The 56,739-nt window shown below is 67.0% G+C and carries 51 protein-coding genes, 1 tRNA gene and 1 pseudogene (1 of these 53 only partly in view); 28 read left to right on the top strand and 25 right to left on the bottom strand.

The annotated features are described in order from the left end of the window. Both FHS55_RS22745 and FHS55_RS22740 read left to right on the top strand, forming a co-directional pair. Window positions 1–878 carry the 3' portion of a TrmH family RNA methyltransferase gene (locus FHS55_RS22745; RefSeq protein ID WP_183192153.1) on the top strand. 22 nt of this gene lie to the left of the window's left edge, so 878 of the gene's 900 nt are visible here — the last part of the coding sequence; its start codon lies off the left edge, out of view; the stop codon is at window positions 876–878. 354 nt (window positions 879–1,232) lie between these two features. After that, window positions 1,233–2,906 (top strand): MFS transporter, encoded by a 1,674-nt coding sequence (locus FHS55_RS22740; protein WP_183192152.1) that lies wholly within the window; start codon window positions 1,233–1,235, stop codon window positions 2,904–2,906. A 160-nt stretch (window positions 2,907–3,066) separates the two neighbouring features. On the opposite strand, the gene FHS55_RS22735 is transcribed toward FHS55_RS22740, so the two are convergent. The 3 genes from FHS55_RS22735 to FHS55_RS22725 form a co-directional block, all read right to left on the bottom strand. After that, window positions 3,067–3,408 (bottom strand): RidA family protein, encoded by a 342-nt coding sequence (locus tag FHS55_RS22735; RefSeq protein WP_183192151.1) that lies wholly within the window; start codon window positions 3,406–3,408, stop codon window positions 3,067–3,069. A gap of 104 nt (window positions 3,409–3,512) precedes the next feature. Then, window positions 3,513–4,139 carry an OmpA family protein gene (locus FHS55_RS22730; RefSeq protein ID WP_183192150.1) on the bottom strand — a complete coding sequence of 209 codons (627 nt, stop codon included), beginning with the start codon at window positions 4,137–4,139 and terminating at the stop codon, window positions 3,513–3,515. 34 nt (window positions 4,140–4,173) lie between these two features. Next, window positions 4,174–4,596, bottom strand: a complete 423-nt coding sequence (locus FHS55_RS22725; protein WP_183192149.1) for a hypothetical protein — start codon at window positions 4,594–4,596, stop codon at window positions 4,174–4,176. Between the two features lie 424 nt (window positions 4,597–5,020). On the opposite strand from FHS55_RS22725, the gene FHS55_RS22720 reads away from it, so the two are divergent. Then, window positions 5,021–5,095: transfer RNA gene (locus FHS55_RS22720), tRNA-Thr, on the top strand. Window positions 5,096–5,612: 517 nt separating this feature from the next. Next, window positions 5,613–6,611, top strand: coding sequence for a hypothetical protein (locus tag FHS55_RS22715; RefSeq protein ID WP_183192148.1), 999 nt, complete (start codon window positions 5,613–5,615; stop codon window positions 6,609–6,611). 152 nt (window positions 6,612–6,763) lie between these two features. Here FHS55_RS22715 and FHS55_RS22710 read toward each other — a convergent pair whose 3' ends face one another. Then, window positions 6,764–7,459, bottom strand: a complete 696-nt coding sequence (locus FHS55_RS22710; protein ID WP_183192147.1) for a sulfite oxidase-like oxidoreductase — start codon at window positions 7,457–7,459, stop codon at window positions 6,764–6,766. 186 nt (window positions 7,460–7,645) lie between these two features. Beyond that, complete coding sequence (locus tag FHS55_RS22705) at window positions 7,646–8,380, bottom strand: TerC family protein (RefSeq protein ID WP_183192146.1); 735 nt, start codon at window positions 8,378–8,380, stop codon at window positions 7,646–7,648. 346 nt (window positions 8,381–8,726) lie between these two features. On the opposite strand from FHS55_RS22705, the gene FHS55_RS22700 reads away from it, so the two are divergent. The 7 genes from FHS55_RS22700 (at window position 8,727) to FHS55_RS22670 (ending at window position 15,925) form a co-directional block, all read left to right on the top strand. Next, window positions 8,727–9,737: a transglycosylase SLT domain-containing protein gene (locus tag FHS55_RS22700; RefSeq protein ID WP_210287136.1), complete on the top strand. Its 1,011-nt coding sequence runs from the start codon at window positions 8,727–8,729 to the stop codon at window positions 9,735–9,737. Window positions 9,738–9,874: 137 nt separating this feature from the next. Next, window positions 9,875–11,002: an extracellular solute-binding protein gene (locus tag FHS55_RS22695; RefSeq protein ID WP_246340405.1), complete on the top strand. Its 1,128-nt coding sequence runs from the start codon at window positions 9,875–9,877 to the stop codon at window positions 11,000–11,002. Window positions 11,003–11,164: 162 nt separating this feature from the next. Then, window positions 11,165–12,241 (top strand): ABC transporter ATP-binding protein, encoded by a 1,077-nt coding sequence (locus FHS55_RS22690; RefSeq protein ID WP_183192144.1) that lies wholly within the window; start codon window positions 11,165–11,167, stop codon window positions 12,239–12,241. Next, window positions 12,234–13,271 (top strand): ABC transporter permease, encoded by a 1,038-nt coding sequence (locus FHS55_RS22685; protein WP_183192143.1) that lies wholly within the window; start codon window positions 12,234–12,236, stop codon window positions 13,269–13,271. The genes FHS55_RS22690 and FHS55_RS22685 overlap by 8 nt, the downstream gene beginning before the upstream one ends. Then, on the top strand, window positions 13,268–14,068 hold the full coding sequence (locus FHS55_RS22680; protein ID WP_183192142.1) for an ABC transporter permease: 801 nt from the start codon (window positions 13,268–13,270) through the stop codon (window positions 14,066–14,068). Before FHS55_RS22685 ends, FHS55_RS22680 begins: the two co-directional genes overlap by 4 nt. Window positions 14,069–14,234: 166 nt before the next feature. Beyond that, window positions 14,235–14,825: an outer membrane beta-barrel protein gene (locus FHS55_RS22675; RefSeq protein ID WP_183192141.1), complete on the top strand. Its 591-nt coding sequence runs from the start codon at window positions 14,235–14,237 to the stop codon at window positions 14,823–14,825. 107 nt (window positions 14,826–14,932) lie between these two features. Then, window positions 14,933–15,925, top strand: a complete 993-nt coding sequence (locus tag FHS55_RS22670) for an MBL fold metallo-hydrolase (protein ID WP_183192140.1) — start codon at window positions 14,933–14,935, stop codon at window positions 15,923–15,925. A 28-nt stretch (window positions 15,926–15,953) separates the two neighbouring features. Here FHS55_RS22670 and FHS55_RS22665 read toward each other — a convergent pair whose 3' ends face one another. Both FHS55_RS22665 and FHS55_RS22660 read right to left on the bottom strand, forming a co-directional pair. Further along, window positions 15,954–16,370: a DUF1398 domain-containing protein gene (locus FHS55_RS22665; protein WP_183192139.1), complete on the bottom strand. Its 417-nt coding sequence runs from the start codon at window positions 16,368–16,370 to the stop codon at window positions 15,954–15,956. A gap of 50 nt (window positions 16,371–16,420) precedes the next feature. Continuing rightward, the gene (locus FHS55_RS22660; RefSeq protein WP_183192138.1) at window positions 16,421–16,876 is read right to left on the bottom strand and encodes a MarR family winged helix-turn-helix transcriptional regulator; all 456 of its coding nucleotides are present in this window, start codon (window positions 16,874–16,876) and stop codon (window positions 16,421–16,423) included. Between the two features lie 198 nt (window positions 16,877–17,074). Between FHS55_RS22660 and FHS55_RS22655 the strand changes: the two genes are divergently transcribed. After that, entirely contained in the window at window positions 17,075–17,323 is a 249-nt protein-coding gene (locus FHS55_RS22655) for a DUF3297 family protein (RefSeq protein ID WP_183192137.1), read from the top strand. On the opposite strand, the gene cutA is transcribed toward FHS55_RS22655, so the two are convergent. Continuing rightward, window positions 17,324–17,692 carry a divalent-cation tolerance protein CutA gene (gene cutA, locus FHS55_RS22650; RefSeq protein ID WP_246340404.1) on the bottom strand — a complete coding sequence of 123 codons (369 nt, stop codon included), beginning with the start codon at window positions 17,690–17,692 and terminating at the stop codon, window positions 17,324–17,326. Here cutA and FHS55_RS22645 point away from each other — a divergent pair. Further along, entirely contained in the window at window positions 17,691–18,509 is an 819-nt protein-coding gene (locus FHS55_RS22645; protein ID WP_183192136.1) for an NAD kinase, read from the top strand. The genes cutA and FHS55_RS22645 overlap by 2 nt on opposite strands. 37 nt (window positions 18,510–18,546) lie before the next feature. Here the strand turns inward: FHS55_RS22645 and FHS55_RS22640 are convergent, their stop codons facing one another. Then, window positions 18,547–19,692 (bottom strand): DUF2336 domain-containing protein, encoded by a 1,146-nt coding sequence (locus FHS55_RS22640; protein WP_183192135.1) that lies wholly within the window; start codon window positions 19,690–19,692, stop codon window positions 18,547–18,549. A gap of 126 nt (window positions 19,693–19,818) precedes the next feature. Beyond that, window positions 19,819–20,946, bottom strand: a complete 1,128-nt coding sequence (locus tag FHS55_RS22635; RefSeq protein ID WP_246340403.1) for a hypothetical protein — start codon at window positions 20,944–20,946, stop codon at window positions 19,819–19,821. A 181-nt stretch (window positions 20,947–21,127) separates the two neighbouring features. On the opposite strand from FHS55_RS22635, the gene FHS55_RS22630 reads away from it, so the two are divergent. From FHS55_RS22630 to FHS55_RS22600, 7 genes are all read left to right on the top strand, one after another. After that, window positions 21,128–21,691 carry a nitroreductase family protein gene (locus FHS55_RS22630; protein ID WP_183192156.1) on the top strand — a complete coding sequence of 188 codons (564 nt, stop codon included), beginning with the start codon at window positions 21,128–21,130 and terminating at the stop codon, window positions 21,689–21,691. Between the two features lie 3 nt (window positions 21,692–21,694). Then, a complete protein-coding gene (locus tag FHS55_RS22625) occupies window positions 21,695–22,294 on the top strand; it encodes a flavin reductase family protein (RefSeq protein ID WP_183192134.1) in 600 nt (199 codons plus the stop codon). Window positions 22,295–22,448: 154 nt separating this feature from the next. Further along, the gene (locus tag FHS55_RS22620) at window positions 22,449–23,162 is read left to right on the top strand and encodes a L,D-transpeptidase (RefSeq protein ID WP_183192133.1); all 714 of its coding nucleotides are present in this window, start codon (window positions 22,449–22,451) and stop codon (window positions 23,160–23,162) included. Between the two features lie 84 nt (window positions 23,163–23,246). Then, a complete protein-coding gene (parA, locus tag FHS55_RS22615; protein ID WP_183192132.1) occupies window positions 23,247–23,888 on the top strand; it encodes a ParA family partition ATPase in 642 nt (213 codons plus the stop codon). A 392-nt stretch (window positions 23,889–24,280) separates the two neighbouring features. Continuing rightward, window positions 24,281–24,580 carry a hypothetical protein gene (locus FHS55_RS22610; protein ID WP_183192131.1) on the top strand — a complete coding sequence of 100 codons (300 nt, stop codon included), beginning with the start codon at window positions 24,281–24,283 and terminating at the stop codon, window positions 24,578–24,580. 297 nt (window positions 24,581–24,877) lie between these two features. Then, window positions 24,878–26,881 carry an autotransporter assembly complex protein TamA gene (locus tag FHS55_RS22605; protein WP_246340402.1) on the top strand — a complete coding sequence of 668 codons (2,004 nt, stop codon included), beginning with the start codon at window positions 24,878–24,880 and terminating at the stop codon, window positions 26,879–26,881. Between the two features lie 8 nt (window positions 26,882–26,889). After that, window positions 26,890–31,143 (top strand): translocation/assembly module TamB domain-containing protein, encoded by a 4,254-nt coding sequence (locus FHS55_RS22600; RefSeq protein ID WP_246340401.1) that lies wholly within the window; start codon window positions 26,890–26,892, stop codon window positions 31,141–31,143. Between the two features lie 106 nt (window positions 31,144–31,249). Here the strand turns inward: FHS55_RS22600 and FHS55_RS22595 are convergent, their stop codons facing one another. After that, window positions 31,250–32,071: an SDR family NAD(P)-dependent oxidoreductase gene (locus FHS55_RS22595; protein ID WP_183192129.1), complete on the bottom strand. Its 822-nt coding sequence runs from the start codon at window positions 32,069–32,071 to the stop codon at window positions 31,250–31,252. A 167-nt stretch (window positions 32,072–32,238) separates the two neighbouring features. Between FHS55_RS22595 and FHS55_RS22590 the strand changes: the two genes are divergently transcribed. From FHS55_RS22590 to sseA, 4 genes are all read left to right on the top strand, one after another. Next, window positions 32,239–33,699, top strand: a complete 1,461-nt coding sequence (locus FHS55_RS22590; protein ID WP_183192128.1) for a cryptochrome/photolyase family protein — start codon at window positions 32,239–32,241, stop codon at window positions 33,697–33,699. Window positions 33,700–33,777: 78 nt separating this feature from the next. Next, the gene (locus tag FHS55_RS22585) at window positions 33,778–34,809 is read left to right on the top strand and encodes a cysteine synthase A (RefSeq protein WP_183192127.1); all 1,032 of its coding nucleotides are present in this window, start codon (window positions 33,778–33,780) and stop codon (window positions 34,807–34,809) included. Then, the gene (locus FHS55_RS22580) at window positions 34,810–35,526 is read left to right on the top strand and encodes an alanyl-tRNA editing protein (RefSeq protein WP_183192126.1); all 717 of its coding nucleotides are present in this window, start codon (window positions 34,810–34,812) and stop codon (window positions 35,524–35,526) included. A gap of 27 nt (window positions 35,527–35,553) precedes the next feature. Beyond that, window positions 35,554–36,399: a 3-mercaptopyruvate sulfurtransferase gene (gene sseA, locus FHS55_RS22575; RefSeq protein ID WP_183192125.1), complete on the top strand. Its 846-nt coding sequence runs from the start codon at window positions 35,554–35,556 to the stop codon at window positions 36,397–36,399. A 158-nt stretch (window positions 36,400–36,557) separates the two neighbouring features. On the opposite strand, the pseudogene FHS55_RS22570 reads toward sseA, so the two are convergent. The 13 genes and pseudogenes from FHS55_RS22570 to FHS55_RS22510 all read right to left on the bottom strand — a co-directional run. Beyond that, a pseudogene (locus FHS55_RS22570) lies at window positions 36,558–36,959 on the bottom strand (hypothetical protein); the annotation flags it as partial. Window positions 36,960–36,976: 17 nt separating this feature from the next. After that, window positions 36,977–38,644, bottom strand: coding sequence for a cyclic peptide export ABC transporter (locus FHS55_RS22565; RefSeq protein WP_183192123.1), 1,668 nt, complete (start codon window positions 38,642–38,644; stop codon window positions 36,977–36,979). Continuing rightward, window positions 38,641–40,638 carry a Fe(3+)-hydroxamate ABC transporter permease FhuB gene (gene fhuB / locus FHS55_RS22560; protein ID WP_183192122.1) on the bottom strand — a complete coding sequence of 666 codons (1,998 nt, stop codon included), beginning with the start codon at window positions 40,636–40,638 and terminating at the stop codon, window positions 38,641–38,643. The genes FHS55_RS22565 and fhuB overlap by 4 nt, the downstream gene beginning before the upstream one ends. After that, a complete protein-coding gene (locus tag FHS55_RS22555) occupies window positions 40,631–41,536 on the bottom strand; it encodes an ABC transporter substrate-binding protein (protein WP_183192121.1) in 906 nt (301 codons plus the stop codon). The genes fhuB and FHS55_RS22555 overlap by 8 nt, the downstream gene beginning before the upstream one ends. Before the next feature lies 1 nt (window position 41,537). Then, a complete protein-coding gene (locus tag FHS55_RS22550; RefSeq protein ID WP_183192120.1) occupies window positions 41,538–43,976 on the bottom strand; it encodes a TonB-dependent receptor in 2,439 nt (812 codons plus the stop codon). A gap of 139 nt (window positions 43,977–44,115) precedes the next feature. After that, entirely contained in the window at window positions 44,116–45,063 is a 948-nt protein-coding gene (locus tag FHS55_RS22545) for a FecR family protein (protein WP_183192119.1), read from the bottom strand. A 64-nt stretch (window positions 45,064–45,127) separates the two neighbouring features. After that, entirely contained in the window at window positions 45,128–45,634 is a 507-nt protein-coding gene (locus FHS55_RS22540) for an RNA polymerase sigma factor (RefSeq protein ID WP_183192118.1), read from the bottom strand. A 247-nt stretch (window positions 45,635–45,881) separates the two neighbouring features. Next, on the bottom strand, window positions 45,882–47,075 hold the full coding sequence (locus FHS55_RS22535; RefSeq protein WP_183192117.1) for a M14 family metallopeptidase: 1,194 nt from the start codon (window positions 47,073–47,075) through the stop codon (window positions 45,882–45,884). A 69-nt stretch (window positions 47,076–47,144) separates the two neighbouring features. Then, a complete protein-coding gene (locus tag FHS55_RS22530; protein ID WP_183192116.1) occupies window positions 47,145–47,849 on the bottom strand; it encodes an aspartate racemase/maleate isomerase family protein in 705 nt (234 codons plus the stop codon). Continuing rightward, on the bottom strand, window positions 47,846–48,964 hold the full coding sequence (locus FHS55_RS22525) for an ABC transporter ATP-binding protein (RefSeq protein WP_183192115.1): 1,119 nt from the start codon (window positions 48,962–48,964) through the stop codon (window positions 47,846–47,848). The genes FHS55_RS22530 and FHS55_RS22525 overlap by 4 nt, the downstream gene beginning before the upstream one ends. Window positions 48,965–48,992: 28 nt before the next feature. Beyond that, window positions 48,993–50,060: an extracellular solute-binding protein gene (locus tag FHS55_RS22520; RefSeq protein ID WP_183192114.1), complete on the bottom strand. Its 1,068-nt coding sequence runs from the start codon at window positions 50,058–50,060 to the stop codon at window positions 48,993–48,995. Between the two features lie 37 nt (window positions 50,061–50,097). Next, complete coding sequence (locus tag FHS55_RS22515) at window positions 50,098–50,892, bottom strand: ABC transporter permease (RefSeq protein WP_183192113.1); 795 nt, start codon at window positions 50,890–50,892, stop codon at window positions 50,098–50,100. A 13-nt stretch (window positions 50,893–50,905) separates the two neighbouring features. Further along, complete coding sequence (locus tag FHS55_RS22510; protein ID WP_210287135.1) at window positions 50,906–51,886, bottom strand: ABC transporter permease; 981 nt, start codon at window positions 51,884–51,886, stop codon at window positions 50,906–50,908. A gap of 136 nt (window positions 51,887–52,022) precedes the next feature. Here FHS55_RS22510 and FHS55_RS22505 point away from each other — a divergent pair, with 136 nt between their 5' ends. Continuing rightward, a complete protein-coding gene (locus tag FHS55_RS22505; protein WP_183192111.1) occupies window positions 52,023–53,000 on the top strand; it encodes a LysR family transcriptional regulator in 978 nt (325 codons plus the stop codon). A gap of 362 nt (window positions 53,001–53,362) precedes the next feature. Here the strand turns inward: FHS55_RS22505 and FHS55_RS22500 are convergent, their stop codons facing one another. Further along, window positions 53,363–53,497: an Arm DNA-binding domain-containing protein gene (locus FHS55_RS22500; RefSeq protein WP_183192110.1), complete on the bottom strand. Its 135-nt coding sequence runs from the start codon at window positions 53,495–53,497 to the stop codon at window positions 53,363–53,365. A gap of 365 nt (window positions 53,498–53,862) precedes the next feature. Here FHS55_RS22500 and FHS55_RS22495 point away from each other — a divergent pair, with 365 nt between their 5' ends. The 3 genes from FHS55_RS22495 to FHS55_RS22485 all read left to right on the top strand — a co-directional run bounded on the left by FHS55_RS22495 (window position 53,863) and on the right by FHS55_RS22485 (window position 56,583). Next, the gene (locus tag FHS55_RS22495; RefSeq protein ID WP_183192109.1) at window positions 53,863–55,113 is read left to right on the top strand and encodes a tyrosine-type recombinase/integrase; all 1,251 of its coding nucleotides are present in this window, start codon (window positions 53,863–53,865) and stop codon (window positions 55,111–55,113) included. A 56-nt stretch (window positions 55,114–55,169) separates the two neighbouring features. Beyond that, window positions 55,170–56,231 carry a hypothetical protein gene (locus FHS55_RS22490; RefSeq protein WP_183192108.1) on the top strand — a complete coding sequence of 354 codons (1,062 nt, stop codon included), beginning with the start codon at window positions 55,170–55,172 and terminating at the stop codon, window positions 56,229–56,231. A 127-nt stretch (window positions 56,232–56,358) separates the two neighbouring features. Further along, a complete protein-coding gene (locus FHS55_RS22485; RefSeq protein WP_183192107.1) occupies window positions 56,359–56,583 on the top strand; it encodes a helix-turn-helix domain-containing protein in 225 nt (74 codons plus the stop codon). Window positions 56,584–56,739: the final 156 nt, after the last annotated feature.

Raw genomic sequence — 56,739 nt, 5'->3', positions numbered from 1 at the left:
CACCGGACCGTCCCCACGCCCCCGCGAAGCCGGGCTTCGATTCCGGCGCCCGCGCGAGCGGCAAGGCGCGGCCGGCGAAGAACTGGCACGACAAGGGCGGAAAGCGCGGTCATGACGGGCGGCGCGAGCGCCCCGCCGGCCGGCCCTTCGGCGAATGGCCCGAGGACGTCGCGATCCTCTATGGCTGGCACAGCGTCACCGAGGCGCTGCGCAATCCACAGCGCCGCTTCCGTCGCCTGATGGCGACCGAGAACGCGCTGAAGCGGCTGCAGGACGAATCGGTTCCGCTCAAGATCGAGCCGCAACTCGTGCGCCCCGGCGAGATCGACCGCCTTCTCGAATCGGACGCGGTGCACCAGGGCCTGTTTGCCGAATGCGATCCCCTGCCCTCGCTCACCCTTGAGGAAGCGGCGGAGAACGACCTCGTGCTGGTGCTCGACCAGATCACCGATCCGCACAATGTCGGCGCCATCGTGCGTTCCGCGGCGGCGCTGCGGGTGGGGGCCATCATCACCACCGCGCGCCACAGCCCCGCGGCGACCGGCGTGCTCGCCAAGAGCGCGAGCGGCGGGCTGGAACATGTGCCGTTCTGCTTCGTCGGCAATCTCGCCCGCGCGCTGGACGACCTGAAGAAGCGCGGCGCGCAGGTGGTGGGGCTCGACAGCGAAGGCCCCGCCGACCTCGTCGACACCCGGCTGCGCGCGCCGGTGGCGCTGGTGCTCGGCGCCGAGGGCAAGGGGCTGCGCCAGCTGACGCGCCAGACCTGCGACACGCTCGCGCGCATCGACCTGCCCGGCGCCATTGTCAGCCTCAACGTCTCCAACGCGGCCGTGCTCGCTCTGCACATCGCCCGGCGCGCCATCGGCGTGCGGAACTGAGCGCACACAACCGGCACCGCTGACCGGAGCCGGCAACCGCTTCGCAGCGCAGCATCTGCCGCGTTACGACCAATTGCCAATCGTCAAACGCCACACTTTTCGCCAAGCTTTCCGATGAGGCAGTGCAGGAATCAAAGAATTCCGCGCTCCACTGATCCGGGGAACGGCGCAAACCGATTTATTGCGGACCGTCACCGGGAGGAAACAGCCCGAGTGACCGGCGTTCCCGCAGGAACTCCCAAACTCGACCGACAGCACTGACGCGACTCCCAACGCGGGAGTTCGCATTTCGACGCGCACATTCTTGGGCGCGCCTGGCTATTCGCGCGGCATATTCTGGGGAAGGGAACGAACATGAGCGTAACGACGGCAGGTCCGACAACACGGTCCGGACCGATGACGCGGGAAGAGAGGAAGGTCATCATCGCCTCCTCCGCCGGCACGGTTTTCGAGTGGTATGACTTCTATCTCGCGGGCTCGCTGGCCGCGAATATCGCGATGACCTTCGTGCCCGGCAGCAATGACACGGCCAAGTTCATCTTCGTGCTGTTCGGCTTCGCCGCCGGCTTCGCGGTACGCCCGTTCGGCGCGCTGTTCTTCGGACGCCTCGGCGATCTCATCGGCCGGAAATACACCTTCCTCGTCACCATGACGCTGATGGGCATCGCCACCTTTGCGGTCGGCCTGCTGCCGAGCTACGAGACGATCGGCTATGCCGCTCCGGTGATCTTCATCATCTGCCGTCTGGCCCAGGGCCTTGCGCTCGGCGGTGAATATGGCGGTGCCGCCACCTATGTCGCCGAACACTCCCCACATGGGCGGCGCGGCTTCTACACGTCGTGGATCCAGACCACGGCCACGGTCGGCCTGTTCCTGTCGCTGCTCGTCATCCTGACGCTGCGCCTGTCCATGTCGCCGGAAGACTTCAACGCCTGGGGCTGGCGCATTCCGTTCCTGGTGTCGATCGTCCTGCTCGGCTTCTCGATCTGGATCCGCCTGCAGCTCAGCGAATCACCGGCTTTCCAGAAGATGAAGGCGGAGGGCAGCCGCTCCAAGGCGCCGCTGACGGAGGCCTTTGGCCGCTGGTCGAATGCCAAGATCGCGCTCATCGCGCTGTTCGGCGGCACGGCTGGCCAGGCGGTGGTCTGGTACACGGGTCAGTTCTACGCGCTGTTCTTCCTGACACAGACGCTGAAGGTCGACGGTACGACGGCAAACCTGCTGATCGCCGCCGGCCTGCTGATCGGCACGCCGTTCTTCGTCCTGTTCGGCTGGCTGTCGGACAAGATCGGCCGCAAGCCGATCCTGATCGCTGGCTGCCTCATCGCGGCTGCCACCTATTTCCCGCTGTTCGAGAACATCGCCCGCATCGCCAATCCGATGCTGATCTCGGCGACGGAGAATGTGAAGATCGACATCACCGCCGATCCCGCCAATTGCGGCACGCTGTTCGATCCGGTGGGCGTGCGCGTCTTCACCCGTCCGTGCGACGTCTACCGCCGCACGCTGGCGACCAACTCGATGCACTATCAGCTGCTGCCCGGCCCGGCCGGCTCGCCGGTCGTCGTCACGGTCAACGGTACCCCGGTGACTGTTGCCGACACCGACAAGACCGGCGCCGCGATCGTCGCCGCGGCGCAGGCCGCCGGCTACCCGAAGGTGGGTGACCCGTCGATCCTCAAGCAGCCGACCATTGGCGGCGTGCTGAGCGACAGCCGCTCGCTCGCGGTCATCGGCCTGCTGTTCATCCTCGTGCTGTACGTGACGATGGTGTACGGCCCGATCGCCGCGCTGCTGGTGGAACTGTTCCCGACCCGCATCCGCTACACCGGCATGTCGCTGCCCTACCATATCGGCAATGGCTGGTTCGGCGGCTTCCTGCCGCCCACGGCTTTCGCCATCGTGGCGGCCTCCGGCAACATCTTCTCGGGGCTTTGGTACCCCATCATCGTGGCCCTGATGACCGTGGTGATCGGCGTGATCTTCCTGCCCGAGACCAAGGATCGCGACCTCGACAACTGGCACTGAGCCCGAGATCCGGCACAAGCGGCGCCGCGCCAGACTGGCGCGCCGCCGGAAGACGACAAGGCCGGGACCAACAACACGGCAACGACATACGACAAGGCCCCGTCGCAGGACGGGGCCTTTTTCGTGTCCGCCAGCCCTCGAGACGGGCTCGCGGAATGGATCAGATCGCCGCGGAAACGACGATCTCGACCTTGTAGTCCGGCGTGGCGAGCGCGGCCTCGACGGTGGCGCGGGCCGGCGTGTGGCCGGCGGCGACCCACTTGTCCCACTCGGCATTCATCTCGCTGAAGGTCGAGATATCGGAGAGGTAGATGGTGGTGGTCAGAATCCGGGTCTTGTCGGTGCCGGCGGCGGCCAGCAGCGCGTCGATCTGGTCGAGCACAGCCCTCGTCTGGGCGGCGACGCCGTCGCCCAGCGCGACCTGGCCCGCGAGATAGACGACGGAGCCGTGGACCACGGCCTGGCTCATGCGCGGGCCGACTTCGATTCTCTTGATGCTCATCTCAGCAAAACTCTGGTTCGACATGAAAAAACCGGCCGGCGCTGGGAAGCACCGGCCGGTCTTGGTAGCACAGGATGGCGTGTAACACGCCTATCCGATCCCGATCACTGCGGGTTCATCCAGGCCTTGCCCATCGGCCCCATCGTGCCGATGTTGAAGATCTGCACGCGACGGTTGATCGGATCATCCGGCTTGCCCGGCACCTGCAGCGCCTCCTGGCCGAGGCCGAGCGCCTGCAGGCGGTCCGGCGAGACGCGGAACAGCGTCACCAGCGCCTGGACGATCGCGTCGGCGCGCTCCTGGCTGAGCTTGAGATTGTAGGCGCGGGTGCCGGTGGCATCCGTATTGCCGACCACCACGAACTTGTAGTTCCACAGGATCGGGTGGTGCATCGCATCGGCGATCGAGCCCAGCGTCCCATAGGACTCGGGGCGGATGATCGACGAGTTCAGCGCGAACTGGATCTGCACGGTGATCTGCGCGAGCTTGTCGAGCTTCTGCGCGATCGCCGACTTGTTCAGCCCGAGCGGCTGGTTCTGCGCCACCGCGTCCTGCGCCATCTTGCGCAGCAGTTCCACGGTCAGCGAGGGATCGTCATTGGTGACGCTCGACAGCCCCTGCAGGATCTGCTGGTTGTTGTCGGCAGTCTGGGCGCTGGCGCTCGTGGCGAGCGGAGCGGCGAGCGCGGCGGCGAGGGCGAGGCCCCCGACGAGACGGGTAAAGCGGGTCATGGTCTGTTTCATCCCCTCAACGATGCCGTGTTCGTCAGTTGGCCCAGCCGGCGTCGACCAGCGTCTGCTTGCAGGCAGGACGCACAACCTTCACCGAATCCAGCAGGCAGTCGAGGATGTTGGCATCGCCCGGCTTCACACCCGAGCAGAATTGCTGCGCACTCGCCGAGCACGCCTTGCCAGCATCCGCCTGCGCGGCGACGCGCTTGGCGATGCCGGTCTGAACGGCCGTGAAATCGTCGAAGCACTGGCGCGGCACCTGGTCCTGGTGCTGCGTGAGGCACTGCTGCATCTGACCGGTGCCGATATTCACCGTCGCGCAGAAGCGCTCGATCGACGGGCCGCAGCTCTTGGCGATCAGCGCGCCAGCCTGAGCATAACTCATGGTCTGCGCAGATGCTGCGCCGGACGTCGCCGCAAGCACCAGCGCACCAAGCGCAAAGATGGTTCCCTTCATCACTATTCCCGCCTCCCAAGCGAGTGATCCCGGCGCGAAACGGCGCCAGCCCTCTGGCGCGACGACACTCGCCGAACCATGCGACAATCGTGTCGCAGAACCGCGCGTCATGCGCAATGACACACGTCACGGCACTCAAAATTCGTCACTGGAAGCCCGACATGCCGCCAGACGGGGCAGCGAAGGACGGCACGAAGTGCCGAAAGGAGCGGGTCGCCCCACCGCCGCGTCCATCCGCCATCGCAGCGCGCTTGACCCGGAAGCTGCCGGGGAAAAACGCGGCAGGCTTGACCGAAGCGTCTCTGTGAGGGAAGAAAGCGCCGCCGTACTTCTCAGGGAAAGTCACAAAACACGACACGCGACCCTCGGTTCATGGCGTGTCGGGTGTGCCAGAACGTCGATCCGACCTGGGAATATGCGTTTTGCCGGCGTAGCACAGCGGTAGTGCAGCGGTTTTGTAAACCGAAGGTCGGGAGTTCGATCCTCTCCGCCGGCACCATTCTCCGCAAAGGCGACGCCCACCGGCTCGCGATCCCGACTGCGCGCCGTGAAGACGGCTATCGCCCATCCTGCCCGCGATCGGAGACGGCGTCGAACGCCACGATCATCATCCCGGCGAAGCCGAGGACGTATATGGCGGAAACAACTGTAATCGGTTCGAAGCCGAGAATGCTCATGGCGGGATATCCGGCGAGGTGATGCCTGCGAGACGATGCCCGGCGATATGGTCGCTCTGCCCGATCTCGCGATAGGGCGCGGATGAGCCGGCCGGCCTTTCCGCAATTCCCCGCGCCGCCGCCCGTGCGATCGCGCCATTCGATCGCACCCGCGCCGTGGCCGCGCGGCCGGGCGCTCCCGCCGGCGATCGACGGACACCGGGACTGCGCTGCGAAGCCATCCGGGCCCGCCGGCAGGGCAAGGCCGAACGGCGGCACGCGCGGACGGCATGTCATTTTCTCGGCCTAAGGCACTGAGATTCCCGCGAATCAGCTATTGTCGTCGTACGATTCGGGCAGTTGGGGATTCCGGCCATGCAATCCAAATGGCGTGCACCCGCCTGTTATATCGGCGTGGCAGTGATTTGCGCCATTTACCTCGTGGTCGTGCCCGGCGTCAGCGTCACCGATATCTGCGCCGGTGCCGGCCTCGGCGCTGCCGTGATGTGGGCGATCAACGAGTGGGAAACCGGCAAGTGGAACGTCGTGCTGCCCGGCGCGGCGGTGGCTGCACCGGCTGCCGTGGCGACGATGGCCGAAGCGAAGGATCCGGCGGCGGAAGCGAAGGACCCGGCAGCGCTTGCCGAATACGATGCGCGTCCCCGCGTTGATTCCGGTGTCGCCACGCGCGAGACGCTGGAGAAATGGGACGTCGACGAGAAGGAGCCGGATTGGGATCCCTCGGCTCTGGCCGACACCTGGGCCAAGCTGCGCCGCGAACTCTCGCTCAAGTCCGGGCAACGCAATGAAGCGGTGGCCCCCGATCTGCCGCGCACGGCGCAATTGGCCCGGCCAGGGCAGATTCCCGCCGCCACGCCCCTGACCCGGCCGGGCCCGTCGGCCGGCGCCGTTGGCCGACCGCAGGCGAACGGCCTCACATCCGGCGGATCGCCGGCCAGCAGGTCCTCGGCTGCCTCCGCGCAGCCCGCGCGCCCGCTGGCGGGCAGCAAAGCCCCGCTCGGCAGCCTCGCCAAGGCCTATGCGAGCGGCCAGCGCAGCGCCCTCTCTGGCGGCACGGGCGGAAACCCGGCAGTGTCGGCGGGTTCGAACCCGTCGGGCTCGGGCCTCACGGGATCCAAGCTTTCGAGCCATGCGCCTTCCGGAAAAGCCGCTTCCGGCCTCGGATCGCCCCCCCCTTCCGGGCCGGCTACGCCCGCGGCGAAGACTGCCTACCCTTCCAGCGGCAAGTTCGGCGGCACCGCGACGGCAGCATCGGCCAGTTCGACCTCGCCGACGCGCAAGGATCCGGCGACGAAAGAGCCGCCTCGGCAGCCCGGCACATTCCTGCGGCCGCGCTGATCGTACTGGCTTTCCGGCGAGCCGATCGCAACATTCCTTCTAGAACAGGACCGCCCGGAGGCCAGAGCCATCCGGGCGGCTTTATTTTCACGGTGCGTTGTCAGATCCGGCGCGCGGGTCCACGAGGCCGCGCGCGCAGCCGGCCGGGTGCCTCACTCGTCGTCGGAATAGCGCTCTTCCTTCCAGGGATCGGCATGGTTGTGATAACCGCGCTCCTCCCAGAATCCACGCCTGTCACCAGCGCGGAACTCGATCTGCTTCAGCCATTTCGCGCTTTTCCAGAAATAGAGATGCGGCACGACCAGGCGTACGGGTCCGCCATGCTCGACCGTGAGCGGCTTGCCCTCCCAGCTATGCACGACCAGCGCGTCCTCGGCTGCGAAGTCTTCCAGCGCGAGATTGGTGGTGTAGCCATCATAGGAATGCAGCACGACATGGGTCGCCGTGGCCTTGGGCATGACCAGGTCGAGCAGGTCGCGCGTCGCCACGCCGTCCCAGCGATTGTCGTAGCGCGACCAGGTGGTGACGCAGTGAATATCGGTCACTTCCCGCGTCTGCTTCAGCGCGCCGAATGCCGACCAGTCCCATGAGGCGGGATGCTCCACCTCGCCCGTCACGTCGAGCCGCCAGTGGTCGAGCGGAATGCGCGGCTGCAGGCCGAGATCGAGCACCGGCCAGTCGCGCACCAGATGCTGGCCCGGCGGCAGCCGATCGCTGTCCGGCCGGGTGACGCGGCCGGTCAGGAACTTGCCCTCGCGCGCCCAGCGCTGCTTGGTGGTCGTCAGCTTGCTGTCCGAGGGCAGGCTCGCCCCGTCGGGGCCGGCCTGCGGCTGGCTGTCCTCACTCATGATTCGGCTCCCTGCGTCGGGTTGCCGGCTTCGGCCCCGCGTCGGGCCCGCCGAAAGATCGCGTGTGAGCCTAGCATTGACCCGCGCCGCATCGTTTCGCAACACCACGCCGCCGGATCCATCCAACGTCAGAAACAGTATGGCCGCGGCCGCGCCGACGCAGGATGTCGACGCGGCCGCGGAAGGTTAATGCGCCGCCTTGCGCCGGCGATGGATCATGTTCAGGGCCTCGACACCGGCCGAGAAGGCCATGGCGGTGTAGATATAGCCCTTGGACACATGCGCCCCGAAGCCCTCGGCGATCAGCGTGGTGCCGATGAGCAGCAGGAAGCCCAGCGCCAGCATCACGATGGACGGGTTGCGGTTGATGAAATTGGCGAGCGGACCCGCCGCCAGCAGCATGGTCAGAACCGCGAAGACCACCGCGATCACCATGATCGGAATATGCTCGGTCATGCCGACGGCGGTGATGATGCTGTCGACCGAGAACACGAGATCCAGGATCAGGATCTGCACGATGGCGGCGCTGAAGCTGACCTGCAGCGAGCCGCCCTCCATGGCGACCTGTTCGTCATGCGGCGCCATGGCATGGTGGATTTCCTTGGTCGCCTTCCACACCAGGAAGAGGCCGCCGGCGATCAGGATGATGTCGCGCCACGAGAACGGATGGCCGAACACCGTGATGACCGGCTCGACCAGCGTCACGATGATCGCCACCGTGCTGAGCAGGCCCAGGCGCATGACGAGCGCCAGCCCGATGCCGATGCGCCGCGCGCGGGGACGAATATCCTCCGGCAGCTTGTTGGTGAGGATGGAGATGAACAGCAGGTTGTCGATGCCGAGCACCACTTCCATGGCGATCAGCGTGACGAGCGCCGCCCAGGCCGCCGGGCTCGCCGCAAGTTCAAGAAGATATTCCATGGGTCACTCTGCCGAAACGAGGGCCACGACGAAGACACGTGAAAGCTCGGGAACCACAGGGGCGGTTCCCGATGACATGGCGACGAAGGTCTGCAAGCAAGTCTCCTCTAGCCGGCGGGGATGTCGAGGCTAGATCCGACATCACACGAACGCCGGCGAGGCTCGCGTCAGAGGGGCCCGGATCGGGTAGACTCAATTTATGGCACGCTCGCCCGCATCGCAATGGGCAGGTTGCGGCTCCGATGCGACTAACGCATTCGGACGGATCCTGTTCACCCTCGCCTGCCTGCTCCCCGCGCTTTGCGCGCCGGCCTGGGGCGAGCCCTCGCGCGTGCCGGCGGGGGCCTTGGAAGCCGCCCCGGCCGACGCCGTCGCAACCACATCCGCCAAAACCGCCGCCGCGCCGGGCGCACAGGGCGAGAGCGTGGAGCAGGCGCTGTGCCGCATCATCGAGGGGGCCGCCGGCCGCCATGCCCTACCGGTCGAGTTCTTCACCCGGCTGATCTGGCGGGAGAGCGCCTTCCGCGCCGGCGCGGTCAGCCCCAAGGGAGCGCAGGGTATCGCCCAGTTCATGCCCGGCACAGCGGCCGAGCGGGGGCTGGCCAATCCGTTCGACCCGGAAGCCGCCCTGCCCGCCTCGGCCGCGCTGCTGGCGGAGTTGCGGGAGCGCTTCGGCAATCTCGGACTGGCGGCCGCCGCCTACAACGCCGGCCCCGCGCGGATCGAGCGCTGGCTGTCCGGCCAGGGCGGCCTGCCGCTGGAGACGCAGGATTATCTCATCTTCATCACCGGCCGGGCGGCCGAGGAGTGGGCCACCGAGCGCACCGGGCCGGCAGCCGCGAACGAGGCGGCGGCCGGCCGCGTCGCCGCCGGTGAACGGACGCCGGGCGCGGCTGTCCTATCATCCGCGACGCCCGCAAGCGCGGCGGCGCCGGCGATCGCCTCCATGCCGGAAACGAAATCGGCACTCGCCCCGGCATCCACGCCGGGACGCGCGGCACCCATGGCGGCGGCGCTGCCGCTCGGGCCGACAGGCTGCCTCGGTGTGACCGCCGCCCTGCGTCGCGGCGGCGGCGAGGTGGCGCAGGAAATCGCCACCATCACCGCGCCGTGGGGTGTCCAGCTCTCGGGAAATTTCTCAAAAGCACGGGCACTTGCAAGCTATCAACGCACGCAAAAGCGCTTCGCCGCCCTGCTGGAAGGCACGCAGCCCATGATCATCGGCGCCCGGTTGCGCTCGCGTGGCTCGCGCGCGTTCTATAGGGTGCGCGTCGCCCAGCCCAGCCGCCAGGCCGCACAGGCCTTGTGTAGCCGGCTGCGGGCCCTTGGGGGCGCCTGCATCGTCTTGCCGAGTTGAACCCTTGCGTGGACGCGACAAGGTACTTGTCTGCCGGCGACATCGACTTTCGCAACTCAAACGCGCATGTCATCTTTCGTTCATCGGCCCGAACTAGAGCGAACGCGGTTTCGCCGTTGAGGCCAAGGGAGGTATTTATGACCCGTTTTTCCCGCCGCGATCTGATGAAGGCCGGCGCGCTCGCCGTCGCCGCGCCGGTCGTGCTGCGCGCCCATGATGCGCTCGCCAGTTCCGGCTCGGTCGACGTCTACGCCTGGGGCGACTATTTCGACAAGAACACCCTTCTCGCCGACTTCACCAACGCCACTGGCGTGAAGGTGAACCTGTCGACCTACGGCTCCAACGAGGAAGCCGAGAACAAGCTGCGCGCCGCCGGCGGCAAGGGCTTCGACCTGCTGTTCCCCTCGGTCGATACCGGCCCGAACTATTACAAGGACGGCCTTCTGCAGCCGATCGACGAGGCCAAGTTCAAGGCGGCGCAGGTCATCCCCTCGATCTACCGCAACTCGCTGACCCTCGGCGCGGCCTATCGCGGCAAGCGCTATCTCGTGCCGTTCGACTGGGGCACCGAAGGCATCACCTGGGATTCCTCGAAGTTCCCCGACAAGAAGTCGGGCGAGATTTCCTATGGCGACATGTGGCTGGCCGACCACCCCAAGCAGACCGCCATTCGCCAGAAGTCGGTGTTCAACGGCGTCGCGCTCTATCTCGACGCCACCGGCGAACTGAAGTCCGACCGCGGCCTCGACCTCTACAAGTCGGAGGCCGAAAGCCGCCGCGTGTTCGAGGGCGTGCTGAAGTACCTGGTCGCCCACAAGGGCAATATCGGCGCCTACTGGAACAACGCGACGGAAGCGACCGCGGCCTTCACCGACGCCGGCGCCACCATCGGCCAGACCTGGGACACCACCGGCATCCTGCTGCACCGCAAGACGGACAAGAAGTGGCGCTACGGCATGCCCAAGGAAGGTGGCCTCGCCTGGACCGACACGCTGGCCATTCCCGCCGGCGCGGCGAATGTCGAACAGGCCTATGCACTGGCGAACTTCCTCTACCAGCCGGAAATCGCCGCCAAGTTCGCCAACACGACCGGCTATAACAGCGCCGCCGCGGGCGCCGGCCAGTATCTCTCGGCCGAGGCGCGCGAGGATTTCGAGGCGGCCTATCCGGCCGGCACCATCGACAACCTGTTCTGGTGGCCGATGCAGACCGACTTCTACGCCAAGCTGCGCGCCGAATATGTCGAGAAGCTGACCAACAGCTGACGACAGACGGGGGCCGGCTCGCCCGGCCCCCACGCTTTCCCCTGACCAGCGTCGTCCCCGGCCTTTCCGGGGATCCGGCCTCTTCGCGGACGCCCCGCGATGGCGTGGACGGCCGGGATCCACCCGGTCGGGACGACGAACATTGTGGCTTATGGCTCTTCAATGCGCGGCAAGGACGTCCGTCTCGACAAGGTCTCGATCCGCTTCGGCGATTCAACCGCCGTACAGCCAACCGATCTCACCATCCATGCGGGAGAGTTCTTCTCCATCCTCGGCCCTTCCGGCTGCGGCAAGACCACGATTCTGCGCACCATTTCCGGCTTCATCGAGCCGACGGACGGGCGCGTGCTGATCGGCGGCGAGGACATGGTGGGCAAGGGCCCCAATGAACGCCCCACCGCGCTCATCTTCCAGAATCTGGCGCTGTTCCCGCTGATGAGCGTGGCCGAGAATGTCGCCTTCGGGCTGGAAGCGCGCGGCATCGGCAAGGCCCAGCGGCTGAAGCGCGCCCAGGAACTGCTGGAGCTCGTCGCGCTCGACCAGTATGGCGACAAGAAGCCGGCGGACCTCTCGGGCGGCCAGCGCCAGCGCGTCGCCATCGCCCGCGCGCTCGCGGTGGAACCCTCGGTTCTGCTGCTGGACGAGCCGCTCTCGGCGCTCGACCTCAAGTTGCGCCAGCACATGCGCACGGAACTTCGCGCCATCCAGAAGCGCGTCGGCATCACCTTCATCTACATCACCCACGACCAGGGCGAGGCGCTCGCCATGTCCGACCGCGTGGCGGTGATGAGCCGCGGCCGGCTGGAGCAGGTGGCCGATGCGGACACGCTCTATGCCGAACCGGCAACGCCCTTCGTCGCCACCTTCGTGGGCGAGCAGAACGTTCTGCGTGGCCGGATCACCACCCTTGCCGACGACGTGGCGAGCGTGGAGTCGCCCATCGGCCTCGTCACCGGACGCGCCAAGGGTGCGCTCAAGGTCGGCGATGAGGCACTTGTCATGGTGCGGCCCGAGCGCATCTCGCTCGGCGCGTCCAACGCCAATACCATTCCCGCTCGCCTCGTCTCGCGCAACCTCGAAGGCCCTTCGGTCAATCTCCTGTGCGCCGCCGCCGGGCAGAACTTCACCGTCACCGTGCCGAACGGCCCGGCGGTGCGCGACCTGCCGGAAGAACTGAACCTGTCCTTCGGCCTGGCGGATGCGCTGGTCTATCCGATGGGAGCCTTGGCCCATGGGTAGCCTCGCCCGCGCCTATGGCCGCCCGCTTGCGCTGACGCTCACCGCCATCCTGGTGCTGTGGATCCTCGCGCTGATCCTCGTGCCGCTCGGCGCCATGGTGCAGCAATCGCTGTGGTGGAAGGATTCCGCCGGCGACGTGTCCCTCACCATCGACCGGCTCTACAACGACATCGCCACGCTGCAGCTCGATGCCGGCAACACGACCGATGCGGGCAAGAAGGCCGCGCTCGACGCCGAGATCGCCACCAAGCAGGGCGAGGCGACGGCGCTGGAGGCGAAGGAACTGAATCCAGGCAAGCAGTGGGGCCTCGACAATTTCACCCGCATGAGCAGCCTGCACCTCTACATCTTCGTGCGCACCATCCTCTATGCGCTGATGGTGACGGCGCTGGCGCTCATCGTCTGCTATCCCGTCGCCTATGTGGTGGCGCTGGCCTCGGGGCCCCGCAAGGCGATCATCCTCACCGTCGCGCTGATCGTGCCCTACGCCATCAATGAATTGCTGCGCGTCTATGCCTGGCTGATGATCCTCGACTATCGCGGCGTCATCAACGGCGTGCTTGGCTGGTTCGGCGTGGTCGACCTCGACAATCGCGGCTGGATCCCCTTCCTGGAGAACCCGTCCGCCGTCTTCCTCGCGATGATCTACACCTATGTCCTGTTCATGGTGTTCCCCATCGTCAACACGCTGGAAACGCTCGACCGCAACCAGATCGAGGCGGCGCGGGACCTCGGCGCCTCGACCGCCCGCATCCACCGGCGGGTGATCATCCCCCATGCCAAGCCGGGCATCGCGGTGGGCTGCATCATGACCTTCATGCTGTCGGCCGGCTCCTATTCGGTTCCGGCCATCATGACGCGCGGCCAGGGCGGCGACTGGTTCAGCCAGCTGGTCTACCGGCAGTTCTTCGAGAGCAACAACTGGAACATGGGCTCCGCCTATGCCGTGTCGCTGCTCGTCGTGTGCACCGCCTTCATCCTCCTCATGATGCGCTTCTTCGGCGTCGGCCTCAGGGACATCGCGAAATGAGCACCGCGACCGACAGCCCCGGCGCCCGGCTGATCCTGAACATCTATATCGGCCTGTTCGTCCTTTACCTGTTCCTGCCGCTGGCGGTGATGTCGGCGGCGGCCTTCAACAGCTTCGACTACCCGTCCGTCACGCAGTGGCGCGGCTTCACGCTGAAATGGTTCGTGGCGCTGGCGAATGACCAGCGCCTGCTGCAGGGGCTGGTGAACTCGGTGCTGGTGGCGCTCGGGGTCATCGTGGTGTCGATCCCCGCCGGGCTTTCCGGCGCGCTCATCCTCACCCGGCTCGGCCAGCGCTCGGGCACGGTGCTCTATTCGGTGCTGGTCTCGCCGGTGCTGACGCCGGGCATCATCCTCGGCATTTCCAGCCTCATCTTCTGGCGGGAATTCGGCGTGCCGGGCGGGCTGTTCGTCGCCGTCATGGCGCAGTCCAGCTTCATCGCCTCCTATGCGATGCTGCTGTTCCTCGCCCGCCTGCAGCGGCAGGACCGCACGCTGGAAGAGGCCGCGCTGGATCTCGGCGCCAGCCACACGCTGGTGTTCCGGCGGATCACCCTGCCCTTCCTGGCACCCACCGCCTTCACGGCGGCGGTGGTGGCCTTCCTGCAATCCTTCGAGAACTACAACACCACCGTCTTCGCCATTGGCGGCGAGTGGACGCTGGTGACGGAAATCGCCTCGCGCCTGCGCTTCGGGCTCTCCCCGGTCATCAATGTGGTGGGCGTCATCTTCGTGGTGCTGACCCTGCTGGCCGCCACGACCTATGTGTTGCTGAAAGGCAAGCCGAAGCGCGCATGATGCCCCCGAACTCCCTCGGGGCGGGAACATCGTACCGGATCATCCCTAGGTATGATTGAGCCCGCCCTGGCCGCTTCCTAGGCCAGTAAGCGGATGTCTGGCGAGGGTCCGCGACATGGAATCAGGTATCCATGAAGCATCACGTTCAGCGAGGGGGGCTGCAATCATGCGCTACGGTCTGTTCCTTCTGGCGGGCGGAGTGGCGCTCGCCATCGCAAGCCCCGCCGGCGCGGGTGACACCAGCATCGGCGGCACCTTCACGACGGAGCGTGGGCCGGAGGATTTCAACGCCACCACCGGCACGGACTGGCAGATCGACGCGGCGCATTCCTTCGACAACAAGGTCTCGATTTCCGGCTCGCTCAAATATTACGACACCGCCGGCACATCGAACTCAAAGACCAACGCGCAGTTCGGCGTCGGCTACACCTATGAACTCGGCAAACTTGCCCTGACCGGCACCGTCGGTATCGGCCAGCATTTCATTCATTCCGAAGATTCACGCAGTTTCCCCTATTATTACCTGACACTCGCCGGTGCCGTTCCGATCAGCGAGACATGGAGCTGGACGATCTTCCGGCTGCGCTACCGCAACGCCTTCGACACCTCGAACGAGTACGACACGCCCGAGGTCGCCACCGGCGTGAGCTACAAGGTGGACGCGCATAACAGCGTGTCGCTGTTCATCGAGCGCGACTGGTCGAACGGCAATCCCAGCTATACCGGCGTTGAAATCGGGTACCGCTACCGCTTCTGAGCGGGCTCACCCGAACGTGAAGCGGCATGTCGTGACCCCCTGACGTTACGCCACTAGCCTGCGGCGCCGCGTCCGATCGTGTCGGTCCGCCAATCACGGAGCCAGAGATGACCCAGACCTCCCGCCGCCAGCTTCTCGCCGCGGCCGCCAGCCTGCCGGTGCTCTCCGCCGCCCTGCCGCTGCTGTCGTTGACCGCAACGCCGGCGCGGGCGCAGACCTCGGCCGGCCAGCAGGTACCCAGCCTCTATCGCTACAAGGTCGGCGATATCGAGGTCACGGTCGTGAACGATGGCGTGCGCACTTTCCCGCTACCGGACGGTTTCGTGAAGAATGCCAGCCGCGACGAGATCAACGCCGCGCTGACCGCCGGCTTCCAGCCCAAGGACACGCTGTCGATCCAGTTCAACCCGCTGCTCATCCAGAGCGGCGGCAAGCTGACCCTGATCGATACCGGCAACGGCCCGCAGACCGGCAATTCCACGGTCGGCAAGCTGCCGGCCAATCTCAACTGGGCCGGCGTGAAAGCGGCGGACATCGATTCCGTGGTCATCACCCATTTCCACGCCGACCACATCAACGGTCTGCGCACCGCCGAGGGCGCGCTCGCCTTTCCCAATGCGGAAATCCTCGTGCCCGCCGCCGAGTGGGCCTACTGGACCGACGAGGGCGAGATCAGCCGCGCGCCGGAAGGGCGCAAGGCGGCGTTCGAGAATGTCCGCCGCGTGTTCAAGGATATTGACAGCCGCGTGAAGCGCTACGAGTGGGACAAGGAAGTCGTGCCCGGCCTCACCGCCGTCAACGCGGTCGGCCACACGCCGGGCCACACCGCGCTTGTCCTCGCTTCGGGCAACGACAAGCTGTTCATCCAGGCCGACACCACCAACATCCCGATCCTGTTCGCCGCCAATCCGGAATGGCAGGTGCAGTTCGACATGGACCCGGCCAAGGCAATCGAGACGCGCCGGCGCATCTACGACATGGTCGCCACCGAGCGCCTGCAGCTCACCGGCTATCACTACCCCTTCCCGGCCACCGGCTTCATCGAGAAGGCCGGCAATGGCTACCGGGTCGTGCCGGCGACGTGGAACCCGGTGCTCTGAGCACGGCATCGCGACAGCGCCGGAGGCGTCACCTCGCCTCCGGCTGTGCTCCGGGGAAATATTCCGTATGCGTTTCGCCCGAGCGGGCGACATAGAGCACGCGCTGGCCGGGAAACGATACGAGATAGAAGGCACAGCCGGCGGCCGCTACCTTGGCGCAGAAGCCGCGATAGGTGTAGCCCGGCACCTTCTCCTGGGCCTCGCGGATCGCATCCCTTACCGACGGCGCATCGAAACGCGCGGCGACCGGCCTTGAGGTCGCCGCTTCGAGGGTGATCGCCTCGCCATTGGGCCGGTAGAAAATGCGTGTGCCGGCACGCAGATCGACCGCGTAGCCGTCGAAGCCGGCATCCCTGAGGAGGGCGACGCTTTCGGGAAAGCTAATCGTGTCGGATTCCGAACCGTCGATCGTCGTCTGGGCAATGCGGGTCCAATCGTCGGTCATGCCGACCTCCCTGTAGCTTGATGTTGCGTAGGCGTGCTGCTCGCGCGCGGTCATTCCACGGGCTGCGATCGCAGGCCGTGCCGTTCGACAAGGTCGCGCAGCAAATTCAGCAGCGCCGTGCGTTCCGCCGCCGCCAGATGGTCGAAGAATTCCGCATCATTGGCGTCCGCCAGCGCGGCGAGTTGAGGCACCAGGGCCCGGCCGGCGGGCGTGAGCGCCAGCGTCTGCGCGCGTCCGTCCGCGGGATCCGCGGTCCGCGCGAGCAGGGACTTGGCGATGAGCCGGTCCGCCAGCTTGGTCACGGCGCCGCGTGTCATGCCGATCCGCTCGGCCAACCGGCTCGGCGCCAGCCGCTCGACCTCGAACAGATGCCGCATCACCACCCATTCCGCGACCGTGACGCCGTGCGCGTCCACCTTGCGGGCGAAAGCGTGGGAGACGTGGTTGGAGACGTAGCGCAACCAGTAGCCGAGATGGTCCGTCAGTTCGGAAGCGGGAAGGGTCATGCGTCACCGTTTGATTTACTAGGAAACTACATCATTTGATTTCCTAGTCAACCATCCTCTTCGACCCGACGGGCACGCCCCTCCCTGGGCGGCACGTTTCACCGGCCCGCCGCGACCCGTGTTCCTCCATGGACTGGAGGCCATCCCGCTTGCCTGCTATGTGTCGCCACGAAGCCTGAACCGCATGAGTGCACAGATATGACCGATACCCTGCCCGACCGCCTGTCCAGCGACCCGACCAGCCCGTTTTACGACGCGACCCTGCTGGAGCGCGGCATCGGCATCCGCTTCAAGGGCGTCGAGAAGACCAATGTCGAGGAGTATTGCGTGAGCGAGGGCTGGGTCCGCGTCTCGGTCGGCAAAGCCAAGGACCGCGCCGGCAACCCGATGACCGTGAAGCTCAAGGGCGAGGTCGAGCCCTATCTGCGCGAGCCGCCGGCGGCCTGATCATTCCTGCGTCTCCTCCTCGATCCCGTCGAGATAGTCGAGGTCGCCGCCGATGACCGGCAGGACGAGGATGGCGGGGGTGTCCTGGGGATGGCGGGCCCGCACCGCCTGGGCGAGTGGCTCGGCGAGGTCCTCGCGGGTGGTGAACAGCAGCACTGTCTCCTCCGCGCGCTCCACGTCGCCGTGCCAGCGATAGAGCGACACCATTCCCGGCAGGATGTTCACGCAGGCGGCGAGACCGTCGGCGACGATCGCCCGGCCGGCCGCTTCCGCCTCGACGGCGCCGGGCCAGGTCGTGTAGATCATCACGGTGCCGGAGCCGCTTCCCCGCGCCGCCATCCTCACCCCCGTGTCCCGGGCCATGCTCATGAACGAAGCCGCCCGCCCCGCACCGGAATCGCTGGAGGATACCGGCGCTCCGCAAGCATATGACCGAATCGCCTTTGTCGCGAGCGACGCGCCCGACGCCCAGAAAGCCATGGTCCAGCTGAGCGACCGGTACGGCAACAGCGCGGCGGAGGAAGCGGATATTGTCGTGGCGCTCGGCGGCGACGGCTTCATGCTGCAGACGCTGCACCGCTTCCGCGACACCGGCACGCCGATCTACGGCATGAACCGTGGCTCGGTCGGCTTCCTCATGAACAGCTACCGGCAGGAGGACCTGCCCGCGCGCATCGCCGCCGCGCAGCGTGTGGTCATTCATCCGCTGATGATGGAGGCGACCGACGTGAACGGCCGGGTGCATCGCGCCCCCGCCATCAACGAGGTCTCGCTCATCCGCCAGTCCTACCAGGCGGCCAAGCTGCGCATCGCCATCGACGGCAAGGTGCGCATGGAGGAGCTGATCTGCGACGGCGTGCTGGTCGCGACCCCCGCCGGCTCCACCGCCTATAATCTCTCCGCGCAGGGGCCGATCCTGCCGATCGGCACGCCGCTATTAGCCATCACCCCGATCTCCGCCTTTCGCCCGCGGCGCTGGCGCGGCGCGCTGGTGCCGGACCGCGCGCGCGTGGATATCGCGGTGATGGAATCGGAGAAGCGCCCGGTCAACGCCACGGCCGACCACTTCCAGGTGCTCAACGTGGTCGCCGTGCGGGCACGGCTCGACCGCGGCTCCTCGCTCACCATGCTGGTCGACCGCGACCATTCCATGGAAGAGCGCATCCTGCGCGAGCAGTTCGGCTGACGCGCCACCATTCACCCGCTAGCGGCGGCCTGCCCCATCAGGCGGCGATGACGCCCTGCCGCGGGCTGCGCCCCTCTTCCGCCTCGCTGCGCCAGCGGCGCAGGATGCCGAGCAGGCGGTTACCGTCCGGCGTAAGCCCGTCATGTTCGTACTGGCCGATCACCCGGTCGACGATCCGGCGCTTGAGGCCGAGCGCCTCGTCCTGCTCGTCGAGATAGCTCTCGTCCTGCACCAGCTCCAGCGCGGTGCGGAAGGCGACATAGGCGCCGCGCGGCAGGCCGAGCCGGTCATAAAGCGTGCGGAAGGAGTGGCCGGAGCGGTCCGCCACCATGGCGGCGACCTGTTCGGTCGGCAGGTCCGCGAGCACCGACACCATTTCGAGGAACAAGCGCACTTGGCCCGAGAGCAGCGCCCGCAAGGCCAGCCCGGACGTGAGAGCGCCGCGCCGGCCCAGCTGCTCGACCACCGCGCGCACGTCCACGGTGGTGGCAACGCTCGCGCGCGGCGCGACACCCGCGGTCTCCCGCTCGGACGCCTCGCTGGCCGCACGGGCGGCGTCGGCCGGCGAGAGCCAGCGCCGTTCGCTGACAAAGCTCGACAGCGCCCCCGCCACCACGCGGATCAGCGCCTGATGCGCGGCCGGCGGCAGGCCGGGCCGCTCCAGCAGCGCCTCGCGCATCTCGCTCACATGGCCGAAGCGCGACACGATCCGCCCGAGCGCGAAACCGGGAACATCGGCTCCCGCATTCAACACCAGCATGAGACAGGCACGCGAATCGCCCACTTCCGCCAGCACGGCGGCAACCGCCGCCGGCAGCCGCGCCCGCGAGGCGATGGCAGCCCGGCGCGCATCATTGCCGGCGATCGCGAAGCCGATCAGTTCGTCCGCATTCAGCACGGGGGATTCCGCGAGCATTTCCTCGCCCGGAGCGCCATCCAGATCGGCGAGCATCCTCACGACATGAGCCGGCACCAGCGGATGCCGGCTCAGCGCGCCGGCCAGCGCGGCGCGCACCAGAGGCGAGATGTCGGCGGCGAGCAGCGGCAGCACCGCCTCGATCTCGGCGCGGTCGACGGCGCCGAGATCGGAGCGCAGATAGACCTGGGCAAGGGCAGCCGTCGCCTTCGCGCGCGCCTCGTCCGGCGCCGTCTGGGCCCACTGCAAGAACTGACGCACGATCATGGCAGGTCCCCGTCGTCTCATCGAATGAAGCGATGATGACATCGGGCTGTTTAAGAAAGCGTTGACCATAACCGCGCCCGGCATGCGGCGCCCGCCGCACGCCCCCGTCGGTTCGACGGCGGAAGGTCAGTCGCCGCTGCCCTCGTCGGTATTGACGCTCGGGGGCGCGGCCTGCTCGCCCACCAGCACCTCCAGCGGCGCGTTGACCCCGGCCTCGACGCTGAAGTCCTTGGAATAGGTCTTGCCGTCCTGCCGCGCCACGGCGGTGTACTGGCCCTCGGTCAGCATGAAGACCGGCTGCGCATTGGCCGATTCCTTCACCGCATCGCCGCCCGGCGACAGAACGGACCATTGCACGTCCTGCATCGGCGCTCCCCCGGCCGAGGTGGCCAGCCGGAAAGACAGCTCCGCCGCGCGATGGTGCAGCGTGGCGTCCGTCACCTTGCCGGGGCTGACGGTGAGATCGGCCTGAATCACCGCATTGCCGTCGCCATAGGTCGAGACCACGTAATAATCACCCGCCGGCAACACGACGAGATCACCGGCATTAGCGCCGCGGAAGAACGGCCGGCTGGAGGTGCGCCCCTGCAGGAAGCTGCCCTCGAAAATGTCGAAGCTCACCTTCTGCGACGGGATCGGCTTGTCCAGCACGTCGGCATGCAACTGCACCCCGCCCGCCGGGATGATGATCTGCTCGCGGCGCGACTCGCCACCCACCGCAATGCGGCGCGCCACGCTGGCCAGGCCATAGCTGACATGCACGACATAGCCGCCGGGCGAGAGGAAGAACACCGGAGCCGGGTCCGTCGCCTCGGCAACGAGCGGATAGGCGCCCGACGCCTCGGGCTGGTCCGCGAATACCCGCCAGACGAGGCCGCTCGGCACCAGCGGATCTTTTTGGCCGAAGCGCGCGCTCATCCCGATAGCCGCCTTGCCGGGCGGAGGCTGCGGCAGGATCGTGTGGGGATCGCCCAGCGCGGCGCCGGGCAGCGCGGTCTGCGGCAGCTTGGAGCCGCCGACATTGGGCGCCGCCCCACCCGGCGACGCCCGCCCGGCCGTTCCGGCCGGCGGCGTGGTGCCGACAAAGGGCATCGCCTGTCCAATGGTCGCCGCGGGTGCCGGCGTGGTTGGGATGATCTGCGCCGCGCCCGGCAGTGTCGACAGCAGGAGCACGAGACCTGCCAGCCCGCCGGCGGCGCGGATGCGGGCGGGAGACAGGACGGTTGCGGCGCGGGAACGAAGCGAATGCGGCATGCCGGTTTGGTGCCCGCAAACAGGGGCGAATTCAAGTCGGCGCGACACGACTTGGCGACACGACACGACTTGGCGACACGACACGACTTGGCGAGACCCTTAGGTGTGGCGCCTCTCTGGCGGCGGCGCCTTGGTCGCGCGAGCGCGACGTGCTACCGCCAGATCCCAAAGGAAGGCCATGATGACCGACGCACTCACGCTTCTCCGCACGCGCAAGAGCCCGAAGGTATTCGACCTCGCGGCGCCCGGCCCCTCGCCCACCGAGCTGGACCAGATTCTGGCCATCGCCTCCCGCGTGCCGGACCATGGCAAGCTCGCCCCCTGGCGCTTCATCGTGTTCGAGGGAGACGGCCGCGCGCGCGCCGGCGAGATCATCGCCGGGGTGTTCGTCAACGACAACCCGGAGGCCGACGCCGACCGCGTGGCCATCGAGCGCAACCGGCTGATGCACGCCCCGCTCGTCGTTGCGGTAGTCTCCAGGGCCGATGCTCATGCCAAGGTGCCCGAATGGGAACAGACGCTGTCTGGCGGCGCGGCGGCAACGCTGGTGGTGCTGGCGGCGCACGCGCTCGGCTATGCCGCAACCTGGCTCACGCAATGGTACTCCTACGACCCGCGCGTGCGGGCGGGCCTCGGGCTTGGCGAGGGCGAGCGCATTATCGGCTTCGTGCATGTCGGCACGCTGGCGCGACCGCAGGAGGACCGCCCCCGGCCCCCGCTGGCGGATATCGTCACGAGGTTCTGAGCCATGTTCTACGAGCCTCGCCGCCGCAATCACGGACTGCCGCACAACCCGCTCAAGGCCATCGTCGCGCCGCGGCCGATCGGCTGGATCTCGACCCTCTCCGCCGACGGTGTGGCCAATCTCGCCCCCTATTCCTTCTTCAATCTGGTGAGCGAAACGCCCGACATCGTCATGTTCTCCAGCCACGGGCTGAAGGACACGGTGCGCAATGTGATGGCGACCGGTGAATTCGTCTGCAACCTTCCCACGCTCGAACTGATGGAGGCGGTGAACCTCTCCTCGAAGCCGATACCGCCGGGGGAGAGCGAATTCGACCTTGCCGAGCTGGAGCGCGCGCCGTCGCGACTGGTCAAGCCGCCGCGCGTCGCCGCCGCGCCCTGCGCGCTGGAATGCGTGTGGATCGAGACCACCGAACTGCGTGACCGGCACGGGGCGACGACCGGGCGGCACATCACCTATGGCGAGGTGATCGGCGTGCATGTCGACGAGGCCTATGTCGAGGACGGCCGGCTGCGCACCGACCGGATGCGCTCGCTCGCCCGCTGCGGCTATTTCGACTATGCGTGGGTGGAGACGCTGCGCTCGGTCCCGCGTCCGACATGAGCGAAAGCGCCGTTCATCACACCGGATGTGCCGGATCACACCGAAAGTGATCGTCGGCAGGGCCGTTTCTTACCCATCTCACGGCGACGGCAACAACTTATTTACCATAAACGCATTAATGTACCGGGAACGGATTGCTGGAGGCTTTTGAAACATGCGTGGTCTAGATCGTCGTGCTGTGCTCGGCTTTTCTCTCGCCGGCGTCGCACTTGCACTGGGGGGATGCCAGCGCACGACCACGGCCAGCGCGCCGCTGTCCCCCGTCTCCAGCTATGCCGCCATCCAGCCGATGAACGTCTCGCCGGCCAGCAATTATGGCCCGGTGAATGATCGCTTCCCGGTGGAGGCCTTCGATACGTCCGAGATCAACCCGATCTATCTGCGGCGCGAAGTGCCCTACACCACCACGGAGGCGCCCGGCACCATCGTCATCGATCCGCGCGAGCACTTCCTGTATTACGTGATGCCCGGCGGCACGGCGATGCGCTACGGCGTGGGCGTCGGCAAGGAAGGGTTCAGCTGGTCCGGCACGGCCACCATCAATTCCAAGCAGGAATGGCCGGACTGGTATCCGCCCAAGGAGATGATCGACCGCCGGCCCGACATCAAGTCGCAGCTCTCCCAGCTGCAGAGCGGCCAGGGCGTCGCCGGCGGCCTGCGCAATCCGCTGGGCGCGCGGGCGATGTATCTGTGGCAGAACGGCAAGGACACGCTGTACCGCATCCACGGCACGCTGGAGCCGAACACGATCGGCACCAACGTCTCCTCCGGCTGCATCCGCATGATCAACCAGGATGCCATCGACCTCTACAGCCGCGTCACCGTCGGTACCAAGGTGGTCGTGCAGGGTTCGCGCGCGGGAGCGTGACCTCTCGACGGGCGGCTCCGTCGTTAAGACGGGTTGCCGCCCGCCGATTGCGATGCGACCTTCCGCATGGCGGGAGACAGCATCATGAGCGGTCGAATCATTACCATCGCCCAGCAAAAGGGCGGATCGGGCAAGACGACGCTCGCGGCACATCTGGCCGTTGCGCTCTGGCGCGGCGGTGGACGGGTGGCATTGCTGGACTGCGATCCGCAAGGCAGCCTCGGCGAATGGTACGAGGCGCGCGAGCAGACGCTCGGCGAGACCGGCACCGGCCTCTCCTTCCGCACCGCGAGCGGCTGGGGCGCCCGTCGCGAGGCACGATCGCTCTCGCGTGATTATGACTTCGTCGTCATCGACACCCCGCCGAAATCCGACGTCGAATCGCGCCCGGCTATCGAGGTCGCCTCGCTCGTCGCCATTCCCGTGCAGCCGACCCCCATCGACCTCTGGGCCACACAGCCGACACTGGACATGGTGGCCAAGGAAGGCGTGCCCTCGCTGCTGGTCATCAACCGCGCCCAGCCGCGCGCGGGACTGACGCAGGAAATCACCGAGGCCATCCGTGCGCTCGGCCATCCCGCCGCCAGCACCCGGCTCGGCAACCGCGTCGACTTCGCCGCGAGCATGGGCGAGGGTCTGACCATCCTGGAGACCACACCCGGCAGCAAGGGCGCCGAGGAGGTCGATGCACTCGCCGCCGAACTGAAAACCCATCTGCGCGACTGAGGCGCCGGTGGCGCGGCCGCACGCACCGGGACGCCCCCGCCGCCGGGAATGCGGCTCGCGGCGCGAAGGTGCCGGGAATGCTGTTCGCGGCGCGAAGGCGCCGCCTTCGCGAGGTGGCCATCACCTTCAACGGCTTCGACACGGTGGTATTTTTGCGGAACGGCGCTCGACGCCGGGCCTGCGCGCCTCGCGATCCCGGACGCAGGGAATGGCGTGCGGCAGCGATATACCGCTCTTTCAATACGCTAGCACCTTTTGTTCAAGCACCTCCCGAGATGCCGCCGGATGGGGGAACCCCGGCGCTCGCCTGACGTTGACATTCGGGCTCAGCGCCGCTTCCGCCAGTTCGTGGTGTGAGGCGAGCGCACCACGCATGAGAATGGAGACATGCCATGACCAAATTTATCGCTGCTTCCGCCGCCCTGGCCACCATCGCCACCCTGGGCTTTGCCGCCGGCGCCCAGGCGCAGACCTATTCCGCGCCCCATTACGCGCAGCCGGCGCCCGGCTATACGTCTCCCATGGTCGTCGAGGGGCGCAATTCCGGCTACATGCCCCAGGACGAGGCCCAGCGCTATGTCCCGGAGCCCTACGCGACCGGCACCTATCTCGGCCCCTCGCCCTACCCCAAGAATCCGGGCGTGGAGCCCTACATCGCCAAGCAGGTCGATCGGGACCAGCGCGGCGACTGAGTCGGCTCGGCGCCTCGCGTGCCTTCAATGATCGATGCCGGGCGCGGGACGAAAGTTCCGCGCCCGCCGCATTCTTTGCCGCCCAACTGTTGCTTCCTTCCGCCACGCGGTTGACGTGTGCGGCTCGTCACGGCAATCAGGGGAGAGCTTTCCGTTCGGCAAGTCAAAATTCATAGCCGCGACTGTAGGTTCGCGACTTCCTCGGGTTCCGCGATTCGTCGCGGTACTCTGGTCCCGGTCCGTCTCGACGGGTAAATGAAATTGGCATGTGGCGTGACTCGAGAGCTTGACTGGCTGATGCGTGCGATAATCGCCGCCTCCCTGTTGCTCGCTCCCGGTGTATGTGGTGCGCAGGCACAGGGGCAGTCGGCGCAGGCTCAAGCGCCAACGCAGACGCCTGCGCAGGGGGCCGCCGAGCCGCCGCAGGAAATGGCGCAGCCGAGCCTGCTCAACTCCATCGTCAGCCTGTTTAATCCGCAGCGCCTCGCCCAATCGGGCCCGCAGGCGCCGGATGCCACGCCCTACACGGTCGAAATCGTGGTCAATGGCGGCGACAGGGATCTGCGCAATGCCGTGGAAGCGGCGTCGGATCTGGAGACTCTTAAGAATCGCCCGCCCTCCGGTGCCGCCGGGCTGGTGCGCCGCGCGCTCGCCGACCAGGGCAATATCGTCTCCGCGCTGTATGCCTCGGGCTTTTATGCCGGCACCGTGCGCCTGCGCATTGCCGGCAACGCCCCGGACGCGCCCAACATATTCGAGATTGTGGACGCTGCGCGCGCGCGCGGACCGGTGCCGGTGCGCGTCGAAATCGACCCCGGCCCGCTGTTCCATTTCGGCAAGATCGCCATTCTGGATGCCGCTACGCGCCGCCCGCTCGCCGACACGCCGACGCTGGCGCGGCTGCGGCTGATGCCGGGCGAGCCGGCGCTGGCCTCCTCGGTGGTGCGCGCCGAGGGCATGCTGGTGGATAACCTGCGCCGCTCCGGGCATCCCTTCGCCCGCGTCACCGACAAGGACGTGGTGGCCGATCACGCCACCAAGCTGCTCGACGTCGCCTTCCATGTCGCGCCCGGCCCCGCGGCCACCTTCGGCAAGTTCACGGTGAAGGGCGCGGACTTCCTCACCCCCGGATTCATCGAGGAGCGCATCGAGATCGCGCCCGGCACGCCCTATTCGCCGGAGGCGCTCACCCGCCTGCGCCGGCGGCTGCTGGGCTATGAATCGATCGCCAGCGTGCGCATCCACGAGGCGGACAAGCTCGACCCCGACGGCTCGCTGCCGATCACCCTCGACATCGAGCCGCGCAAGTCGCGCTATGTCGGCTTCGGCGCCACCTATTCCTCGACCGACGGCTCCGCCGTCAACGTGTTCTGGGGACATCGCAACCTGTTCGGCGGCGGCGAGACGCTGCGACTGGACGCGCAGACCTCGTGGTTCGGCGAAAAGTCAGAGGCCGTGCCGGATGCCGATCCATTCGGCTACAAGGTCTCCGCCTCCTTCATGAAGCCCGGCATCCTCACCGCGCAGGACGACCTTGTCGCCCAGGCGGCGGTGCTGCGCGAGGTGACGAATGCCTATGTGCGCGAGGCCGTGACCCTCATCGCCGGCGTGCGTCACCGCTACAGCGACCAACTCAGCCTGCAGGTGAGCCTCGATCTCGAACAGTCGCATGTGCAGGATGCGGATGGCTCCGGCGATTACGGCATTGTCGGCATTCCGTTCGACCTGAAATACGACACGACCGACAACGAGCTGGACCCCACCAAGGGCGTGCGCTTCGCCGGCACGCTGGAGCCCTTCGCCTATCTCGGCGATGCCGGCAGCGGGCCGACCCTGTTCAAGGGCGCCTTTTCCACCTACCACGCCTTCGACGACGAGAGCCGCTTCATCCTGGCGGGACGCGTGGCGGCGGGCAGCGTGTTCGGCGCCTCGCTCTATGACATCCCGCCGCAGCGCCGCTTCTATGTCGGCGGCGGTGGCTCGCTGCGCGGCTATGACTACCAGTCGGCCAGCCCGCGCAATGCCGAGGGCATCCTCATCGGTGGCCGCTCCTTCTTCGAGGCCTCCGTTGAGGGGCGCATCCGCGTGACCGATACGATCGGCATCGTGCCCTTCTTCGACATGGGCTCGGCCTTCGCGTCGGAATGGCCGGATTTCGACATGATGAAATACTCCGCCGGCATCGGCCTGCGCTACTACACGGCCATCGGACCGCTGCGGCTCGATCTTGCCTTCCCGCTCAACCCGGGACCGGATGATGGCACGTTCGGCCTCTATGTCAGCCTGGGGCAAGCTTTCTGATGGCGCGGATGGTGAGAATTCTCGGGTTCGTGCTGCTCACCCTGCTGCTGGCGGCGGCGGGCGCCTTCGGGCTGCTGCAGACCCCGCCCGGCAAGGCGCTGCTGGCGCACATGGTGTCCGCCCATGTGTCCTCGCCCGATCTCAAGGTGACGATCCGCGACATTACCGGGCTGGTGCCGTTCGACCTCGGCGTCGGCACGGTCGAACTGGCGGACCGCGACGGTCCCTTCGCCTCGGTGGAAGGCGCCGCGCTGTCGTGGCGGCCGCTGGCTCTCCTCCGTGGCACGTTCGATGTCACCCGCCTGACGGCCGAGCGCATCCACATCGCGCGCCGGCCCGTTCTGGCTCCTACCGGAAGCCCGGCCGCGAGCAATGACGGCTCCACCTTCGTACCGCCGATCCGCATCGCCACGCTCGCGGTGGGCGACATCGTGCTGGACGAGCCGGTGATCGGCCATGCCGCCCGGCTCGCGCTCCGGGCCACGGCCGACATCGCCTCGCTGGCACGCGGCCTCTCGCTGGATTTTGCGCTGGAGCGCATGGACCAGCCCGGCAGCATCACCGGCAAGGCCGCCTATCGGCCGCAGTCGCGCGAACTCGACCTCGACATCGCCGCGCGCGAGCCGGCCGGCGGGCTAATCGCCCGTGCCGCCGGGCTCGACGGCCTGCCGGAAATCGTCGCCACGGTGACGGGCGCGGGGCCGATCGACGCCTGGGACGGGCATCTCAACCTCACGGCCGGCACGCTCGCGCAGGCCTCGGGCGCCGCCGGCATCCGCGCCGTGCCCAACGGCCATCGCGTGACCTTCGGAATTGACGCCGACATCTCCCGCCTGTTGCCGCCCGCCATCGGTCCGCTCTTCGAGGGTCGCACCGAGCTGGCCGGCGCGGCACGGGTCGACGCGGCCGGCCGCACCACGATCGACAGCCTCACCGCCAAGGCGGCCGGGCTCAATGCCACGGTGAACGGCTCCGTCGAGCCTTCCGGCGCGCTCGACCTGACTTTCGAGGCGACAACGCCCGATTCCGCCCGCTTCGCCGCGCTCGCGCCGGGCGTAAGCTGGCGGGCCACCCGTGCCGCTGGCACGCTGAAAGGCACGGCCAGCGTGCCCGCGATCGATGCCCGCCTGCACGCGGACGGGCTTGCCGGTGCGGGCTATGGCGCGGCGTCCGTCAATGCCCGGCTCGTCACCACGCCCGACAGCGCCGGCACGCTCGCGCTGACGGTGGAGGGCGACGCCCAGGGCCTCACCGCGCAGGATCCCAAGGTGGCCGGCGCTCTCGGCACCGCCGGCGGCTTCTCGGCGACGGGGACCCTGCCGGCGGGCGGGCAGCCGGTGCTCACCGGCTTCACCATGCGGCTCGATGCGCTCACCGCGCGGTTCGACGGCCGTGCCGATGCCATGGCGATCGACGGCGATCTCGACGTGTCCCGGCTCGACCTCGCCGCCTTCGCCCCGCTCGCCGGCCGGCCCCTCGCCGGACAGGCCGCGCTGACGGCCAAGGTGGCGGCGAGCGCCGATTTCGCGCGCGTCAGCCTCGACCTGAAGGGCAGCGCCCGCGATCTCGTCACCGGCATCGCGCAGGTCGACAGCCTGTTCGGTTCGCAGACGCAGGTGGAGGGCGCGCTGGCCCGCGACGGCGCCAATGCTCTTTCCGTGCGCGACATGAAGGTGAACACGCAGGGCCTCGCCCTGCTGGTGGACGGCCGCATCGCCAGCGATGTCGCCAACCTCACGGCCAAGCTCGCGCTCGACAATCTCGCGCGGCTCGACCCGCGGGTGAGCGGCGCGTTGAGCGCCGATGCCGCCTTCTCCGGCACGCTCGACAATCTCGGCGTCAGCGCCAAGGTGAGCGTGCCCGACGGCACCGCCATGGCGCGCCCGCTGCGCAACGTGACTTTGGATGTCACCGCCCGCGACATTACCGGCGCGCCCTCGGGCAGCTTCCAGCTCGCCGGCGACATTGCCGGCAAGGCGGCGCGCGGCACCGGCAGCCTGACCACCGGCGCGGACGGCTCGCGCCAGCTGAGCGGGCTCGATGTCGCGATCGGCTCGGTCACGGCGCGCGGCGACATCACCCTTTCCTCGGCGCATCTGGCGACCGGCACGCTCGCCGTGGCGGCGGGCGACCTCGCCGACATCTCCGCGCTCACGCTGCAGGAGGCCAGCGGCCGGCTCGATGCCACCGTGACGCTCGACGTCGCGAACGGGCGCCAGCGCGTGGCCGCGAAGGGGGATGCGGCCAATATCCGCTTCGCCGGCCGCAGCCTCGCCAGCGCGCGGATCGACGCCACCGTCACCGACCCGCTCGGCGTGCCGCTGATCAATGGCACGGCCGACCTGAAGGGGCTCGACCTTTCCGGACTGGTGGTCGAGACCGCCAGCATCAAGGCCACGGGTAACACGGCCGGCACCGACCTCGTGGTGGAAGCGCTGGCGCAGAACACCACGCTGCGCACCGCCGGTCGCCTCTCGCCCCAGCCGGGCGGCGCGCAGCTGCGGTTGGACCGGCTGACCGCCAGCCGCGCCAATGTGAACGTCACCATGTCCGCGCCCACCACCTTCACCCTGGCGAATGGCGCGGTGCGCATCGACCGGCTGGCACTGGCGGCCGGCGGTGGCAGTGTCACCATCGCCGGCATGGCGGGCGAGACGCTGGACCTCACCGTGGACCTGCGCGCGCTGCCGCTCTCACTGGTCGATCTGGTCGCGCCGGGGCAGAACCTCTCCGGCACGCTCGCCGGGTCGGCGCGGGTCACGGGCCCGGCTTCCGCGCCCAATGGCAACTACGACCTGCGTGTCGCCCGGCTCAGCAACCCGGACATTGCCAGCAACGGTGCCGGACCGTTCGACATCGCCGCCAGCGGCACTCTGGCGGGCGGGCGCGCCACCGTGCGCGCCACCATTGCCGGCCAGCACCTGCAGGGGCTCACTGTCACCGGCTCGGTGCCGGTGGCGGCCGGCGAGATCGAACTGGCCATTCGCGGCGCCATCGACCTCGCCATCGTCAACCCGCTGCTCGGCACCACCGGCTCGCATGTCACCGGCACCGCCAATGTCGACGCCAATGTGCGTGGCACCGCCGCCGCGCCGCGGGCGGGCGGCACGGTGCGCATCAGCAATGGGCGCTTCGACGACAGCGTCAACGGCGTGGCGCTGGACCAGATCAGCGCCGTGCTGACCGGCACCGACCGCACCATCACCCTCACCTCGCTCACCGCGCGCACCACCAATGGCGGCGGCGTCACCGGGCGCGGCACGGTCGCGCTCGACCCCGCCGGCGGCTTCCCCGGCCGGATCGACATCGAGCTGACCAATGCCGCGCTGGTCAACAGCGATCTGGCTCGCCTCGTGGCCGATGGCCGCGTGGGGCTGGAGGGCGCCTTTCTCAACGGGCCACGGCTGACCGGACGCATCACGCTGCGCGCGCTCGACATCAACATTCCCGACCGCTTCCCGGGCGGGGTGCAGAACCTCAACGTGCGGCATGTGAACGCGTCCAAGGCCTTCACCCAGAAGCGCGAGGCGCAGCGCCGGACGCCCCCGACGGCGAACCGCAACGGCGTGGCGCTCGATCTCGTGCTGGCCGCACCGAACAACACCGTGTTCGTGCGCGGCCTGGGTGTGGATGCGCAGCTCGGCGGCGAACTGCGCCTCACCGGCACGACGCGCGCGCCGGTGACGGCCGGTGGCTTCGAGATGCGGCGCGGCACCTTCGATTTCGGCGGGCGCCGCCTCACCTTCACGCGCGGACGCATCACCTTCGCGGGCAACAGCGATCCGGAACTCGACTTCATCGCCGAGGCCAGCAGCAGCGACGTCACGGCGCGCATCCTCATCACCGGCCCGGCCTCGCAGCCGGTGATCAGCTTCACCTCGACCCCGGATCTGCCGCAGGACGAAGTTCTGTCGCGGCTGATGTTCGGCCGCTCGGCCGGTCAGCTCAATGCCGGGCAGGCGGTGCAGCTGGCGCAGACCATCGGCCAGTTCTCCGGCGGCGCGGGCGTGCTGAACAATGTGCGCCGCTCGCTCGGCGTCGACAGCCTCGATGTGGGAACCGATTCCACCGGCAAGGGCGGGCAGGTCGGCGTCGGCCGGCGGCTCAACGACAATATCTATCTCGGCGTGCGCCAGGGCACGACGCCGGGATCGGGCCGGGTGACGGTGGATGTCGACGTCACCAAGAACATCCGCCTGCAGGGCGCCACCAGCGCCAATGGCGCCGCCGAGGTTGGCATCGGCGCGCAGTGGGATTATTGAGCGGCCGGGCGCCGTCGCGCTGAACCCACGGTTCACCGGGACGGCGCCGGGAGCCGGTCTCGAAGCGCCTTCGTCGCGCTTCGGCAGGCCGGCTTGGCCGACATCCCTATTCGGCGGCAGCCGCGAGGCCGTAGCGCGCCGCCGGTCTTGCATGCGACAGGTCGGGGGCGAGAACCATGCGGGCCGCGGTCAACGCGTCCCATCCGCTCGCGTCGGGCAGCGAGGGGATGGTGTAGACCTCGCCGGCCTCCAGCCCGCGCAGCGCCGCCTCCACCAGATCCTCCGGCGCCATCACCATGTGCGCGGGCAGCGCGTTGATATCGAGCCCGGCGCGGTCGAAGAACTCGGTGCGCGTCAGGCCCGGCATCACCGCCTGCAGGCGCACCGGGCTGTCCTTCAGCTCCGCGCCAAGCGACTGGGTGAGCGCCAGCACATAGGCCTTGGTGGCGGAATAGGCGCCGAAGAACTGTTCCGGCACGATGGCCACGACCGAGGCGATGTTGACCAGCGTCCCCCGGCCCCGCGCGGAAAAGGCGTTGACCGCCGCCACCGCCAGCCGGGTGAGCGCCCGGACATTGAGGTCGAGCATGGCGTCGATCTTCGCCGGGTCGGCGCCGATAATGGGCCCCTCGGTGCCCGATCCGGCATTGTTGACCAGCAGCGTGATCGCGGGATCATCGGCAAGGCGCGCGGCGACGGCGGCGACGTCCTCGGCCTTGCCGAGATCGGCCGGCAGCACCTCGACGGTGCGGCCGGTCTCCGTGGCGATGGCGGTGGCCAGTTCATCGAGCCGCGAACGGTTGCGCGCGACGATAATGAGATCGTAGCCGCGGCGGGCCAGCTTCTGCGCATAAACCTTGCCGATGCCGCTGGACGCGCCCGTGACGAGGGCGGTTCCAAGCGATGAAGGAGGCGACGAGGCGCTCATGGCTCTCTCCGGTGTGAGGCGGCCACACGACCGCAGCGTATTCATTATGCATGTCATGAAAACTTGTCGAGCGGCATGAGTCATCCGGCCATGCCGGTTCGGCGTAGTGTTCGACACAGCCCGTGCGGATTGAGAAATCCGCGGCTCAGCCCAGCGGATTGCGACCCATGCCCCCCACGCCGGCCCCCGCCCTTGTCTGGTTTCGTGACGACCTGCGGCTCGACGACAACCCGGCCCTCGACGCCGCGCTGGCGAGCGGGCGGCCGCTCGCCCTGCTCTATGTACTGGACACGTTCAGCCCGAACCTGCGCCCGATAGGGGGTGCCTCCCGCTGGTGGCTGGGGCGTTCGCTGGCGGCGCTGGAAGCCGCCATCGCCGCCAAGGGCGGGCGGCTGATCCTGAAGCGCGGCGCGGCCGAAGATGTCGTGCAGAAGGTCGCGCAGGATCTTGGGGCCGGCGCGGTGTTCTGGAACCGGCGCTATGGCGCGGCCGAGATTGCCGTCGATACCGCGCTCAAGGCCGCCCTCACCGCGCGCGGCCTTGCTGTGGAGAGCTTCAACGGCGCGCTGCTGCACGAACCGTGGACGGTGCGCACACAGGCCGGCGGCCCGTTCCGCGTCTTCACCCCCTTCTACCGCAACGCGGCGACACTGCCGCTGCGCCCGCTCGCCCGTCCGCACGGCGCGTGGCGGTTTGCCCCCGCGCCGGCCGACGCGGCCTCAAAGGGGGATTCCCTCGCGGATTGGTCGCTGGAGCCGCACGCGCCGGACTGGGCCGGCGGAATGCGGGCCGCGTGGTCGCCGGGAGAACAGGGCGCACGGCAGCGGCTGGAAGACCTCCTCGACCGGGGGCTCAAGGGCTATGCCGAGTTGCGCGATCGGCCCGATCTCGATCACGTCTCGCGCCTCTCGCCGCATCTGCGCTTCGGCGAGATCTCCCCGCATCAGATCCGCGCCGCGCTGCGCCATGCCGAGGCGGCCGGCACGGTGAGCCCGCGCGACACCGGCAAATTCGTGAGCGAGATCTACTGGCGCGAATTCTCCTATCATCTGCTGTTCCACAACCCCGACCTCGCGCAGGCCAATTTCAACGCGCGCTTCGACGCGTTCGAATGGGCTGCCAACCCCGAGGCCACGCGGGCCTGGCGCCGGGGACAGACCGGCTATCCCATCGTCGATGCCGGCATGCGCCAGCTCTGGCAGACCGGATGGATGCACAACCGCGTGCGCATGGTCGTCGCCTCCTTCCTCATCAAGCACCTGCTCACCGACTGGCGGCAGGGCGAGGCGTGGTTCTGGGACACGCTGGTGGATGCCGATCCGGCCAGCAATCCCGCCAGCTGGCAGTGGGTGGCTGGCTCGGGGGCCGATGCGGCGCCCTATTTCCGCATTTTCAACCCGGTGACGCAGGGCGAGACGTTCGACCCAGACGGCACCTATGTCCGCCGCTTCGTGCCCGAACTCGCCGCTCTGCCGGCCGCCTTCATCCAGAAGCCGTGGGTGGCGCCGGGCGAGGTGCTGGCACGCGCGGGCGTGCGGCTCGGCGAGACCTATCCCCGCCCGATGGTCGATCATGCGGAGGCGCGCGAGCGGGCGCTCGAACGTTATGGCCGCATTCGCGGGGTTTGACGCCCAAGCGGGTTGCCGAGGCGGACATGGCCCACTAGTTTTGTCGACCTTTCAAAACGGTGTGCGAATTCACAGATCATGGACATCCGCAACGGTCTCGTCGAGGCGATTGGCAACACGCCGCTCATCAAGCTCAAGGCTGCCTCCGAGGCGACCGGCTGCACCATTCTCGGCAAGGCCGAATTCCTCAATCCCGGCCAGTCGGTGAAGGATCGCGCGGCGCTGTTCATCATCCAGGATGCCGTCGCCAAGGGCCAGCTCAAGCCCGGCGGCGTGGTGGTGGAAGGCACGGCCGGCAATACCGGCATCGGCCTCGCGCTGGTCGGCAATGCGCTCGGCTATCGCTCGGTCATCGTCATCCCCGACACGCAGAGCCAGGAAAAGAAGGACATGCTGCGCCTGGCCGGCGCCACGCTGGTGGAGGTGCCGGCGGTCCCCTATTCCAACCCGAACAATTACGTGAAGGTCTCCGGCCGGCTGGCCGAGGCGCTCGCGGCCAGCGAGCCGAATGGCGCGGTCTGGGCCAACCAGTTCGACAATGTGGCCAACCGGCAGGCGCATATCGCGACGACCGGCCCGGAAATCTGGGAGCAGACCCGGGGCGAGGTGGACGGATTCGTCTGCGCCGTCGGCACGGGCGGCACGCTGGCGGGCACCGCAATGGCGCTGAAGGCGCGCAACGGGCGGGTCCGGATCGCCCTCGCCGACCCGTTCGGCGCCGCGCTCTACAGCTATTACACCACGGGCGAGCTGAAATCCGAGGGCTCCTCCATCACCGAGGGCATCGGCCAGGGGCGTATCACCGCCAATCTGGAAGACGCGCCGATCGATGTCGCCTACCAGATCCCCGATGCGGACGCGGTGCAGATCGTGTTCGACCTGCTGGAGCATGAGGGCCTGTGCCTGGGCGGCTCCAGCGGCATCAACATCGCCGGGGCGATCCGCCTTGCCAAGGACCTCGGTCCGGGCCACACCATCGTTACCGTGCTCTGCGACTACGGCACGCGCTACCAGTCCAAGCTGTTCAACCCCGCCTTCCTGCGCGAAAAGGGGTTGCCGGTGCCGGGCTGGCTGGAGCGCCATGTCGAGATCCCCAACGTTCTGGTCTGAATGGCAACGATCCTTCTCTTCCGCGACGACGCCTACCAGCCGGAGACGACCGCCGTCGTCACCGGCATCACGCCCGAGGGCGGCATCGTGCTCGACCGCACGGTGTTCTACGCCGCCGCCGGCGGCCAGCCTGGCGACAAGGGCGTGCTGGTGCGGCCCGGCGGGGGCGAGATCGCCATCGGCACCGCCATTTACGGGCCCGAAAAGAGCGACGTGATCCACGTGCCCGCCACCCCGGGCGGGGCGCTGCCCGAGCCGGGCGAGGCGGTGCGCGTGAGGCTCGACTGGTCGGTCCGCCACCGTCGCATGCGCATGCACACGCTGCTGCACCTGCTCTCGGTCGCCCTGCCCTATCCGGTGACGGGCGGCTCGATCGGCGAGGATGAAGGCCGGCTCGATTTCGACATTCCCGATGGCGGGCTGGACAAGGACGCCATCACCGCGCAGCTGGCCGAGATGATCGCCACCGGTGCAGCGGTAAGCGAGCGCTGGATCAGCGACGACGAACTCCTCGCCAATCCCGGCCTGGTCAAGACCATGTCGGTCAAGCCGCCGCTCGGCACCGGGCGCGTGCGGCTGGTGGAGATTGCCGGTCTTGATCTGCAGCCCTGCGGCGGCACGCATGTGCGCAGCCTCACGGAGATCGGCGCCGCGCAGGTGACGAAGATCGAGAAAAAGGGTCAGCAGAACCGCCGGGTGCGGGTGAGCTGGGCCTGAACGCCGTCCGACATCCGGAGCAATGCCATGACCACCGCCACACGCCTCGTCTCGACGGAATGGCTCGCCAGCCATCTGGGCGAGCCGGACCTCGTCATCGTCGACGGCTCCTGGCACATGCCCGCCACCGGACGAAAGGGTTATGACGAGTATCTGAAGGCGCATATTCCCGGCGCGGTGTTCTTCGACATCGACGCCATCGCCGACACCACGAGCGGCCTGCCGCACATGCTGCCGAGCGCGGCCGCCTTCGCCACGGCGGCGGAAGGACTTGGCATCTCCAGGGACGCCCGCATTGTCGTGTACGATTCTGCCGGGCTTTTCTCGGCGCCGCGCGTGTGGTGGACGCTTGGCGTGTTTGGCGCGCGCAACGTGTTCATCCTCGATGGCGGACTGCCGAAATGGCTGGCGGAAGGTCGCCCGACCGAGACCGGCGCCTCGACGCCGGCCCCTGCCCGCTTCGACGCACGGCTGGAGCCCGACCGGGTCGCCACCATCGAGCAGGTGGCCCATCGCCTTGCCATCGGCAGCGTGCAAGTGCTGGACGCCCGCGCGCCGGAGCGCTTTCGCGGCGAAGCCCCGGAGCCGCGCGCCGGCGTTCGGCCAGGCCATATTCCCGGCGCCCGCAACCTGCCATTCTCAGAGGTGGTGAAGGACGGCCGGCTGGCCGATGCGGCGACCATCCGCGCCGCCGTCGAGGCGGCCGGCATCGACAGTTCCAAGCCGGTGATCACCAGCTGCGGCTCCGGCGTGACGGCGGCGATCCTCTGGTTCGCGCTCGATTCGCTCGGCATGCCGCCCGTCGCGCTTTATGACGGCTCGTGGACCGAATGGGGCTCTTCCGACCAGCCCGCGGCGATCGGGCCGGCCTGAGCTCGCCCGATAATTCGCGCATATGAAAACGGCCGGGCCGCGTGTCGCAGCCCGGCAGTCGCATCTTTTCCCTCTCCCCATTGGGCCGAGCTGGCCCAATGGGTGGGTCGGAGAGGGGCGCCACGGTTGCAGGGCGGAGAACTCCCCACCCCCTCCCCTCAGTGCAGGATCTGGCTGAGGAACAGCTTGGTGCGCTCGTGCTGCGGGTTGGAGAAGAATGCCTCGGGCTCGTTCATCTCGATGATCTGGCCGGCATCCATGAAGATCACCCGGTTCGCCACCTGCCGCGCGAAGCCCATGGCGAGGAGCCTACCGGCGCGCAATGCCAGAATCTCGTCGCAAAAGCGGGCGGCCAGGTTGATGTCGTGGAGGACGACGATCGCGCCGATGCCTCGCCAACGACAGAGGTTCTGTACGAGGGCCATCGCATCGATCGGATGTGCAAGATCGAGCGCTCCGTTCGGCTCGTCGAGAAGCACGCATTCGGCGTCCGGAGCGACCATCATCGCCAACCAAGCGCGCTGACCCTCGCCGCCCGACCGCATGTCGACCAGCCTGTCGGCGGATGAATGACGGATCAGGCATCGCCGCGCTCGGCAATGCCGATTGCTTCTTCGCCGCGCCGAATTTCGACGATCCGCCCTTCCTTCATGAGGACCAGACGGTCGGTGGAGCGGAAATAGCGGTCGTCATGGCTGATCACGACCACCGTCTTGCCCTGCGCGCGCAACTCGCTGAGTAACTCGGTGTAGAAGACGCGGCGGAAGGTGGGATCCTGATCGGCAGCCCATTCGTCGAAGACGACGACCGGGCGCTGCTCCAGATAGGCCAGCAGCAAGGCGAGGCGCTTGCGCTGGCCGGTCGACAGATCCGTCGTCGTAAAGCGGCCCTCGCGGATCGCCAGCTTGCCGGTGAGTTCGAGCCGCTCGAGGTGGCGCGCCAGATCGCGCTCATCGACGGAATCGATCACCTCGTCGAACAGGAAGTAGTCGGCGAACACGGTAGAAAAGAGCTGGCGATAGTCGTCCCGGCTGGCCGCCGTGATATCCTTTTCGTCGAGCCGGATGGCCCCGTCGCGCGGCTCGTAGAGCCCGAGCAGCAGCTTCACCAGCGTGGTCTTGCCCGAGCCGTTCTCCCCGACGATGAACAGGATTTCGCCCGCATCGAGTGTGAGATCGATCGGCCCGAGATGGAAGGACAGGCCGTCCTCCGCCGGAAAGCCGTAGGTCACTCCCGCGAGCTCGATCCTTTTCATCGCCGGGATGGACGTTGCTGGCGCGAGCAATCCGTCTTCCGGGTTGGCGAAAGCCTGTTCGAGAGCGGCGATATTGTGGAGCGCGACCTGCGCCTGGCCGATCGCTGGCAATGCGCCGACCAACTGCTGCAGCGGCCCCTTGATGTAGAGCAGCACGAGCACGAAGCCGGAGAGCACTTCCGCGGGAATTGCGAAGCGGAACTGCAGGGCGAGCAGGAGGCCGATGACCAGGAAGAACAGGATCGAGCCGAAGGCGTTGGCCGACATGTAGGTTCGCATGGCCCGGATGCGCTGGTCGCGTATGCCGGCAATGGTGCCGCCGAGCCGAACCTCGCGCATATGCCGGCGGCGCGGGCGGCTGATCCGCAACTCCTTCGCTCCGTCCGAGATGGCGCGGTAATGCTGCTGCAGCTCATCCTGCAGTCGCCGCGCGACGTCGAAACCGCTGCGGCCCCTGTTGCGCGCCCGCATATGCACGCTCATGCCTAGCGCCAGCGCGATGGCGGCGATCAACGACATGACGGGCGACAGAATGACGAGATAGGCGAGGCCGCCCAGCGTCACCGCCAAGGCGATCGCCAGGCTGGAGAAGGCGAAGGTGAAGTTGCTGAGCACCTCGACATCGTGGTTCAGCACTGCGGTGATGCGATGCGTGCGGAAGCGCTCGATCCGATCGATGGGCGCGCTTAGGATGCGGTCGGTGAGTTCGGTGCGCAGCGCTGCGACGGCCTGTTGGCCGACATAGCTGTTGCCGAGATCGGAGGCGACCTCGCCGGCCACGGCTATGAGGCAGAGGCCAGCGAAACCCAGCAGCAGGGCCGGCGTGGTGCCGAGCTCGAAATGCAGCGCCTCGTTGATGCTGGCGAGCAACCACGCGGTCGCAAGGCCGCTCGCCATGCCGCTCAACGTCGCCGCCAGCGCGAGACGCCAAAAGGGCCTCAGCAGGCGGAGGGCGCTGCCGAGCAGCGGGTACGAGGCGTTCGGCGTCATCGGCGGCCCAGGAGCAGAAGCAGGAAAAGCGGCCCGCCGAACACCGCACTGACCAGTCCCGCCGGCATCTGCCAGGGAAAGAGCAGCGTGCGTCCGGCCCAATCCGCCGTCAGCAGCAGCGAGCCGCCAATGGCGGCGGCGGCAACCAGCTGATGAAGTGCGCGCCTCATGCCGAGGCGCTGTGCGATGTGCGGCGCCATCAGGCCGACGAAGCTCAGCGGCCCGACGACGAGAGTGGCGGAAGCCGTGGCCGCGGCAGCGATGGCGAGCAGCACGAGGCGGCTGCGCGGCGCATCCACGCCGAGCGAGCGAGCCGTCGCCCCCAGCGGCAGAAGCTCGAGCCAGCGGAAGCTCAGCATCGCGGCGAGCAGCGTCGCCAGGGCCAGGGCGATCGCTGTCGACGCGTCGGATGCGGTGGCCCAATAGGTCGAGCCGGACATCCAGGCCAGCAGCATGGCGGTGCGTGGATCTCCTCCCATCAACATCACCGCGGCAATGCCGCCGAACAGTGTCGCCAGCGCGACGCCGGCGAGCAGCAGGCGCTCCGGCGCGACGTGCCAGCGCCAGTTGACGGCGACGACGACACCGAGCGTGCCCGCCGCGCCGGCGAACGCCGCCAGCATCATTGCGGGCCGGTGAAACCCTGGCAGGACATAGAGCAGGGCGATGACGCCCAATGCGGCGCCGGAGGAGACGCCCAGCATCTCCGGGCTGGCCATCGGATTCCCGGTCATGCGCTGCATCACGGTTCCGGCGACGGCCAGAAGCACACCGGCGGCGAGCGCAGCCCCGACACGCGGCGCACGCCATATCAGAACGTCCGGCGCCGTGGCCGGGCTGAGTAGGCCCCACCCATCCGCATTCCGGCCGAACACCAGTGCCAGCACGTAAATCGTGCCGAGCAGGCCGACCAGAAGGCCGGCTATGGCGAAAGGACGCCGCGTGCGGAACCCGTCCTCCGGAACGCCGCGCGGCGGGGCGACCTCGACATGGCGCAGCCGCATCATGATCCACAGCAGCAGCGGCGCGCCAAGCAACGCCGCCGCGCTGCCGGTCGGCAATCCGCTGCGAAGGACGCCGGCCTGCTGGACGATCTGGTCGATCAGCCAGAGCAGCGCGGCGCCGATAGCGGGGGCCCAGAGCAGCCTCTGCGTGAGCGTCCGGGCGCCGGTGTGGCGCGCGAGATGACCGGCGGCAAGTCCGATGAAACCGATCACGCCGACGGCGCTGACGGTGAAGGCGCCGAGCGCGATCGCAAGTCCGGTGGCCAGCAACCGGATGAGACCGGCCGGAATGCCGACGGCGCGGGCATGCTCGTCGCCGAGATCGAGAATGGCAAGTGGCCGCGCGACGAGCGCGCAAACCATTCCGCCCAGCGCGACGAGCGGGGCCAGCGTGGCGGCGCCACCCCATCCGTTCTGCGCCAGCGAGCCGCCCTGCCAGACGAAGAGCGCGTTCAGCGTCTCATGATTCAGGATGGTGAGTGCGGCGCCGAGCGAGCCACAGAGCAGGTTCAGCGTGAGACCGGCGAGGATGACCGTGATCGGCGTGAAGCCGACCCCGCGCCCAATGGCGAGCACGATCGCGCCGGCCGTTACGGAACCGGCGAGCGCGACCCAGCCTTGGCCGTGTTCGAGAAAGGTGGGCGCATAGATCGAACAGGCGGCGAGAGCGAGATAGGCGCCGGACCCCGTGCCCAGCGTCGTCGTGTCGGCCATGGGGTTGCGCAGGGCGGCCTGCAGCAGCACGCCGGCGAGCCCGAGTGCCGCGCCCGCGCACCACGCGACGACGATGCGCGGCAGGGCAGCATCGGTGAAGATCAGCGTCGGCACATCGTCGCCAGGATGCCCGATGGCCTGCCACCATAGCTGGGGCGGCAGAATGCCCGACAGCGTGTGAGTGCTCACCACCGCTCCTGCGATGGCCAGACAGAGCAGGAGAATGCCGGTTCCTCCCACGCGCCGGGAGCCGGCAGCCGATGTCGTCTCACCCATGGCGGTGGCCATCCGGCGCATTTTCCAGAGCCTCTGCGAGCAGGCGCATGGTCCGACGGATCGAGGGTGCGCCGCCCAGCGCATAGAAGGGCGGGATGGTGCGCGCGCGTCCTTCCTTCACCATCGGCAGGCCCTGCCAGAGCGTGCTGGCCCGCAGTGCCCGCTCCGCGCGCCGGGTGCGAGCGCCCTGGTCGAGATAGAGCAGGACGGCATCAGGAACGGCGGCAAGCTCCGCAATGTCGACCAGGGCATTGCCGAAGGCGGAGGTCGGCGCCCTCAAGGCATTGCGCAAGCCGAGCCGGAGCATCAGGGAATGCACCCAGCTTCCCTTGCCGTAGAGAAAGAGCTGCGTCCCGTTCTCGTGCAGCACGCCGACATAGACGGGTCGCGACGCCACCCCCGCCAAGGCGCGGCTCGACCCGGCGAGGGAAGCGTCGAAGGCCGAGAGATAGGAGGACGCAGCCTCCTGCCGTCCGGTCGAAGACGCAATCCGGGTGAAGGCCTCGCGGACATTGTCCATGGCGTCGCTACGCGCGTCGACGATGGTCACGACCTCGACGGGCGCGATCCGCTGCAGCAACGGCGCGAGGCCGCGCTGCCAGTTCGAGAGGAAGATGCGGTCGGGTGTGAGCGCGGCCAGCAATTCCAGATTGGGCTCGGCGCGCGAGCCGAGGTCGCGGGTGTCCGGTGGCGGTTGGAATTCAGGCAGCCATTGCCGGTAGGTGGCGATGTCGGCGATCGCGATGGGCGCGATGCCGAGGGCGAGCAGGCATTCGGCCGCCGCCCAATCGACGGCCGCGACGCGCGGCGCCGCGCTCGCCGTGGCGTTGGCCGCCGGCGCGCAGAGCAACGCCGCGCCGGCGAGGAAGCTTCGACGATCGATGCGCGCGAAACCCACGTCAGAAATCGAAGGTCGCTGACAGCAGGACCGTACGCGGTGCGCCGCGGGCGAGGCCGAACGAGGAGGAAGCGGCCGCCCAGTAGCTCTCGTCGAGGACATTCTCGACACTGGCGCGGATCGTCACCGGCTTGCCGTTGGTCCGCTCGAAGGTGTAGCGCGCGCCGAGGTCGACGCGGGTCCAGTCGGGAATGCTCTGGATATTGTTGACGCTGGCATATTGCGAGGAGGTGTAGATCACGCGGCCGGTCAAGGTCAGGCCGTCGATGAAGGGCGTATCCCATTCCGCGCCGAGATTGACCTGCACGTCCGGCACGCCGACGGCCGCCATGCCGTCATAGGTGCCATTCGCCGTCTCGGTCTGGACGCCGTCCATCAAGGTCACGCCGCCCAGCAGGCGCACCGACGGCGTGATCTCGCCGAATACGTTGAGCTCGACGCCGCGGTTCCGCACTTCGCCATTGATGCTGTAGACATTGGTCGCCGCATTCAGCACGCCGCTCGGCTGCTCAATCTGGAAAACACTGAGTGTGGCGGCTATCTGGCCAAAATCGACCTTCACGCCGGCTTCCAACTGCTTCGACTTGATGGGTGCGAAGGCCTCTCCGACATTGGCGGAGCCCGCCGGCGCGACCGGTCCCTGGCTCAGGCCCTCGATGTAGTTGGCGTAGACGGAAACGTTCTGCCAGGGCTTCAGCACCAGGCCGACCGCCGGGGTGACCGCGCTCTCCTCGTAGTCTGCGGTTTGCACGCCGGTCGTCCCGCTCCAGCCCTCCTGCACCACGTTCTGGTAACGCGCTCCGAGAATGAGCTGCACGCGATCATCGAACGCATATAGGCTGTCGGCGACGGCGAAGCTGGTCAGCGTCGCCTCGCTGGTCTTCGGCGCGTCGGTCGCATAACCGCTGAGATTGGGCTCCGCGAACGGCGTCGGCGCGTAGATGTTCGACGAATAGGTCGCCACCACCGGCGCCACGACGCCCATCTCATTGTGAAGGCCGCTGGCACTGACCGTCAGATCATGACGGATGGCGCCGGTGTCGAACTTGGCCCGCACGCCGGCTTCGCCGGTGAGGGTGTCGACATAGTTCGGCTGCAGATAGACATTGGCGGCGAAATTGCCGACCGGATTGGTCAGATAGATGAAGTTGTAAAGGCCGAGGAAATCGTTGCGGCGCGCACCGACCGTCGCATAGGCGGTGACGTTGTCGGTGATGTCGACCTCGCCGCGCACGATGCCGAGAACATCCTCGCCATCGGCATAGAACCAGTCCTGGCCGAGATTGGCCGAGGCATCGGGGGCGTTCGGAACCGGGACCGCGCCCGCCCGCAGATAGACGGGCCGGACCGGATTGTCGGCATAGTTCTTCTGATAGATCAGGTCTGCCGACAGCCGCACCCGCTCGCCGCGATAATCGATCCCGAGCGCAGCCTCGCCGAGCTCGTTCGACTGGTCGTCAACCGGCCCGTCGCCATTGGCGTAGGAGCCATTGATGCGGACGCCGAACTGCTTCTCGTCGCCGAAGCGGCGCGAGACATCGAACTTGCCGCTGAACTGGCTGTCGGAGATGTAGCCCAGCGTGAGCTGCGTGAGCGGATCGTCGCCGGCGCGCTTCGAGGTCAGATTTATCGTGCCGCCGATGCTCCCCTGGGGCGGCATGCCGGTCAGCATGGAGCCCGGCCCCTTGAGGATTTCCAGCCGCTCGACCCAGGAGGTGCCGGCCATCTGGTAGGGGACCAGACCGTAGAGGCCGTTGATGGAGATGTCCGCATTGGCGAGCGGAAATCCGCGAATGTAGAATTGATTTGAGTAGCTGGCGTCGGCCCAGGTGGCGCGTACGGACGGGTCGTTCTCCGTCACGTCGGCGACGCTGCGCGCCTGCTGATCCTCGATGGTCTTCGACGTGTAGGCGACGACATTGAACGGCGCGTCCATGAAGTCGCGATTGCCGAGGATGCCGAGCCGGCTGGCGACCGCCACCTGCCCGCCGGCAAAGGGCGGCGGCAATTCGCCCTCGCCCTCCACCGTGACCGTGTCGAGCGCTATGCCGTCGCCGGCGGGCGCACTGGCTTCGCTGCCGTCCTGCGCCATCGGGTCGAAGATCCGCACGGTGTTTGCACTCGTGAAGCTGTAGCTCAGCCCGGTGCCTTCCAGCAGGCGGGCGACGGCCTGATCCGGCGGCAACCGGCCGCTGACTCCCGGCGTGCCGCGACCGACCGTGAGTGAGCTTGGATAAAGCAGCCGAAGACTTGCCTGCCGCGCGAGGCTGAGCAGCCCGGTCTCCAGCGGACCGGCGGGCACGGTGATCGTTGTGCGGGCGGCCGTGATGGGCACGGGAGAGGACGCCGGCACGAGAGAGGATGCAGGGACGGCCTGGGCCTGCAGCGCCGTCGCGCATCCCAGCAGGGAAATTCCCGCCAGTCCGGCGCTCATGATCATGCGACCTATGCTTGCCGTCGTCTCTTCATCTCGCATTCTCGATCCCCAATCCCGTCGGATGCCGCGCGGCGGCGGCGTTCTCTCGATGGGTTAGAGTCGATCGGGGGGCTGCCTCCTGACGTCGGCCGCGAAAAAATCGTCAGCGCGAGCGCACCACCACCATCATCCCGGTCAGATGGGTGATGGTGACCGGAAGGCCCGCTTGCAGCAGGGCAAGTGCCTCGTCGGTGTCCGTCAAATCGAAAATGCCCGAAACTTTGTGGTCCGCCGCCGCCTCGTCGAGGACCACGATACGGCCATGCCGGTAGCGTTCCAGGGTCGCGAGCACCTCACGCAGGGGCTGGCCGGAGAAGACCAGCTTTCCCTCCCGCCAGGCCAGCCGGCTGGCGACGTCGGCTGTGCTGACATCCAATGCCCCGTACCGGTCCACGCGCGCCACGTCTCCGGCTCCCAGCGCGACCTGCGAACGGGACGACGCGACCTCGACTCGTCCCTCTTCCACCTGCACGTCGCTGCCGGTGCCCTGATCGCGGACGCCATAGCGCGTTCCGAGCGCGGTGGCGCGCAGCACATCGTCCACGACGACGAACGGACGGGCAGGATTCTTCGCCACGTCAAAGAAAGCCTCTCCGCGCAGCAATTCGATGCGGCGCTCCGCCGACGAATACACGACCCTTATGGCGCTATCGGTGTTCAGGTCGACGCGGGTGCCGTCCTCCAGCGTGAAGTGGCCGACCTCGCCGACCGTTGTGTAGTGATCGGCGCGCAGCCGGTCGACGAAGCCCAGCTGGTACAGCGTTGTCGCCAGCACCGCGATCAGCCCGACCGCGACGACATTGCCGGTAACGGCGCGCCGCGACAGACGCAGCTTCTTCAGCCGGTCCTTCTCGATCGGCACCGCTCTGAGGTCGCCCCACAGGCTCTGCAATTCCTCATAGGCAACGGCATTGGCGGGATTCCCGGCGAGCCATGCGCGAAACTCGCGGCGATCCGCATCCGTCGCGTCGCGCGACTGGAGGCGCGCGACCCATCCGGCGGCCTCTTCCGTCCGCCGTCCGTCCGCCGTCTGTTTCGCCTTGTTCGTCATCGGCATCCTGCGCGCGGCGTCCCTATCGAGTTAGAGTCGAGCGCAGCTTATGACCTGACGTCGATCAGAAAAAAATCTCGGCACGCACTTTCCGGCACTGCAGCAGCGCGCGGATGATGTGTTTTTCCACCATGTTGCGCGAAATGCCGAGGCGCAGGGCGATTTCGCCATTCGCAAGCCCATGCAGGCGGCTGAGGATGAAGACTTCCTGGCAACGGTTCGGCAATTGCTCGATCGCCGTCGCCATGAGCAATAGTTGTTGACGGCCAAGGACGATGCGCTCCGGTCCGGGTGTGTCGTCCGTGATCACGGAGCCCGCGTCTTCGGGTGCGAAAAGTCTGGTCTCGGCGGCACGCCGGGCGGAAGCCGCGCGCGCAACCGATTTTGCCACCTGGAAAAGATAGGCCTGGGGATTCTCGATAATGGTGCTTTGCGGCACCTCGATCATCCTCAGGAAGGTCTCCTGCGTCGCATCGGCCGCATCCTCCCGATTGCGCAATCGGCGCTGGAAGAAACGCTTGAGGCGACCCTCGTCCATCCTGTGGAGCGCTTGCAGGAACGTTGTCGTCATGTGCCGGCGGACCGTTCGGGCTGTAATGGACACCGTAGGGTCGTTCTCTACCGCGGGAACGAATATCAATGCAATCTCAATGATTTAAACCTATTCTAAGCTGGCGGGCGAGACGGCTTTCCGGCACGATGGCGAGAGTCAGATCTTGGCGCAGCACCGACGGTTCCAAGTGCTGTCCGCGCCGTTGAGTTCTACGCAGGGTACCGCATCGGGTGTCCTGGCCGATCCGCGCGGGAATACGAAGTCCTCACTCGGGATAAGTCTCGCCCCGATCCGGTGCATCCTTGTGGAACAGGATGAACACCAAAGGGTTGCCGGGCTCGGCCATCGCATCGCTGCGCTGGCCGGTCACCTCTCCGGCCACGCCGCTTGTGTATTCGGCGACCACGTCGCCAAAGCTGTCGCGCTGGATGGCGAGCTTCTGTCCGGGTTTCACCTTGTCGTTGAGCTTGACCAGATGCTCGACGATCCCGCCTTCGGTTGCCAGGATCGGGAAGGCACTGTTGCCGACGAAGACGCTGACCTCCTTCCCCGTCCGTCCCATGGGCCCGGCGACGATGCCATGATGCTTGAGCACATTCATCGTGCCTTCCACGAACAGCGCGATCATGTCGAGGTCCAGCACGCGGGCGGCGCCGATCTCCGGGGTGAAGGCAGGGATTCCCACGTCCATAAAGGCGTTGTGCAGCACTCCGGGATAGACGTGATTGTCGAAGATCTGGCTCACGGGATAGAGCTCCACCATCGCCTTGACCTCGGGCACATCCATGCCGGCGATATTGAAGGCGGTGACCTCGAACCCGGTCGTCCCGGTGTGGAAGTCGATGGCGGCATCGGCGTTCGGCCGCAGCAGTCGGTTGAACAGCAGGCCGGCATGTCGGCTAGGTGCGGTGAGGCCGTTCTCATTACCGGGCCATTCCCGGTTCATGTCGATCAGATCGGCGCCCCGGCCGGCATTGGGCCATCGGCGCTGCATGCCCTCCATGGCCGGGCGGGACACGTCGGTGACGGCCATGACGGTGCCCGACATCTCACCCGGATCGAGGCCGTTCATCACAGTCTGGACCGTATGCACGGAACTCATCTCGTCGCCGTGCACGCCGCTGATCAGAACGACACGCATGCCCGGCCGCGCTCCCTTGGCGACGGTGACGGACACATACCAGTGCTGTCCGGTGGGCATCTCGACGCCCTGAAAATACAAGTGATGCTTCTTTCCCGGTTCCAGATCATGGATGTCGAGCGCGCTGACAACCTTTCTCCCCTGGATGACATCGCCGGTATAGATCGTTGCGGACGCCGGACCGGCAGCATTTTGCGTCGAGCCCTCGGCGCTGGCGGAAGGAGCCTTGGCGACGAGCCCAGCGGATGCGCCGAGCGTTGCAACGGACGCGATCATGAAATCGCGGCGATCAAGGCGCTCGTCCGGCTTGTTCGACATGGCGTGAATCCTTCCTGTGAATTGCCCGCCCTTCTCCACGCAAGGTTACGCCCAGCGACGCTGGGTTCGTTAGGCGTGCGCCAATGGTCGAAATAAACCTGTCATATAGTCAAGCGCGCTTTCGAATCCGACGGTGGTGGAATCCAGCACAGGGACGTGGATTTCATCCCGCGCTAGCCTTGTAAGCGCGTGCCCTGCGAGATTGGTGCTCCATACGAGAACAGCGTCGAGATCGGGAACGGATGCCAGCCGCATCGCGTGCAAGCCAATCTCTTCAGGCGTTATCCCGGCGGCTTCAAAATTATCTCCAACGCCGAGACAGTGCCCCGCGACGATGTCGATGCCCTCGGCGCCGAATGTCTGCTTCAGCCGCAACCCCTCCCAGTCGGCACCCTGAGCCACCAGACCAATGCGCCGGAGATTGTGCCGTCGAAGATAGTCCACCGTCGCAAGCGCCGTGGTGGTGCAGGGAATGCCGGTCTCCTTCTCCACAAAGGCAGCCAGACGCCGATCGGGCTCGAAACCGATCAGCGCGCCACGCGTCGCGTTCCACAGGATCACATTGGGGCGCGCCTGGGCCAGCAGTTCGGCCGCGCGGTGGAACGCAGGCATGTCGTAGCCGTCCGGTGGGTGGCCAGCATACGGCACACGAGTGAAACAAGCATCGATGCCGGGCTGCGCGCCCAGAATCGATCGCGCCACTCGTTCCACCACGCGATTTGACGATGGCAGGATAATCCCGATTGCGCGCGGGAAACGCAGGGGCTGGCTCACTGTTCGCGTACCACCAGCGTGCGAGCGGCGGACCATTGCGCACTCCACGTTTCGCCGGGCTGCGGGCTCATGCGGGCGGCGTCTTCTATCGGGATCGAGACCTGAAGCTCCGGCTGGAGTTCCGCCTGTCCATGGGGCTTCATCCAAACGGACAGGACCTGCCCCTTGAACAGGCTGCGTACGATCGTGCCGGTGAGCCTGTTGGCTGCGGCAGGCAGTTCGCCCGGTGTCAGGCGCATGCTTTCCGGGCGGATGGCCACCGCGACCCGCTCCTGTATCGAGAAGTCGTTGGGAACGGTGCTTTCGAACACATGGCCGGCGGTCGAGCGCAGTGTCATGCGTCCATCGCGCATGTCGACGATGCTGGCCGGGATGAAGTTCGACGTGCCGATGAAATCGGCGACGAAATGTGAGATCGGCCGCTCATAAACCGCCCGCGCATTGTCGACCTGCTCGATGCGCCCGCTACGCATCACCGCGATCTGGTCGGCGAGGATCAGAGCCTCCTCCTGATCATGGGTGACGAGGATTGTGGTCAGGCCGAGTTCGTTGCAGAGCTGACGCAGTTCGATCTGCATCTCTTCGCGCAACTTCTTGTCGAGTGCGCCGAACGGCTCGTCGAGCAGGAGGACGCGGGGGCGGTAGGCGATCGCGCGGGCCATGGCGACCCGCTGCTGCTGACCACCGGACAGCGCTGCCGGCATTCGGTCCTCGAAGCCGGAAAGCCGCACGAGTGCCAGCGCCTCCTTGGCGCGTCGCACCGTGTCGCCCTTCGGGACGCCACGCATGGCAAGACCGAAGGCGACGTTCTCCCGCACCGTGAGATGCGGGAACAGCGCGTAGTTCTGGAACAGCATGCCGAGGTTGCGCTTGTGCACCGGCTGGCCGGTCACAGAGACGCCGTCGATGAGGATGTCTCCGGCCGAGGGCTGGACAAGGCCCGCGACCATGCGCAGCGTCGTGGTCTTGCCGCAACCCGAAGGGCCGAGCAAAGCGAGGATGCTGCCGCTCGCGGCGATGAGGTTGACGTCCCGCACCACCTGGGTGTCGCCGTAGGATCGGCAGATGCCGGCGAGACGGACTTCGCCGCCCCCCGAAACGCTTGTTGTTGCCATGTCGATTTCCCGATGAGGTGCCTGTCGCTCAGACGGCGAAGATGCCGTTGAGCTTCTCGGTCCAGCCCGATCGGCGGGCGTTGATGTAGTCCCAGTCCGGCGTGAACAGGCCGCGCTTGTCCATCTCCTCGACCGGATAGGCGATGTATTTCAGCGTCTCGGGCGAGAACTCGATGCCCGAGACCGGCGGGGCGGTGTAGGCATATTCGGAGAACGCCTTCTGCACGGCAGGCTCCAGCATCCGGTTCATGAAGGCCACGGCGAGGTCGCGGTTAGGCCCGCCTTTCACCAGCACCTGGCAGTTATTGCCGGCGAAGGAGCCTTCCTTCGGGAAGCTCATCGTCACCGGCGCGCCCTTGGCGGTGTAGGGGTAAATGTACTTCGACAGTTCCAGCAGGCCGATATCGGCCTGGCCCTGCGCCACCTCATTCGCGGCCTGCGGGCCGTTGTCGAAGAGGTTCATGATGTTGGGCTTCAGCTCCGCGACCTTGTCGAAGCTGTCATCGACGAGGTACTGCGCCTGCGCGAACGGCTTTCCCGACTTCACCGCCGCCGCGACGATAAGGAAGAACACAGAAGGCGTGTTCTTCGGGCTGACGAGTTTCAGCTTGCCAGCGAATTCCGGCTTCCAGAGCTCGGCATAGCTGTCCGGCGGGGTGATCGAGGTGTTGTTGAACATGCTGGCCACCGAGATTGCCAGCGCCGTGCCCCAGCCATCGAAACCGAAGCGGGGATAGAGCTTGGCGAGCGCCGGCATATCATCCGCCGGCAGCGGCTCGATCAGACCTTCCGCCTTGCAGACCGGGATCGCCACGTCGTCGATGAACATGACGGAGAATTTCGGGTTGGCCTTGGTCGCCCGCATCTTGCCGACATTGGCGAGGGTGAAGCCCTCCTCCGCCGTGACCTTGGCGCCGAAATCCTTCTCAAAGGCCGGGATGATGTTCTTTTTGACGAACTCGCCCTGCGAGCCGCCCCAGATGCCGATCTGGATTTCCTTGCCCTGTGCCCAGCCGTTGCGGACGTACCCCATGGGCGCCAGCGCACCAGCACAGAGGACAAGCTTGCCGAACGTACGACGCGAAATCTGTGTCATGACCTGTTCCCCTATTCTGATTTGATGTGAGCGAGCGTCAGCTCGCGAGGCGCGCAAGGCTGAGCCCGAAGACCTTTTCGATGACGAGCACGAGGAGGAGCGCGAAGAAGATCATCAGCGAGGCGATGGCCGCGATCGACGGATCGAAAGAGCGCTCGATGACCGTGTAGAGATAAAGCGGCACTGGGAAGTGGTTGCCGTCGGCAAGCCACATCGAAACCGGGTAGTCGTCGAAAGAAACGATGAAGCAGAAGGTGCCCCCGGCGAGGATGCCCGGCCGCACCTGAGGCCAGATCACTTTCATCGCCACCACATGGGGCGGGGCGCCGAGCACGGCGGCGGCGTCCTCAAGGCTGCGGTTGACCAGCAGGAGGCTCGCGGAGACCGAGCGTATCACGTAGGGCAGGCACACCACGGTGTGGCCGATGACGAGTTGCATGAGCGTGGCGCGCCATCCCATCAGCGCGAAGACCTGCAGCAGCGCCACACCGGTGACGATGAGCGGCACGATCAGTGGCGAGAGGATTAGACCGAGTACGGCGTCCTGTCCGGCCACCCGGTAGCGCGTCAGCCCGGCCGCGCAAGGCACACCCAGCAGCAGGGACACCGCGGTCACGATGGCCGCCAGTTCCAGCGAGAACAGGAAGCTGCCACGGGCTTCCGGGTTGGCGAGCACCTCGCCATACCATTTCAGCGTGAAGCCCTGCGGCGGGAACACGATGTAGGGCGTGTCGGAAATCGACATCAGCACCGGCACGAGCAGCGGCGCCACGACCAGAGCGAGGATGATGCCGACGGTGATCCTGAGCGGCAGGCTGACGGTTTCGTTCATTGCGCGGCCTCCGTCAGCGGGCGCCGGCCGTCCAGCGCGCGAAGCGCCGGCTGACGAGCTTGAGGAAAATGAGGTTGGAGGCGAGCACGAGCGCAATCAGCAGGGTCGAGATCGCGGCGCCGAAGGGCCAGTCATTCAAGGTGAGTATCTGCTGTTCGATCAAGGTGCCGAGCAGCGGCGAGAAATTGCCGCCGAGGATCTGGGGGGTGACATAGGCCGCCGCGCTGAGCGAGAACACGAGCGAGGCGCCGACCGCGAGACCCGGCAGGCTTAGGGGCAGGATGATGCGCCTCAGCACCGCCAGCCGTGTGGCTCCAGCTACCCGCGCCGCTTCTTCGACCGAGCGGTCGATCCGCCCGATGGCGCCGGCGATCGGCATCACCATGAAGGGCAGGTAGACGTGCACGCAGGCGATCAGCACCGCCCATTCGGTGTAGAGCAGCACCGGCGGGTTGCTAATGCCAAATATCTTGAGGACCCAGGCAAGGGCGCCGGTCTTGTTGAGGATGGTCTGCCAGCCATAGGAGCGCACCACCACATTGACCAGAAGCGGCGCAAGAAGGGTGATCGTGACCAGCCGGGCAAGCGAGGGGCCGCCCCGCGCGATGGCGATGGCGAGCGGATAGGCGAACAGTGCCGTGAACAGGCTGGTGAGCAGGGCGATCCGGAGCGTGCGCAACAGGATGCGGAAGTAGAGGTCCGAGGAAAACAGCCGGACATAGTTTTCCAGCGTGAAGCCCTCGACGCTCACGCCCTCGACGACGCGGCTGGTCAGGCTGAGATGCACCATCGTCAGCACCGGCCACACGAACCAGACGGCGAGAAAGAGCACAGCCGGCGCCACGAGAACATATCCCGCCATGCGGGTGCCGGTGGCGAACTCCCAAACCTTCGCCATGCGCCGTGCGAAAGCTCCTTCCTTTGCGTTTGCTCTCAGCCTCGTAACATGCGGGGTGACGCGCTCGGGCACGTCGATGCTCTCGGTACGGCTCATCGGCGTTTTCCGTTGCAGGCGGGCGGAGGTCGCGCGGCGGACTGTCGCCCCGTCATGCAAGTCAGGTTCCGTCAATCGGCCATTGCCGTCCAGCGCAGATTAAGCAACAATCCATTCGAATAATTAGGATGGTCGGATGGCTCGCGCCTTTCTCGTTCCCGCATCGCTGCGCTATCTCGATCAGGTGGCGCGTTCGGGGTCGATCCAGAAGGCGGCGAAGGAGCTGAATATTGCGGCCTCGGCAATCGATCGGCAGATCCTGCTGCTTGAGCAGGAACTCGATGTCGAGCTGTTCGAACGGCTACCGCGCGGCATGCGCCTTACCGCTGCCGGGGATGCGCTCGTGACACTCGCCCGGCGCTGGCGCGGCGACGAACGCCGTGTGGCGGCGGAGATCAAACAGCTTCAGGGCATGGATCAGGGCCATATCCGGCTGGTGGCGATGGACAGCCACGCCAACGGCTTTCTCCCCCGCTTTGTTGAGCGCCTCGCTGCCGAGCAGCCTCGCATCTCGCTGGAGGTAGAGATCGCCAGCCCCGACGATGCCGTAACCGCGCTGCTCGCGGGAAGTGCTGACATCGCGGCGATCTTCAATCTCACGCCGCGCCGCGACGTGCATGTCCACTGGAGTGCGGATCTGCCTTTTGGCTGTGTGGTCGCTCCAAACCATCCGCTGGCAAAAGCCGAGACGGTGAGCCTTCAGGAGGTGGTGGCCCACCCCATCGCGCTACAGAGCCGAGCGCTGATGATCCGACGCTATCTCGACGCGCGCTATGGCTGGCTGTTTGCCGACCCCCAGAAGGCGCTGGTCACCAATTCGCTCCAACTGGTCAAGCAACTCGCGCGCGGTGGCCGCTACGTCGCCTTTACTTCCGAGCTCGACGCGGCCTCTGAACTGGCGGCAGGCCAACTCAGATTCTTGCCGGTCCGTGACAAGAGTGTCGAACCGCAGAGCGTGTCCATCGCCATCGATGCGAAGAAGCCGCTTTCACGCATCGGTGGAATCATCATGAATTTGCTGACATCAGAAATACAGTCGTCGTTGCAGAGCGCCCGGAAGGCTGATGCCAGCCGCGTTAGCAATATGCGGGACGAGGGAATGTCCGCTTCTTGACCGGAGGTCTGCGTCTGTTTTCTGGCGCGGCTCGCCGGCGAGGCCGACCCTCAATGGCGCGTCGCCGTCGGCGTCGGCGTCTCGCGTCACGATCTGGATCCGCCCGCCCGGGCGCAGGTGGCGGATCGCAATGTCCATCACCTGATCCTCGATCGCCCAGCCTGTTCAATGACCGGTTGAAGATCGCCGGCGAGGCTGAAAATCCGCTGACCCTACGGCTCAAGCACATCCAGGGCAGCGCACTGCCCGTGGTCGCCAACCCGCCCGATCATGACGACGACGACTGAGAGCCCGCAGGCAATGTCAATGACCGACAACAAGGCGGGGGCCACGGGCTCACCGCCCTCTTTGTTCGGGCACGTTCAGCCAAATGCGCCGGAATGACTACCCGCGGGTGGGGTATTCGGTGGGGTAGAGGAAAGCCCTCCACCATCCGTCAGCTTGAGCGCCCGCTCGCCCGGCTTGGCCCTGCGGATCTGCACATCAGTCAGCAGCATCACGTCATCCCCAGCCTACCCGGTCGCGATACCCGGTTTCTACCCGGGATTTCCCCGGCTCGACACGGATTGAAGCGAACGGATTGAACAAGGTATGCCGCCGAAATCGTGCAGGCTCAACGCATTTGGGATGGGTCAGAATATGTGCGGAAAGGTGGATGGCGGAGAGGGTGTCCGTAATATTATCCTCCTTATTCCTCCCCTATCATCTCATGAGCGTATTGTCTTTGTTGGATTTTGACGATCATCTGCCTGTCAATCTCCCAGGTCGTCCGATAGAATCTCGCGCCGAAGGTGGGGCCAATAGTGGGGCCAGAGCACCGCGATTGAGGTGCATCTGGCGGAGAGATCTGGACGGGGGCAACATGGCGCGCACACGCAACCGGCTGACCGCGAAAGGTGCAGCGGCACTTTTGGAACCCGGCCGGCACTCCGATGGCGGTGGCTTGTATCTCGTCATCGATGGAGATGGCCGCAGCGCCGATCGGCGCCGGTGGCTGTATCTGTTTCAATGGCGTGGCAAGCGGCGAGAGATGGGACTGGGCGGCTATCCGACCGTCTCCCTTGCCGAAGCGCGCAAGGCACGCGACGAGGCTGAACAGGGCGTGCGAGATGGTCGCGATCCGATCCTCGCCCGCGAGGAGGCACGCCGTGGGCGCGAACGCACGCCGACCTTCGGAGAGGCGGCGGAGGCCCTGATCGAAGCCATGCAGGACGGTTGGCGGAATGCCAAGCATCGGGCGCAATGGGGCACCACCCTGCGCACCTATTGCAAGCCGTTCTGGTCCACTCCCGTCAATGAGATCGGAACCGACGCCATCGTTGGCGCGCTGAAACCCATCTGGATTGCGAAAGCCGAAACGGCGTCACGCCTGCGTGGCCGCATCGAAGCGGTGATCGATGCGGCCCGCGCGGCAGGCCATATCCCGCCGAATGAGGCCAATCCCGCTCGCTGGCGCGGCCATCTCGACAAACTGTTGCCGAAGAAGCAGAAGTTGCAGCGCGGGCACCATCGGGCCATGCACCATGAGGCGTTGTCCACCTTCATCCGTGATCTGCGCGGCCGCCAGGCAACAGCGGCGCTCGCTTTGGAGTTCCTGATCCTGACCGCCGCTCGTTCGGGCGAGGTGCGGGACATGCGGTGGAGCGAAGTCCACCTTAGCGATCGCCTGTGGAGCGTGCCAGCCACGCGGATGAAGGCAGGCCGGGTACACCGCGTGCCGCTGTCCGGCCGGGCCGTCGAAATCCTTGAAGCCATCAAGCCGCTCTCCGAAGGCGAGACCGATCCGCTGGTTTTTCCTGGCCACAAGCCGGGCAAGCCACTCTCCATCATGGCGATGACCATGTTGCTGCGGCGAATGGGAACGGATGTCACGGTGCACGGCTTCCGCTCTGCGTTCCGCGATTTCGCCGGCGACGAGACCGGCTTTGCCCGAGAGGTCGCCGAGGCGGCGCTCTCCCACGTCATCGGCGACAAGGCCGAGCAGGCGTACCGGCGCAGCGATGCGCTCGCCAAGCGTCGGCAACTCATGGAGACATGGGCGGCCTATGTCGAGCCGAAGCCAGCGAACGAAGCAACAGCGCCAATGCTCCAGCCGGCCCATGAGCCAGTTTGACGACTTGGGTTGCCCGGACGGTCCTGAGTTCTGTCTGGCCATTGGAGGAAACGGTCATGAAGACGAAGGCGGCCGAGCCGGCGCGTGGCTCGAAAGCGCGTGGCAAGCGCACGCCCGGCCACATGATCGGACGCACAGAACCCGGCGACTGGGCACTATCGCAGGCGCAGTGGCTGAAGGTCGGCGAGGCGTATTGTCCTGCCTTCTGCTGTGCCCTTCTGGCGGAGATCGCGATCAGGGCGGCTGAGGCCGAGAGGCACGCGGACGGTCCGACGGCCTTGGCAGAGGCCCAGCAGCGCGCGACCCGGGCCAGGAACGCCTATCATCGGCATGCAAAGCTCCATGATCTGTCGGAGCGCACCATGGAGGTATGGGCTCACAAGGCTGCCGAATGGAAAGAAGCGATTACCGAAATCGTGAACCGGTACATCTCGCAGGTGAAGATGGAGGCTGAGGCGCCGCCGGTCGCCGACACGATGGCGTGGATGAGCAAGCTCGGCCGTGCGGCGGCGGATCTCCTCGCTGCCTATGAGGCGCCTCTGAATGCTAAAGCAAAGTCCCTGGTCCGCGCCGATCTCGAGCGAGCCATGGGTGGCGCTCCGCGTTACCAAGACGTGCCAGATGAGGCATTGGCAGACGTGGCACAGGCAGAAATCGCTCTGGACGAGTTGATCGAGGCTGCGGAAACGCAGGAGCATCGCGAAGTCCTTATGGCTGAGCGGGATGCATTGAGCCGAAACCTCGAAGAATCTGCAGTTGACTCGATTCGGCTCAGCGAGGTGATGGATGGGGTCCGCCAGATCGTGTTTTACGCGAGCGACGTGGCGAAAAATCTTGATGATGAGCCCGCCTTCGTCGATGGCTCGGCATGGGCGCGGTGGATCATCGATCTCACGGGGTTCTGCAAGTGGGCAGGTTTGCCGATCAGTGCCGGCCGGGAGTTGCGTGTGAATGGAGAGCCTTCCGAGTTCGTCGCACTGGTGAACGCCCTGACAGATACGCTGCCGCCGGGTTGTTCCCGGCATGAGACGACGCGGGCCGCGCTCGCCAAGGCGATCGGCGAAGCGCGAAAGAAGGCAGACAACCTCAGGAAGGCACGCGAAGCCGCCGAGGCGTGACGATTGCCGGTCCCTCGCCGTGCAAGGCAGGGACGCGAATGTCGGACCCTCCTGATGTTTCGCGTCCCGCGCGTCCGGGACAAGCTGGTCTAACTGGGAGGCCTCTCGAAGAACCGGGGAGGCTCCCATGCCTATCGTTCATTCTGCCACGAAGGCCCAAGCTGAGGATCTCCGCAAGGAGGTCTTCACGCTCAGGCAATTACACCATGTCTTCGCCATCCCACCCTCAAGTGCCTATCGCTACATGGCCGAAGGCCGGTTGCAGTCGATCAAGATCGGCGGTCGGCGTCTTGTCCGCCGCGCCGATGTTGAGACCTTCCTGGCGGTGCAGGCCGGGGAGGACCGGCGATGAGTGCCGAATGTGACGCGCAGCCCGGTGACACGACCGCGCCGAGCGAGCCTGAGCAGACCCTCTACCCTGGCCCGGATCTTACCGGTGAGCCGCCAAACGGTTCCAGGATCCTGCCTGACGCGGGTGAGCTGTTTCGTGACGATGAGGGGCGGCCGT

This window comes from Ancylobacter tetraedralis, from assembly GCF_014195655.1.
Lineage (GTDB): Bacteria > Pseudomonadota > Alphaproteobacteria > Rhizobiales > Xanthobacteraceae > Ancylobacter > Ancylobacter tetraedralis.
The sequence above is the reverse complement of the archived record's forward strand: the minus strand, read 5'-3'. Positions and strand labels throughout refer to the sequence as shown.

Bases quoted from the DNA above. Each gene is read 5' to 3' on its own strand.
- FHS55_RS22580 (WP_183192126.1), top strand. From the start codon at position 34,810: ATGGCAACGATCCTTCTCTTCCGCGACGACGCCTACCAGCCGGAGACG.
- FHS55_RS22730 (WP_183192150.1), bottom strand. From the start codon at position 4,139: ATGACCCGCTTTACCCGTCTCGTCGGGGGCCTCGCCCTCGCCGCCGCG.
- FHS55_RS22500 (WP_183192110.1), bottom strand. From the start codon at position 53,497: ATGCTGCTGACTGATGTGCAGATCCGCAGGGCCAAGCCGGGCGAGCGG.
- FHS55_RS22525 (WP_183192115.1), bottom strand. From the start codon at position 48,964: ATGGCAACAACAAGCGTTTCGGGGGGCGGCGAAGTCCGTCTCGCCGGC.
- FHS55_RS22520 (WP_183192114.1), bottom strand. From the start codon at position 50,060: ATGACACAGATTTCGCGTCGTACGTTCGGCAAGCTTGTCCTCTGTGCT.
- FHS55_RS22695 (WP_246340405.1), top strand. From the start codon at position 9,875: ATGACCCGTTTTTCCCGCCGCGATCTGATGAAGGCCGGCGCGCTCGCC.
- sseA (WP_183192125.1), top strand. From the start codon at position 35,554: ATGACCACCGCCACACGCCTCGTCTCGACGGAATGGCTCGCCAGCCAT.
- FHS55_RS22485 (WP_183192107.1), top strand. From the start codon at position 56,359: ATGCCTATCGTTCATTCTGCCACGAAGGCCCAAGCTGAGGATCTCCGC.
- FHS55_RS22585 (WP_183192127.1), top strand. From the start codon at position 33,778: ATGGACATCCGCAACGGTCTCGTCGAGGCGATTGGCAACACGCCGCTC.
- cutA (WP_246340404.1), bottom strand. From the start codon at position 17,692: ATGAGCATGGCCCGGGACACGGGGGTGAGGATGGCGGCGCGGGGAAGC.
- FHS55_RS22620 (WP_183192133.1), top strand. From the start codon at position 22,449: ATGCGTGGTCTAGATCGTCGTGCTGTGCTCGGCTTTTCTCTCGCCGGC.
- FHS55_RS22735 (WP_183192151.1), bottom strand. From the start codon at position 3,408: ATGAGCATCAAGAGAATCGAAGTCGGCCCGCGCATGAGCCAGGCCGTG.
- FHS55_RS22635 (WP_246340403.1), bottom strand. From the start codon at position 20,946: ATGCCGCATTCGCTTCGTTCCCGCGCCGCAACCGTCCTGTCTCCCGCC.
- FHS55_RS22740 (WP_183192152.1), top strand. From the start codon at position 1,233: ATGAGCGTAACGACGGCAGGTCCGACAACACGGTCCGGACCGATGACG.
- FHS55_RS22600 (WP_246340401.1), top strand. From the start codon at position 26,890: ATGGTGAGAATTCTCGGGTTCGTGCTGCTCACCCTGCTGCTGGCGGCG.
- FHS55_RS22550 (WP_183192120.1), bottom strand. From the start codon at position 43,976: ATGATCATGAGCGCCGGACTGGCGGGAATTTCCCTGCTGGGATGCGCG.
- FHS55_RS22645 (WP_183192136.1), top strand. From the start codon at position 17,691: ATGAACGAAGCCGCCCGCCCCGCACCGGAATCGCTGGAGGATACCGGC.
- FHS55_RS22710 (WP_183192147.1), bottom strand. From the start codon at position 7,459: ATGAGTGAGGACAGCCAGCCGCAGGCCGGCCCCGACGGGGCGAGCCTG.
- FHS55_RS22655 (WP_183192137.1), top strand. From the start codon at position 17,075: ATGACCGATACCCTGCCCGACCGCCTGTCCAGCGACCCGACCAGCCCG.
- FHS55_RS22640 (WP_183192135.1), bottom strand. From the start codon at position 19,692: ATGATCGTGCGTCAGTTCTTGCAGTGGGCCCAGACGGCGCCGGACGAG.
- FHS55_RS22505 (WP_183192111.1), top strand. From the start codon at position 52,023: ATGGCTCGCGCCTTTCTCGTTCCCGCATCGCTGCGCTATCTCGATCAG.
- fhuB (WP_183192122.1), bottom strand. From the start codon at position 40,638: ATGGGTGAGACGACATCGGCTGCCGGCTCCCGGCGCGTGGGAGGAACC.
- FHS55_RS22490 (WP_183192108.1), top strand. From the start codon at position 55,170: ATGAAGACGAAGGCGGCCGAGCCGGCGCGTGGCTCGAAAGCGCGTGGC.
- FHS55_RS22630 (WP_183192156.1), top strand. From the start codon at position 21,128: ATGACCGACGCACTCACGCTTCTCCGCACGCGCAAGAGCCCGAAGGTA.
- FHS55_RS22565 (WP_183192123.1), bottom strand. From the start codon at position 38,644: ATGACGCCGAACGCCTCGTACCCGCTGCTCGGCAGCGCCCTCCGCCTG.
- FHS55_RS22665 (WP_183192139.1), bottom strand. From the start codon at position 16,370: ATGACCGACGATTGGACCCGCATTGCCCAGACGACGATCGACGGTTCG.
- FHS55_RS22545 (WP_183192119.1), bottom strand. From the start codon at position 45,063: ATGACGAACAAGGCGAAACAGACGGCGGACGGACGGCGGACGGAAGAG.
- FHS55_RS22495 (WP_183192109.1), top strand. From the start codon at position 53,863: ATGGCGCGCACACGCAACCGGCTGACCGCGAAAGGTGCAGCGGCACTT.
- FHS55_RS22675 (WP_183192141.1), top strand. From the start codon at position 14,235: ATGCGCTACGGTCTGTTCCTTCTGGCGGGCGGAGTGGCGCTCGCCATC.
- FHS55_RS22660 (WP_183192138.1), bottom strand. From the start codon at position 16,876: ATGACCCTTCCCGCTTCCGAACTGACGGACCATCTCGGCTACTGGTTG.
- FHS55_RS22670 (WP_183192140.1), top strand. From the start codon at position 14,933: ATGACCCAGACCTCCCGCCGCCAGCTTCTCGCCGCGGCCGCCAGCCTG.
- FHS55_RS22705 (WP_183192146.1), bottom strand. From the start codon at position 8,380: ATGGAATATCTTCTTGAACTTGCGGCGAGCCCGGCGGCCTGGGCGGCG.
- FHS55_RS22690 (WP_183192144.1), top strand. From the start codon at position 11,165: ATGCGCGGCAAGGACGTCCGTCTCGACAAGGTCTCGATCCGCTTCGGC.
- FHS55_RS22680 (WP_183192142.1), top strand. From the start codon at position 13,268: ATGAGCACCGCGACCGACAGCCCCGGCGCCCGGCTGATCCTGAACATC.
- parA (WP_183192132.1), top strand. From the start codon at position 23,247: ATGAGCGGTCGAATCATTACCATCGCCCAGCAAAAGGGCGGATCGGGC.
- FHS55_RS22725 (WP_183192149.1), bottom strand. From the start codon at position 4,596: ATGAAGGGAACCATCTTTGCGCTTGGTGCGCTGGTGCTTGCGGCGACG.
- FHS55_RS22535 (WP_183192117.1), bottom strand. From the start codon at position 47,075: ATGTCGAACAAGCCGGACGAGCGCCTTGATCGCCGCGATTTCATGATC.
- FHS55_RS22610 (WP_183192131.1), top strand. From the start codon at position 24,281: ATGACCAAATTTATCGCTGCTTCCGCCGCCCTGGCCACCATCGCCACC.
- FHS55_RS22625 (WP_183192134.1), top strand. From the start codon at position 21,695: ATGTTCTACGAGCCTCGCCGCCGCAATCACGGACTGCCGCACAACCCG.
- FHS55_RS22510 (WP_210287135.1), bottom strand. From the start codon at position 51,886: ATGAGCCGTACCGAGAGCATCGACGTGCCCGAGCGCGTCACCCCGCAT.
- FHS55_RS22515 (WP_183192113.1), bottom strand. From the start codon at position 50,892: ATGAACGAAACCGTCAGCCTGCCGCTCAGGATCACCGTCGGCATCATC.
- FHS55_RS22590 (WP_183192128.1), top strand. From the start codon at position 32,239: ATGCCCCCCACGCCGGCCCCCGCCCTTGTCTGGTTTCGTGACGACCTG.
- FHS55_RS22540 (WP_183192118.1), bottom strand. From the start codon at position 45,634: ATGACGACAACGTTCCTGCAAGCGCTCCACAGGATGGACGAGGGTCGC.
- FHS55_RS22605 (WP_246340402.1), top strand. From the start codon at position 24,878: ATGCGTGCGATAATCGCCGCCTCCCTGTTGCTCGCTCCCGGTGTATGT.
- FHS55_RS22685 (WP_183192143.1), top strand. From the start codon at position 12,234: ATGGGTAGCCTCGCCCGCGCCTATGGCCGCCCGCTTGCGCTGACGCTC.
- FHS55_RS22595 (WP_183192129.1), bottom strand. From the start codon at position 32,071: ATGAGCGCCTCGTCGCCTCCTTCATCGCTTGGAACCGCCCTCGTCACG.